Here is a 57671-nt window from a genome sequence, read left to right as displayed (position 1 = left end):
GCTAAAGAGAAGTTTTCTGAAATTAATCAGGCTTATGAAATTATAGGTGATAAAGATAAAAAAGCCCAATTTGACCGAGGTGAGATTGATATGGAAGGAAAGCCGCTTTATCAAGCTTATGGTACTGGTGAAAACTTTGGCAATAGTCACAATCCTTTTTCAAGAGGGGCGAAGGGGTTTGATTTTGGATCTGCAAGCGATGCTAGTTTTGATGCGAGCGATATTTTTCGCGATTTGTTTGGTAGAGGAGGGAGCTTTTCAAATTCTAGACAATATACGCATTCTCAACAAGGTGCTCATGTTCGTGCCAATCTTGCCATAACATTGGAGCAGATGGTTGGAGCAGAAAAGGTGGAAGCTGTTTTTCCTAATGGAAAAAAGTTAAAAATTAAATTACCAGATTATGTTGAAGATGGACAAACTATTCGTTTAAAAGGTCAAGGAGAAGAGGCGCCTTTTGGGCAAGCAGGGGATGCGTTGATAACCATTCAGATTCAAAAACATCCTCGTTTTCGGGTTGAAGGAAGGGCGCTTCATCTTGATTTACCTGTTTCCCTTCAACATGCTGTTTTGGGAGCAAAAGAAGAAGTAGAGACTTTGGAAGGGCGTGTAGTTTTAACTCTTCCTGCTTGGTCAAGTTCTGATCGTGTTTTACGGTTGAAAGGAAAAGGGCTTCGTTTAAAAAACGGTACAAGAGACGATCTTTATGTGCATGTTCGTATCATGTTGCCGGAAGGTGGGGATGCTGCGTTAGAACAATTCTTGCAAATGCGAAAAGGTTAATTTTTGAATTATATATAAAGCGTAGTTTTTGTTTTGATTTTAAACCAATTGCTTGAAGAAAAAGTTGACCTATGCCATAGGCAGATAAATAATATCATTTTTAAGTAACAATGGGGCAATGCTAATGGCTAAGGGTAATGGTTTATTGTACGGCAAGCGTGGTTTAATTTTGGGGTTGGCCAATAATCGCTCTATCGCTTGGGGAATAGCTAAAGCGGCGTGTAGTGCGGGGGCTCAGCTTGCCTTTACCTATCAAGGTGAGGCAATGAAAAAGCGTGTTGAGCCTTTAGCTGAAGAAGTAAATGGGATTGTTTGTGGTCATTGCGATGTTTCTGACAGTGAATCGATTGATACAATCTTTAAAGTAATAGAGAAGAAATGGGGCAAACTCGATTTTCTAGTTCATGCTATTGGTTTTTCTGATAAAGATGAATTAAGCGGTCGTTATATTGATATTAGCGAATCAAATTTTATGATGACCATGAATATTTCTGTTTATTCCTTAACAGCTTTAGCCAAACGTGCAGAGAAATTAATGTCGGATGGCGGTTCAATTTTAACATTGAGCTACTATGGTGCAGAAAAGGTTGTTCCCAATTATAATGTAATGGGAGTTGCAAAAGCAGCTCTTGAAGCCAGCGTGAAATATCTAGCAGTGGATTTAGGTCCTCAGCATATTCGTGTTAATGCTATATCGGCTGGTCCAATTAAAACATTGGCCGCTTCTGGCATTGGTGATTTTCGTTATATTTTAAAATGGAATGAATATAACGCTCCTTTACGTCGTACGGTGACAATTGAAGAAGTAGGTGATTCTGCTCTTTATTTTCTTTCAGATTTGTCTCGTTCTGTTACGGGTGAAGTGCATCACGTGGATTCAGGGTATAATGTCATAGGCATGAAAGCTGTTGATGCCCCAGATATTTCCGTCGTTAAAGAATAAAGTTTGGTTTATAAAATTTTACTCAGCAGCGGTGATTTGACCGAATTTAAAGCGGCCAATGTTATTTTTGAAAACAGGTTGTTTTGTATAACTTAACAGAGGCTGTCGTTGCGTATATTTTGACGGAGAAACGGGTCATTTTTTATGTCACATAATACATTTGGTCATTTGTTTCGTGTAACAACATGGGGTGAAAGTCATGGCACTGCTCTTGGATGTGTTATCGATGGTTGTCCCCCAGGAATTATTTTTACGCGTGCAGAGATCCAAACTTATCTTGATAAGCGCCGACCAGGACAAAGCAAGTATACAACGCAGCGGCAAGAATCGGATCAGGTAGAGGTGCTTTCAGGCGTTGTTGTTCAGGATGATGGAACAACATTGATGACAACAGGGACTCCAATTTCCTTGTTGATTCAAAATACAGATCAGCGCTCGAAAGACTATGGCTCGATTGCCCACCAGTATCGTCCTAGTCATGCAGATTATACTTATGATGTTAAATATGGCATTCGTGATTTTCGAGGGGGTGGGCGTGCTTCAGCGCGTGAGACGGCAGCACGTGTTGCGGCAGGTGCGCTCGCACGTAAAATTGTTTCTGATTTGATTGTACGGGGAGCTGTCATAGCAATTGGTCCCCATACGATTAATCGTGAACGTTGGAACTGGTCAGAGATTAATAATAATCCTTTTTTTACACCTGATGCAGAGATGGTACAGGTTTTTAGTGATTATATAGATAAAGTACGTAAAAAGGGTTCATCTGTTGGAGCTGTTGTTGAGATTATTGCAGAAAATGTGCCAGCAGGTTTAGGAGCACCTATTTATGCAAAACTTGATCAAGACATTGCTTCATTACTCATGTCGATTAATGCAGTAAAAGGTGTTGAAATAGGTGATGGTTTTGCAGCAGCACGCCTGACAGGAGAAGAAAATGCAGATGAAATGCGGATGGGCAGTGATGGAAAGCCACTCTTTTTATCCAATCATGCGGGCGGTATTTTAGGTGGAATATCGAGTGGGCAGCCAATAGTTGCACGTTTTGCTGTGAAGCCTACTTCATCAATTCTAACACCTCGTCGTTCAATTGATATTGATGGTCATGATGTAAATGTTGTAACGAAAGGACGCCATGATCCCTGTGTTGGGATTCGTGCTGTTCCTGTTGGTGAAGCGATGGTTGCTTGTGCTATTGCTGACCATTATCTAAGACATCGCGGTCAGGTTGGAAGCTTTGAGGGGTAAATAATGGCATATGATGAGAAAAAAATTGTTTCTGCACTTCAAGCTTTTGAACGCGGTGAAATTGTTGTGGTTACCGATGATGATGACCGTGAAAATGAAGGTGATTTAACGGTTGCTGCTAGCCATTGTACAGAAGAAAAAATGGCATTTATCATTCGTCATACAACGGGTATTATTTGTGCCCCTCTACCAAAAGAAGAAGCACAACGGTTTAATCTTGTTCCTATGGTGCCAGATAATAATTCAGCGCATCGTACCCAGTTTACTGTTACTGTTGATTTTAAACATGGGATAACAACAGGGATTTCAGCACATGACCGTACATTAGCAGTGCGTAATCTTGCGAATTCAAATGCTGGTCCGAATGATTTTGTCCGTCCAGGACATATTTTCCCTTTGATTGCGCATGAAGGAGGAGTTCTTATGCGTTCAGGACACACGGAGGCAGCTGTTGATTTATGTAAATTAGTTGGTTTGCCGCCAGTTGGTGTTATCGGTGAGTTGGTCAATGATGATGGAAGCGTTAAACATGGAGATGAGATTACAAAATTTGCACAAGATAATCGTCTGCATATCATAACGGTTGCAGATTTAATTGCTTATCGCCAACGTAAGGAAATGTTGATCAGGCATGTTGGAGAAATGCATATTGAGACATCAGTAGGTCCCGCTATTGTTCAAAGTTATCAACTTCCTTGGGAAACAGTTCAGCATGTTGCAATTGTTTTTGGAGATATCCGTGATGGTGTAGATATTCCTGTGCGTTTGCACCGTGAAAGCGTTATAAATGATGTTTTTTGTCAATCTTCAGAGATTATGGCTATCATGCAACGTATGATGGAACGAGAAAAGCGTGGAGTGTTTGTTTATTTGCGTGAAGGATCTGTTGGTGTACAATCAGCTATTGGCATTCAGGAGATGGTAAAAGAAGGTTCAGAAAGCCACATGCAGGCAATTAAACGCGAAGAAGAATGGCGCCAAATTGGTTTAGGATCACAAATTTTAAAACATTTGGGGATTCGTTCTGTTATTGTGTATGCTTCTAGAGAGCGCCATTATGTAGGTTTAGAAGGTTTTGGAATTCGTATATCCAGAACAGATATCTTGTGAGGATTGCATGAAACAAGAGATAAATAAGGGGGATATTACGGCTTTAAGTTTTGAAGAAGCACTTAAGCAACTTGAAGTAATTGTCGAGAATTTAGAACGCGGGGATATTCCTTTAGAACAATCAATTGATATTTATGAACGTGGTGAATCTCTTAAAAAACACTGCGAGAAACTTTTGAAAGTTGCTGAAGCTAAAGTTGAGAAAATTCAGCTTTCAGAGGGAGGATCCCCAGAAGGAGTAGAGCCTCTTGATTCTGAATAATAGTTAAGTAATTTGGGGATATTTATTGCAAAAGAGGTGAGCAGTGACTTAGTTTAAAGGGAAGGGATTTTATCAGTTTCTTTTTTATGAAATAAGTGAGGAAATGGGGAAAAACCATAAATCATCACCAGTAGAAAATATTTTCCAGTAACAATATGCTAAATTATATATAGAAGAGGGGAGGAGGTATATTTTTACTATCTCTTGATGCGATAATATTAAGGAGCTTTTTTTGTCTCAGGTCTTAACGCCATTGCTTGATCGTATTTGTGTACCGCATGATTTGCGGGCATTATCTGAGTCTGATTTGGTAAAATTAGCCGATGAGTTGCGGATGGAAACAATTGATGCGGTTTCCGTAACAGGTGGTCATCTTGGTGCAGGACTTGGTGTTATTGAGCTCACGGTTGCATTGCATTATGTTTTTAATACACCTGAAGATAGGATTATTTGGGATGTTGGTCATCAAGCTTATCCGCATAAAATTTTAACAGGGCGTAGAGATAGAATTCGCACATTACGCCAAGAGGGTGGGTTATCAGGTTTTACGAAGCGTTCAGAAAGTGTGTATGATCCATTTGGTGCTGGTCATTCTTCTACTTCTATTTCAGCTGGACTTGGTATGGCGATAGCGAGTGCTTTAAAAGCAGAGGAAAAGCGGAATATCATTGCTGTGATTGGTGATGGTGCTATGTCTGCTGGTATGGCTTATGAAGCGATGAATAATGCTGGTGCCTTGAATGCACGTTTGATTGTTGTTCTTAATGATAATGATATGTCTATTGCACCACCTACAGGTGCTATGAGCGCTCATCTTGCACGATTGGTTTCTCGTCCTGCTTATCGTAGTTTGCGTGAACGGATCAAGGTACTAGGCGAAAAATTGCCTAAGTTCTTTTTAGATAAAGCACGTCTTTCAGAAGAATTTGCGCGTGGCCTTTTGGTTGGAGGAACTTTATTTGAAGAGCTTGGTTTTTATTATGTGGGACCAATTGACGGACACAATTTAAAGCATTTATTGCCTGTTTTGAAAAATGTTCGTGAATATCCTCATGGGCCTGTTTTGGTACATGTGGTGACGCATAAAGGAAAAGGATATGCCCCTGCAGAAGCGTCATCTGATAAATATCACGGTGTTAATCGTTTTGATATTGTAACAGGTAAACAGGTTAAAGCGCAAAGCAATGTTCTCCCCTATACTAAGGTGTTTTCTAAGGCTTTAATAGAAGAAGCTAGTCATGATGATAAGATTGTGAGTATAACAGCAGCAATGCCGGCGGGGACAGGTCTTGATGCTTTTGCTGAAAAATTTCCTGAAAGAATGTTTGATGTTGGTATTGCTGAACAGCATGCGGTCACTTTTGCTGCTGGCATTGCTTGTGAGGGGTATAAGCCTTTTGTCGCGATTTATTCTACTTTTTTACAGCGCGCTTATGATCAGATTATCCATGATGTATCGATTCAAAAATTACCTGTGCGTTTTGCGATTGATCGAGCAGGCTTTGTGGGGGCAGATGGCGCGACGCATGCTGGTAGTTTTGATATTGTTTTTTTAACCACTCTTCCTGAATTTGTTGTGATGGCGCCGTCTGATGAAATTGAGTTGATGCATATGGTGCGTACTGCTGCAGCTTATGATGAGGGGCCACTTTCTTTTCGTTATCCACGTGGTGAAGGTGTTGGCATGGATTTACCGCAGCGTGGTGAATTGTTAGAGATTGGAAAAGGGCGTGTTCTGCGTGAAGGCAATAGGATAGCTTTAGTATGTTTTGGAACACGGATGTCAGAAGTGTTAAGAGCTGCTGATGCTTTGGTTGCGGAAGGGTTGTCAACAACGGTTGCAGATGCACGGTTTGCAAAGCCTTTGGATAAAGATTTGATGCGTCGTTTGGCACGTGAGCATGAAGTATTAGTGACAATTGAAGAAGGTGCAATAGGCGGATTTGGAGCGCACTTATTACAATTTTTAGCGCAAGAAGGGCTTTTAGAGCATGGTTTGAAAGTTCGCACATTAAAACTTCCTGATGAATATTTAAACCATGGTTCACCAGAGAAAGTTCTTTCTCGTGTAGGACTTGATGCCGTTGGTATTGTTAACACGGTTTTTACTGCTTTAGGACGCAAGATTCGGACAGTGCAGAAATTTTGAGTATGAGATGGCTGTTAGGAAAAGGCTTGATGTTTTTTTAGTTGAAAAAAACTTTTTTACAACACGCTCGCGAGCGCGTGATGCTATTATGCGCCAAACCGTTAAAGTTGATGGCAAAGCAGTTTTAAAAGCTGGACAAACCATTTCTGATGACGCAGAGATTGTCGTTTGTGATCCAGCACAGGGTTATGTTTCACGTGCAGCGTTAAAATTGATTTGTGCACTTGATGCTTTTCCCATTATAACAGATCAAGTGACCGCCATTGATATTGGTGCATCAACAGGTGGTTTCACACAAGTTCTCTTAGAACGTGGAGCAGCTCATGTTATTGCGGTTGATGTTGGTCACCACCAATTGGATGCACGTTTATTGAACAACAGTGCAATAACCTTATTAGAAGGTTTAAATGTCAGAGATTTGAAACAAGAACATCTAGGTGGACGAGAAATTGATCTCATTGTTTCAGATGTCAGCTTTATTTCTCTTAAACTTGCATTACCTCCTGTTTTGTCTTTAGCCAAGAAGGGAGCTCAAGCCATGTTATTAGTAAAGCCTCAATTTGAGGTTGGTCGAGAAGCTCTTGGCAAGGGTGGAATATTAAAAGATCCATTAATGGCGAAAGAAAGTGCTGAAAGACTTTTTGATTGGTTAAACATGCAAAGAGAATGGAGTGCAAAAGGTTTGCTTCCTTCACCTATTGCAGGTGGTGATGGTAATTTAGAATATTTGTTGTTTGGAGAAAAACAAGAGTGAATGACAATGTCATAATAGACCATATGGGGATGAATGGTCATGGTGTCGTCAAAGCATTACATGGTTTGGTTTACGTTCCTTTTACTTTACCAGGAGAGTGTGCTGAAATCACCGTTCATGGAAAATATGCTACACTCAGAGCATTAAAGGAAAAATCATCAGAACGCATTGATGCTCTTTGTCGGCATTTTGGAAAATGTGGGGGATGTGCACTCCAGCATTGGCATCCTGATGTTTATCGCGAATGGAAACGACAATTGGTTATTGATTCTCTTAAAGAATATGGGCTTGATGTTGTTGTTTCTCCTTTAATCGAATGTAAGCCCTATAGCCGGCGGCGGATGACTCTAACAGCATCTATGACACCGCAAGGTCAGAGAGTTGGCTTTAATCGTCACCTCTCTCATGAGATTGTAGCTCTTGAGGAATGTCCAGTAAGCCGACCAGAGCTTATGTCTAAGCTAGATGATATCAGGATCCTTTGTGCTTGTTTAAGCAATTATGCTAAACGATTTCATGTCACAATCACACTTGTTGAAAATGGTTTTGATGTTGCTTTAAGTGGTTGTGCTGTACACAATGAGTCAATTCGTCAGAAAATGGTACGTATAGCTCTTTCGTGTGGGATTACGCGTTTGTCTGTTGAAGGTGAAGTTTTGGTTGAACAAGAAAAACCATTGATATACTTCGGAGATGTCTGTGTTGAATTTCCGGCTGGTGGATTTCTCCAAGCAACTTTTGCAGCAGAAAATATAATGGGTGATATTATTTTGACTCATTTTAAAAAAGCAAAAAATGCTCTTGATTTATTTTCTGGGGTAGGAACATTTACATTGCGCATGGCTAAAAAAATGAACGTCCATGCAGTAGAAAATGATGAGCGAGCATTAACAAATTTAGATTCCGCAGCACGTTTTGCAACGGGTTTAAAAACAGTAACTTGTGAAAAACGTGATCTTTTCCGCCGTCCACTTTCTGTGAAGGAACTTGAATGTTTTGAGTGCGTTGTTTTTGATCCTCCACGCGCTGGTGCAGAACAACAAGTGCGTGAATTAGCGAAGACAACAATATCTCGTGTCGTGGCTATTTCATGCAATCCTACTACATTTGCGCGTGATTTATCTCTTCTTGTAGCAGGTGGCTATACAATAGAAAAAATCATACCAATTGATCAATTTTTATGGTCACCCCATGTTGAAATTGTTGCACTCTTGAGTAAACGCAAAGCAAAGGCAAGTTGGAAGCTTTAGCCTCAATTGAAGAGTTTTTTGACAGCTTTATTGAGAATGTTAAATGAGTTGATTTGGTATATTTTATGAAAGTGCTGTTCCACCAATTGTCATATTATTAATTCGCAGATGAGGTTGCCCAACGCCAACAGGAACGTTTTGTCCAGCTTTTCCGCACATACCGATACCATTATCAAGTTTGCTATCATTGCCAATCATGGTAATGTGTTTCATGGCATCTGGTCCGTTTCCAATAAGGGTTGCACCTTTAATAGGTGCTACGATTTTACCATTTTCTACTCTGTAAGCTTCAGTGCATTCAAAGACGAATTTTCCAGAAGTGATGTCGACTTGTCCTCCACCAAATGAAACAGCATAGATACCGTTTTTTAATGAGGATAGAATTTCTTCAGGTGTTTTATCGCCTCCTAGCATCATAGTATTGGTCATCCGCGGTATTGGCGCATGTGCATAGGATTCACGCCGTCCATTACCGGTTGGATGAACACCCATAAGACGGGCATTTAGTCTGTCTTGCATAAAACCAATAAGTTTTCCATCTTCAATAAGAACGTTATATCCTGATGGGGTTCCTTCATCATCGACAGTGAGTGAGCCACGGCATTGAGGAATTGTACCATCATCAACAACTGTAACACCTTTTGCAGCAACTTGTTGGCCCAAAAGTCCAGCAAAAGCAGAGGTTTTTTTGCGGTTAAAGTCACCTTCCAAACCATGTCCTATGGCTTCATGAAGCATAACACCGGGCCATCCATTAGCGAGGACAACATCAAATGTTCCTGCTGGGGCTGCTTCTGCCTCTAAGTTTATAAGAGCCATACGCAAGGCTTCATCAGCAGCCTTTTTCCAGTTTTCTTCATGAATAAACTGGCTAAATGCTTGGCGCCCACCACATCCATAGAAGCCATTTTCACGCCGATTACTGTCAGCAGCAACTACAGATATAGACAGTCGTACAAGAGGACGAATATCACGAATCAAATGACCATCGGCGCGTAAAATTTCAACATGCTGGAGAGAACCAGAAAGAGAAACAGTTACTTGGTGCAATTTATCATTTTTTGCACGTAAATAGGCATCAATTTTTTGCAAAAGCATACTTTTGTCTTCAAATGATGGAGCGTCAAGAGGATTAAGAGGTTGATAGAGTCTTTTGTTTGTCTGTTGAGGTGCGACACTATAAGGTCCTGTATGATTATTATAGGTAACAGCTTTAGCCGCTTCACTGGCACGTTTGAGTGCAGCAGCGGTTAATTCACTAGAATGCGCATATCCAGTAGCTTCTCCAGCAACAACGCGCAGACCAAATCCCATATCTTGATGAAATGAGCCATTTTTAAGCTGTCCATTATCGAATAAAAGCGTTTCACTTTCTGTATACTCAAGGTAAAGCTCACCATCATCAGCATGATGAAGTGTTTCTTGTACAAGTGATTGCACTTTAGATGAATCAATATCAAAATGGTCAATCAATGATTTCATGGTGATTATCCTATTTTCATGGAGAATTGGAAAACTTCCAGTTATCTTTTTTAGAAGCTGTAGAGTGCGTTATGAGGTTGTAATTATGCAATACGCATAAAGTTGTTAAGTTGGTAGAGTTGCATAAGCATCACTAAGTCCTTTAAGGTCAATGATTCCCCCAACGGCTTGCTCAGGAGTTGTAAAAATAAAGTAGGTTGCCATTTTGCCCTTAAAAAAGAGCTGTAATATGTCTTTTTTAAGGACAGCTTCAGCAACACAATTATCACCAAGGCATCGGCGATATTCCACTCTTCCCATATTTTTATCGTCAATTTTGAGACCAACACCAGGACGTAATTCCACGCGGATTGGAACAAAAACACGCATCAAAGCTCCTTGATCTTTAGGGAGTTTATAAAACGTAACGCGGAGAGTAATGTCATGACGATTTTGTGTGTGTACATTTTGGACAACTTCACATTGCATGTTAGGTGTACCTGGTGGGAGAGAACAAACTTTTGTCCATGCACCGTAAGCTTGTGGGGCGGGGACACTTTGTATATGAGATGTTTGTGCAAGTGCACGATGAGCAGAAACATTACAGAGTGCACAAAGAAGAACACCAACAAAGAAAGTTTTTTTCAGCAATTTATAAAGTACCACAGAAAACCCTAACCGCATCATCACTACATTATATAGCTCTGTATAAAAATGAACCATCAAAACTAAAATTATAACACAAAACTATTATCTCCCCAAATATATTAATCCATATGCACAAGATAAAATATGTTATAAAAAAGAAGGCTTTTAGTTGCTTTATGATGTTTGGTATGATGTATAGAGTATGCTTGTTATTTAAGAAATAATGTGTGTTGAAAAAATGTATTTTCATTGCAAAAATCTTCGTCTGTTTTTGGAAGATATATTATTTTCAGAAACATTGTGCTCTTAATTTGTCATTCCCATATGCTAAGCAGTCTTTGTGCGTGGATGACAGAAATAGAAAAGGTCTTTGAGTGGAATGTTTGTTTCAGAAGGATTATCAGCTGCAAGTGATAAATCAATTCCGCCAAAATCTGGTATTGGTGATTATATCACGCTCTTAAAACCACGGGTTATGTCACTTGTTGTATTTACAGCTTTGGTTGGGCTTGTGGTGTCACCAGTTCCTATTAATCCATTTTATGGTTTTTTAGCAATTTTATGTATTGCTCTAGGTGGTGGTGGTGCAGGAGCACTTAATATGTGGTATGATGCTGATATTGATGCAGTGATGGAACGTACCAAAAATCGTCCCATTCCCACTGGTAAGATCAGCTCTCAGAAGGCGTTTATTTTTGGTATGGTTCTTTCTGTGCTTTCTGTGTTTCTTATGGGAAGCTTCATTAATTGGTTTGCAGCATTTTTTCTTGCCTTTACAATTTTCTTTTATGTCGTTGTCTATACAATTTGGCTAAAGCGTATAACGCCACAGAATATTGTGATTGGCGGTGCATCTGGAGCTTTCCCACCAATGATTGGATGGGCTGTGACAACGGGTACAGTGAGTATTGAGAGTTTTTTATTATTTTTAATCATTTTTATGTGGACGCCACCCCATTTTTGGTCTCTTTCTTTATTTTCATCTCTTGATTATGAGGCAGCAGGCATTCCTATGATGCCTAATGTACGAGGTGAACATTCAACAAAAAAACATATCTTGTTTTATACTGTTCTGATGGCCATATGTGCTGCTGGGCCCTATATTATTGGTCTTGCAGGAACTTTTTATGGTATTTTTTCATCAATCTTGAGCGTTATTTTTATTTATTTCGCTTACCGTTTGTGGAAAACTGACACACATAATGCGACTCTTGTAACGGCAAAAAAAACGTTTTTCTTTTCGTTATTTTATTTGGCTGCTCTCTTTGGCACTCTTTTAATGGAAACTTTGATATTCTATCATTTTCTAGCATAGTGAAATGAGCGAGCGAGCTTTAAAAATGGCTTTGCCTGAAGAAAATATGATAAGAAAGTGCCATATATTAGATGCTTTTACGGGGGAGGGGAGTATTGTCTAGTATTTTTCTTGACACCATTTGTGTCATGCATAACAAGAGTTCGTTTAAAATTTTAGTAAAAGTTATAGATATTAAGGATGGTTTATGTCTCTACGTCCTCCTTTAACAATACGTCTTTGCGGTCCACGTGGATTTTGTGCAGGGGTTGATCGTGCTATTCAGATTGTTCTTCTTGCATTAAAAAAATATGGTGCTCCAGTGTATGTTCGTCATGAAATTGTACACAACCGCTATGTTGTTGAAGGATTGCAACAACGCGGGGCTGTTTTTGTTGAAGAACTTGATGAGATTCCAGAAAAACACCACAACCAACCTGTTGTATTTTCTGCCCACGGCGTGCCAAAGTCTGTACCAGAAGAAGCCTGTCGCTATAATTTGTTTTATCTAGATGCAACATGTCCGTTAGTTTCTAAAGTTCATAAGCAAGCGATACGACATAAACGGCATGGTCGTCATGTTATATTAATTGGTCATTCTGGTCATCCCGAGGTAATAGGAACAATGGGGCAGCTTGAAAAAGGGGATGTAACATTAATTGAAACGATTGAAGATGCTTTATATTATCAACCTCATGATCCAGATAAATTAGGATTTGTGACGCAAACAACACTTTCTGTTGAAGATACAGCAGAGATTCTTGATGTGTTACAACAGCGTTTTCCTGCATTAGAAGCTCCAGCTGCTGAATCGATTTGTTATGCCACTACGAATCGACAAGATGCTGTTAAGGCAGCAGCACTAGGGAGCGATTTATTTCTAATTGTTGGAGCGCCGAATTCTTCTAACTCACGACGTTTGGTAGAAGTTGCTGAAAGATTTGGTGCGCAGCGGGCTGTTTTAGTTCAGAGGGTTGATGAAATTGATTTTGATCGTCTGGGAGCTCTTTCTGTTGTAAGCCTTTCAGCAGGAGCGTCTGCTCCTGAAATTATTATTGAAGAAATTGTTTCAGCTTTTCGTGAACGTTATGATGTTACAATAGAATTGGCTGAGACAGTGGTGGAAACGGAAACATTTTTGGTGAGTCGCGAATTACGTGATGTCGCTTTAACGCCTCAAGATACGGCTTTTGTCAATGGTCGAGCTGAGATGTTGAAAAATGAAAATCAAGATATGCCTCTAACGAAAGCAAAATAATGGCAGTTTATACAGATATTCATCCAAATGATTTGAAGGCATTTTTGACACGTTATTCGATAGGTTCACTTTTATCTTATCAAGGTATAGAAGAGGGGATCGAGAATTCTAATTTTATGCTGTATACAACAGAGGGAAGGTTTGTTTTAACGCTTTATGAAAAACGTATTTCAAAAGATGATTTGCCTTTTTTTTGTAATCTTATGCGGCATTTAAGGCAGCGCGGAATTCCTTGCCCCCAACCCGTTGTACAAAATGATGGGACAACGATTGGTCAATTAGCAGGGCGCCCTGCTGCCATTATTACTTTTCTGGAAGGAAGGTGGATTCATCAGCCCAATATATATCATTGTGGTGAAGTGGGATCTAGTTTAGCGCAATTGCATTTAGCAGGACAGGATTTTACACTGAGTCGTAAAAATACTCTTTCTGTTATGGGCTGGAAATTATTATGGGAACATTGTCAAACGAGCAAAGATGCGTTGTTAAAAGAGTTTGAACAAAAAATTAGTATGGAATTGTCTTTTTTACAAGAAAATTGGCCGTCAAATTTACCAACAGGTGTTATTCACGCTGATTTATTTAATGATAATGTGTTTTTTTTGGACCATCGTCTTTCTGGTATTATAGATTTCTATTTTGCTTGTAATGATTTTTGGGCTTATGATTTAGCTATCTGTTTGAATGCTTGGTGTTTTGAACAGGATCATTCCTATAATCTTACCAAAGCACGCAAGTTATTGGAAAATTATCAAAAAGTAAGGCCATTGATACCTGTAGAAATAAAGGCAATTATTTTGTTGGCGCGTGGTGCTTCTTTGCGTTTTTTACTTACACGTCTTTATGATTGGTTCAATACACCGACAGATAGCTTTGTCGTTAAGAAAGATCCATGGGAATATTGGCATAAGCTTTGTTTTTTCAGTAATGTAGATTCATTGAGTGAAGTGGGTTTCTGAATTCTATGTTAAATCAACAAAAAGTCGTTGAGATTTATACAGATGGAGCTTGCTCTGGTAATCCTGGAGTTGGAGGATGGGGAGCAATTTTACGTTGGAATGGTCATGAACGTGAACTTTATGGTGGAAAAGAGCACACGACCAATAATCAAATGGAATTAATGGCAGCAATTCATGCATTAAAAGCACTTAAAGAACCTTGTTCAGTCGATCTTTATACGGACTCAGTTTATGTACGCAATGGTATTTCTCTGTGGCTTGAAGATTGGAAGAAAAATAATTGGCGTACGGCGTCAAAAAATCCTGTGAAAAATATGGAGTTATGGCAGGCTCTTGAAGATGTTTGTTCTCGCCATACTGTCAGATGGCATTGGGTAAAGGGGCATGCAGGGCATCCAGAGAATGAGCGGGCAGATGCTCTTGCTCGAAAAGCGATAACTGAATATCGCGAAAACGGATGTTTTTAGAAAGAGTACTTTTTTCAAACTTTTCTCTTTTATTGCGGAGTAGCAAGAGGGGTTTGTTACGGAAAGAGTGTAAATGTTCCACTTAAAGCATGACTTTTAAAAGAAACTGTATAAAAAATGGTGTGGTTTGTTTCATCTGGTGTGAAATAAATTGGAGCGCTAAAAAGTGTATAGTCTGTATTTTTAGTTACTTTTTTTGCTGGTCCAATTTGCATTTCTCCTCCATCTAAAAAGAGAGAGTAAGGGGCAATCCTATTGTTATTTTGTATTTTAATGAAGAGGATGTTTTTCTTTTTTTCAGCACTTATTTTTAATGCATCATGCGTTGTACGAGGTAAAGTATCTTGAGCTTTCTTTAACAAGGATAAAGGGAGACGTTTGTTTTTTTGAACCGATGGAGAAAAATCAAAGGGAACAGTAAAGGGAAGACAGATTTTGTGACATAATCCAAGTGTTAAAGTACCACTTAAATTTTTGCTTGAACCAGAAAGACTGAAGGGCAAGACGACTTTGTCTTTATAGCCTAATGACCAGTCATTTTCTGTTTCATAGAGCTGTGGTGTGGGATAAAAGATTTCATAAGAAACCTGTTGGTTGAAGGTAAAAAATGGTGCCATACCGGAATTACCTGGATTGCGCCAATAGGTTTTCCATTTTGGTTTGAGAACAATTTCAATAATACCCTCTCTTATTCCAGAAAGAGATGGTTCTGTAAGAGCTAATCTGATACGTCCACCGTCTGATTCATACCAAGATGTTGCTAAAAGAGATGCGTTTTGTTTTGTGTGTGCTCTGACAGGGAAGTTAAGGAATTCTAAAATTATAAATGTTAAGCTAAAAGTAACCAAAAGTTTTTTATAAAGGGAAATTGCGGTATTTTGTAATCTTGTAAATATTAGAATTTTTTTCATTGGAGCTTTATCTTCCTATTGCACTCACTAAAGTGACTTTTATCATGTAAATTATGGAGAATAGCAGATTGATGAAGCAGTGTAACGGCTTTTTGGGGGGACAGTTACTCATAGCAATGCCAGGGATGAATGACGAACGTTTTGTTCGTTCTGTTATCTATATTTGTGCGCATTCTGATGCAGGTGCTATGGGAATTATTCTCAATCAATTACACCATATTGATTTTCCAGAGCTTTTGCTTCATCTTGGTGTGATAAAAAGTGGTCAAAAAAAAGGACTTTCTGAACCGATACAAAAGTTTCCAGTACGCTATGGTGGACCTGTTGATCCCTCACGAGGTTTTGTGCTGCACTCTGATGATTATGCTTGTAAAGAAACTGTTTCTATTGCAGATAAGGTCTGTTTCACTGCAACGATTGATATATTAAAAGCGATTAGCTGTGAACAAGGCCCACAGCATGCATTGATAGCATTAGGTTATGCTGGATGGAAAGCCGGACAACTCGAAGCAGAAATTTCTACGAATGGTTGGCTAATTAGCTCGACATCACCCAGTTTTCTTTTTGAAAGCGATTTAAGTCGCAAATACGATGAAAGCTTAATCCGCATGGGAATCAATCCAACCTATCTCGCTTCTGAAATGGGGCATGCGTAGAGTCTAAGTATTTGATTGTACACAATGTCCTATTCACTATATTTTGGTTGTATAAGGGAAATGGTTCTGAATGAGAATGATTAATTCTTCGATGGCAATTGGCTTAGTCACAAGTGTGCTTTGAACATATTTGCATCCTTCTTGTCGTAGAAAGATAGCTTCTTTTTCATTTTCAACGCCTTCTGCGATAATTTGCAAATTAAGGTCAATTGCCATATGAATAATGGACTTGAGGACAAGCTTTTTCTTGAGAGAGTCTATTGAGATAAGCGAGCGATCCAATTTAACCATGTCGAAAGGATAACGCACGAGATAAGCAAGTGACGAATACCCCGTTCCAAAATTATCGAGTGCAAGATTGATTCCAAGAGCTTTGATTTGTTCAAGAAAGTGTGCTGATTGTTCAGGATTCTTTCTTAAGACAAACTCGGATATTTCTATCATCAAGCCTCCTTTGTTGAGAGGGTTGCGAAGTAAAGCCGAGCGCAATTGACTGATAAAGCGCGGATGAATCATTTCTGTACTTGGTAAATTAATTGAAATAAAGAAGGATTGTTGAGAAAATTTTTCTTGTATATTTGTGAGATCAATAACAGCATGATTGATAATAAATTGCGCCAAATCCATAACGATTTTTTCATTTTCTACGATCTTAATAAAATCAGAAACATTTAAATTTCCGTAACTTGGATGATGCCATTCTATAATTGTTTCACAACCAATAATGTGTCCATCTGATAAATTAAGGATAGGATGGTAGAGGATTTTTATTTCATTGCGCTTTATGGCAGTGTGAATATCTTTCCCCATAGTGTTATGTTCAATGCCTAACGTGCGAAAACTGGGGCTAAAAGGTTCAATATGGTTACCACCCATTTGTTTTGCACGGATCATCGCGAGTTCGCTGTCATTTAAAATATCTTTAGCAGTTGATCTACTTTCATTCCATGTGACCAATCCAATTGATGTTGAAAGCATTATTTTTTTTTCTGTGAGTGAAATAGGTGCTGAGATTGTTTTATGCAGATGATCTGCAAATGCTGCAATTTTCTGTGGCTCGGTCTCACTGAGTAAAATGATTGCAAAACGATCTGCGGAAAGGCGTGATAAGGTATCTTGAAAGTTAATAAGCCGGCTTAAACGGCGTGCAATAATGAGCAGTACAGTATCACCAACAGCTATGCCTAATTTGCGATTAATTTGACGGAAATTATCAAAGTCAATCATAAAGACAGTTGGTCTAATTTTGATATTTGCTTTAGCTAAAGAAGTATAGTTTTGTAGTCTATCGAAGAAAATTTGTTGGTTAGGAAGACCTGTTAAGCTGTCATGGATGGCATCATACAATAAGCGTTCTTCGGATTTTTTGTGATTGGTAATATTGACAATGGTGCCAATGACACGCGTAATTTTTCCATCTTTTTGCATAGCTGGCCGTGCGCGAAGGGAGAACCAATGATAATAGCCACCACCGGAAGACAAACGAAAGATTTGATCGATACGTCCTTTTTTATTTTTAAGAATGATATCCAATATAGCCTGAAAGCGCTCACGATCATCATGGTGCAAGGCTGAAATCCAGTTACGCATAGGACCATTAAGTTTGTGGCTTTCAATACCAAAAAGAGTGGTCATATTTGGGTGTACAACAATGCGGTCACGCTCGACATTCCAGTCCCAAATAATATTTCCAGCTCCCTTTGCTGCGAGCACTTGTTGTTCAAGGTCGGAAAATATTCCTTCATGGAAAGCATCATTGGAAAAAGTTTGTTGCATGACAGTGAAGCTGATAAGAAGAATAATGAGTACTAATCCTCCTGCTAATGCGGGTTGGATAATATCATTATTTAAATACCCAGCTATGCAGGCATAAGCTCCAATACACCAGAAGCTAATGAGCAACCATGTTGGGATGAGCATAATTGCACGGTCATAGTTGCGGATAGAAAAATAGCTGATTAAAATTATACCAAGTACAGCGGTGAGGCCAAAAGACATACGGGCAATGCCAGCTGCTCTGGTTGGATCATAAATAGAAAATGCTCCCAGACCACAAAGAGAAATGGTCCATATAATTGCACCATAACTGAAGTGATAATGCCAACGATTAAGACAGAGATAGGTAAAAAGGAAAATGAAGAGTGTAGCAGCAAGTGCTACCTCTGTAGCAGCACGCCAGATCGGCTGCGTTGTTAGGGTAATTGCAAAGAATTTATTTAAAAAGTTAAAGTCGATGCCAATATAAAAGAGTACTGCCCAAGCGATAGCTGCTGTTGCAGGAAAGAGTCCTGTTCCACGAACGACAAAGAGAACAGTTAACAAGAGCGCTAAAAGACCTGATATACCAAGAAGGATACCATGATAAAGCGTATAAGAATTGATTGCATCTTTATAGGCTTCAGGTTGCCATAAATAGATTTGTGGTAGATTTGCAGAGTTAAGCTCGGCAACAAATGTAATGACAGCACCAGGGTTCAGTGTAATACGAAAGATATCAGAGTTTGCACTAGGCTGGCGATCGAGAGAAAAACCTTCACTTGGAGTAATGGACTGAATTCGTGCTGATCCAAGGTCTGGCCAAAGAAATCCTGAATGCGCCATACGATAATGGGGGGCTACGATAAGACGGTCAATTTGTTCATCTGTTGGATTTGCAAGAGAAAATACTGCCCAGTTGCCAGAAAAATTTTCACTTTTTGCCTGGACCTCAATGCGCCATACAATACCATCTGGTCCTGGTGCTGTGCTTGTTTGAAAGATAGAGTTATTGGTATGATGAATTTCAATTGCTTTTGAAAGGTCAAGAGCGGCATCTTGAGAAGAAATTTTGACAGGCTCGATTGCCTTTGCTGACGTAAGGTGGATAAAAGAACTGACGATTATAATGAAAATGATGTCAATGATTTTACGCAAACTCTTCACAATGTCCCACTCTCAGTATTTTAGGATGTTTCAGTTTAATTTAGATTTTCGAGAAAAAACGTCCACCTTTTATAATTTGTTCTACACAACAAGCGGTTATTATTTTCTTTTGAAAAGTTATACGATTTTATACAAAAATTAAGTTAACCTCCCATTTGCTTCAGTGAAGCTTGAAGCCAATAGAATCCTATATTTTTGTAAGGCAAAATTAAACCATGAGTTTTCAGATTTCACAGATATACCTTTGCTTATCAAATACTCTATCACATGAAGCAGGAGTTGGGTAGTTTTGTACAGCGCTTTGATAAATATTTCCCAAACTTATTTAGTGAGAAGAACATTCGTGGTAAATATTATTATAAAATCTGTGCAAGTTATGATGTTACTGCTTTATAAAAAATGACATCTCCAATATGCACGAAAACATTTTTTGCAGTCTTTATTTAATCCTATTGCATTTTGTATGAAAGAATTGATGTTAAATCATCAAAATTCATGAGCGATCCAACAGAACCGACAGCGGCTAATGTTGGAGTGGAATTGTTAACAAGACGATGGGCTAAATCAGTTAATCTTGCAGGAGTAATGAGATCTAAGCGTTCCATTGTTTCAGATATTGGAATTGGTCGACCATAAAGAAGCATTTGGCGAGCAATGAGATGCGCTTGACTAGATGGATTTTCCTGTGACATTGTAAGGTTAGCGCGATATTGCGCTTGTGCACGTTGAAGTTCATGAGCGTGAATATTTTTGCTTGCCTTAGAAAGCTCATCAAGAATCACGGGAAGCAGCTCTTTTAGTCCTTTTTGTCCAGTGGCAGCATGAACTCCAAAAAGCCCAGTATCTGAAAACCCCCAATGAAAAGCATAAACAGAATAGCATAATCCACGTTTTTCTCTCACTTCTTGAAAGAGGCGTGATGACATGCCTCCGCCAAGAATAATTGAAAGAATTTGAGCAGCATAAAAGTCACGTGCATGATAAGCGCGCCCTTCAAAACCAAGAACAACTTGTGTATCCATTAAATCGCGATATTCACGAAAATCGCCACCAACATAATTTGCAAGATTGGTGAGGGGGGCTGTTGCATGGGGACGAAAAGTGCTCAGGCGGCTTTCAACTTCTTGCAGAAAATTTTCATGCTGTACAGCTCCTGCTGCGACCACAATCATACGGTCTGCACTATATTGTTGCTTCATAAAATTGTGGAGGTCAGCAGATGTAAATGATTGAATTGTTTTTGGGGTACCTAAAATAGAGCGTCCGAGCGATTGGTGACGAAAAGCTGTTTCAGTAAAGTGATCAAAAACAATATCATCAGGAACATCACGAACGGCACCAATTTCCTGAACAACCACTTGTTTTTCTCGTTCTAATTCATTTTCATCGAATTTTGAATACATCAAAATATCGGCTAAAATATCAATGGCAAGTGGCATATCGTTTTTGAGTACGCGTGTAAAATAAGCAGTTGTTTCAGTACTGGTTGTAGCATTAATTTCACCACCAACATCTTCGATATCAGCTGCAATTTGAAAAGCTGTACGGTTTTCCGTTCCTTTGAAAGCCATATGTTCTAGAAGATGTGCAATGCCGTGTTGTGAGCAGGTTTCATTGCGAGAGCCAACCTTAACCCATATTCCGAGAGCTACACTCTCAATTTGTTGCATTGTATGTGTGGCGATAGTCAAACCATTGCTAAGGCGACTGATGTCTACACGCATGTATTTATGACTCCATTAATAAGCCAAATACCTTATTTGTAAGGGCATTGGAATATTGTTGATTTGACTCAATGCAGCTAACTTCAATAAGATGCACATGATTTTAAAGAAATGTAATCTTTTACTATTTTTTCGTTATTAGCAAGATTTATAAAATGTTCTTCGCGTTCCATTAAATTGTCTAGACAAGATGGACGGGGGACATTAAGTCCACAGGCACTTTTTATGGCGTCAGGAAATTTTGCAGGATGCGCAGTGGCAAGGACAATCATTGGAATATGTGGCTGCTTGTTTTCGCGTGCTACTTTAAGAGCAACAGCTGTATGTGGATCAGCAAGATAACCACTTTCTTTATAAATATGGTCAATCATTTGTGCTGTTTCAGTTATACTACTTTTCCCAGCAGAAAAGAGAGAACGAATATTCTTAAGCTGTTTTTCATCAAGATGAAAATATCCTGATTTTCTCAAATTTTCCATTGCATTGCGAATCCATACTGGGTCACGTTCGCCACTTTCGAAGAGCAAGCGTTCAAAATTAGAAGAGATTTGAATATCCATGGACGGTGATGTTGTGTGGGTTATCGGCTTTGTTTCATAAATACCGCTGGTTAATGTGCGTGCGAGAATGTCATTATCATTTGTTGCAATGACCAGCTGTGCAATGGGTAATCCCATACGGGCTGCAACATAGCCTGCAAAAATATCACCAAAATTTCCAGTAGGAACAGTAAATGAGACGGATCTATCAGGGGCACCGAGGGAGAGTGCAGATGAAAAATAGTAAACAATTTGCGCCATGATACGCGCCCAGTTTATAGAGTTAACACCTGAAAGCGCTCTTTTTTGTCGAAAATTATGATCGTTAAACATTGCTTTAACGAGAGCTTGGCAATCATCAAAATTTCCGTCGATGGCGATAGCGTGAACATTACTACTTTGATTGGTGGTCATTTGTCGTTGTTGAACAGGTGATACACGTCCTTGAGGGAATAAAATAAAAATATCTGAATGCTTTCTTCCAGCGAAGGCTTGTATCGCCGCACCACCAGTATCCCCTGATGTAGCAGCAATGATTGTTGCTCGTTTGTTTTTTTTAGTGAGAACATAATCCATCAATCTAGAAAGAAACTGCATTGCAACATCTTTAAATGCCAAAGTAGGACCGTGAAAAAGTTCAAGGATAAATTCATTTTCTCCAGTTTGTTGTAACGGACAGATCGCTGGATGATGGAACGTGGCATAAGATTCAGCAATCATATTTTCAAAAGAGGTATATTCAATTTCATTATTCACAAAGGGCCAAAGAACTGTTTGAGCAATTGTCGTATAGGATTGTCCGCGGAGCGCTCGTAATGTATCGGGTGATAATTGAGGGAATTTTTCTGGAAGATAAAGGCCACCATCATGAGCGAGACCAGTCATGATAGTTTCAGTAAAGCCTAAAGTGGGGGCTTCACCTCTTGTGCTGATATATTTCATAAGTTTTTTCTTTCATTTATTTTCAGTAAACTGAGGAAACTCTATATTTCATGTTTTTAAAGAGATTGAAATTATTAAATGAATGAAAGTTTATTTACTTATGCTTGTGAATAATGAAAAATCAATGGCAGAAGAATAAATAATCTTAACATTTTTAGATGTTTTGATATAACATATTGAATAATAAGAAAATTTTATTTTATTAAAGTTTAACTCTTTTATTTATTATTTTATAATTTATGTTGTTATTCTAAATACTTTGATCATTATACAAGATAATATTTCTCGCAGAAAATTCATTGCGAGTGCTTATTTTTTTTTCAACCTTGTATAATCAAAAATGCATATGATAATTAACCTCTGCGAAGTGGCAATTATGATTCATGCTGGGGATTTATGAGATAATTTCATGGTATTTCGTGCGTAAGCTGTACATCGGAAGAACTATTTGTTCAGTTTAAATTATCTGTTTCTATGCTAAGAGGTATTCTATTTATATTACGAGTATTATGCGTAATGAGAGAATTTATCCATAGAAAGCACAAAAAACCTGCCCCAATTCTTTGAAGCAGGTTAGAATTTAAAAATGTTTTGGAATTATTTGGTTTTTTAGGTCTATTTTTTGGTTTTTCCTATTCCTATACCGATTAGCCCACTGAATATAGCCATAAGAAACCCAGTAAAGTAACCAAAAAGCATGGATCCTATTGTCGTAAAAGTTCCTAGTGTAATAGGTTCAAATACTTTCTCAATTTTACCTTCAGTGGTATCTTTATTTTCTGTTCCATGATTTAAACTTGGAACAGAAAGAGTAGCTATATTGATTGCCTTCTTTTTTGCCTGCTCTATGATAGAAACATCTTCTTGTTGTGTGTTATTGCTCAAATGGTTTGCGTGAACATTTACGACTTGTGAAAGAAAGAAAGCACTTGCTATTAAAATATTTAACATATGATTTTTTAGAACTTTAATCATAATTCCACCTCAAATATTTTTTAATTTTATCTTTAATGAAGCAAATATATTGATAGAGCTGCTCAACACGCTCACTATAGGAAATGTGAGTGGCTCTTGTTGCTTTTAACAGAGGGGCCGCTGTGCATTTTTATTTTAAATAATGAACAAGTAATGCGGCTGTACTCTGGTGTTATGTTGAAAGATCTTGTTCTTATAAATATTTCAAATGTTTAAGCACGAGATTTGGTGAGTGATATTATGCCATTTATCATCCATGCTAAGAACATACCCATTATAGATGTCCCATATCCAACTAACACCGAAAGACCAAAAGTTCCCAGTGTAAGGGGCTCCAGCACCTTTTCGACTCTTCCTTCAACAGCAGCCTCATTTTTTGCTCCATCATTTAAATTTAAAACATAGAGAGCAGCCATATGGGTTACCTTCTTTTTTGCTTGTTCTATAATAGAAACATCTTCTTGTTGTGCATTATTGCTCAAATGATTTGCGTGAACATTCACAATTTGTGAAAGAATAAAAACAATCGCTATAAAAATATTTAATATATAATTTTTAAAAAGTTTTGTCATAATTTTACCTCAAATACTTTCTACCTCTAATGTGAATTTATGATTGCATTAGTAAATAAACATAAGGGGTAGTCTGTATTATCTATATTTGTTATGGTAGAATTGCTTCACTATGTTGTTTAAATATTTTTATTAATTCATAGCGAAGCTATTCCTTGTAGCTTTATAGTAGATGGTTTTATTTGAACATTAAGACTATGTCTTTTATCCATCCGATTATTGAGCTTACGAAACTTATTGCATATCCAGCAAATAAAAGTCCCACTCCTAATGTCATAGGTTCAACGACCTTTTCAACTTTTCCTTCGGCGCTAGCTCCATTTATAGTTCCATAACTTACCGCTGGAACATAGGGAGCAGTCGTACTAACTGCTGTAGATGTTACAGTTGCTACTTGTTCCAACACGTAATCAGTAACGTCCTCTTTTTGAGAACTATTTTTCAAATAATTTGCATGAGCACTTACAATTTGTGAAAGAAAAAAAGTAGCTACTACAAAAGTGTTTAACACATAATTTTTAAATACTTTGATCATAATTTTTACCTCAAATATTCTCTATTTTTTTATTAATATGTAAGAGATAAGTGCATCTATAGATACTTAATAAGTATAATAAAATAAATACAAATTGTATCAACACATTGCACAATATGCTGATATATACTTCATTATGAATTTATAGTCAATAACAAAATATTAACATTATGTATTTTTGTATAATATCTACAATAGATCTCTAGATTATATTTTATTTACTCAAATTATGTTCAAAAATTTACTAAATGTATTTATGTATATAAAATGGTATAATTTAGTAAAATTCTTATTTTTTAAGTGGTATCTAGATGTTTTTGTAAAAGAGAGGCAAACTATCAGGAAAAAAAGGCTTTCTGTGCCGTTTTTGTAGTTTATATTTTAAGCTGTTTTGTGGACATAAGCTAGAGTACAGAATACATCGTATGAGTAGAATTTAGTATTGAGACATAAAACAATAACGAACAATGAAAAAATCTCAGATTATCAGCATATAAAAGAGATTTTATAAATTTTATTTCAAAATTTTGCGGAAATAAACTAATAGATACTCTGTTTATTATTAATTATAGTATAAAAAAGAGCGCTGAAAAATGTGATAGATTGTTTGCCAATAGGCTCTTTAATAAAATACTATGTTTATTGGTAAGGCTTTATCCAGAGTGATAATTGTTATAGCTCTGTATATTCTAAAGTCATCTTTAATTTCTGTATTTATATTGAAGAAAATAACATAGTTTATTCCTAATTGTATGAACTTTGTATTTTGTTATGATACCAAGTAAAGTGCAATAGTTTTTTATAATAAGTAAATCCAATTGAGGAGAAATCAAGATTTCATAAATTATGACAATGCTACATACTTTAATTCTATATAGCCAATGCTGCTTTTATTTTAGCTTTTGTAAATATGCCTTACGAGGTCAAGTTATCTTGAAAAAGTGTTCTTTAAGAGAGTTTAAATTAATAACCCTCAAGAGAACTTTTTATGATAAATCGCGCCATACTGCCATTGCTTCTAAGACTTCTGGTAAATGGGCGTGTTTGGTGATAACCGTTTCAGCACCAGCTTCTGCAAGTGCATGAGAGTGACCAAGATAACTATGTGATCCTCCAGTAAAACCAATAACACGCATGCCTGCTGCTGACGCTGCATGTACGCCATGAAGTGAATCCTCTATAACAATAGTATTTTGGGGTTCTACATGTAATTGTTGTGCGGCAAAAAGAAAAACATCAGGGGCTGGTTTCGTTTTTTTTGTTCCAACTTCAGGAGCAGAAAATATTTTAGCTTTATCATCAAAAAGATCGTAAAGACCAACGGTAGAGAGCATCTCTTTTATATCTACGCTCTTTGCATTAGAGCAAATACAGTACGGATAACGCGTTTGAATGGTCTCTATTGCTTCTCGTATGCCATCAATAGCATGTAATTCAGTTGCTATTTGTGCACGAAAAAGATTTGACATTTGATCTATAAGATGAGCAGAAACTGGTTTTTCTGTTTCCTGTTCAACTTGTTTAAGAATATCGCGAAAAATAAGCCCTGCATAACGTTCACTCAATTCTTCAGGTGATATTTCATATCCTGTTTGTTTAAGTAATTGAGATCCAATTTTTGCTGCGAGATATTCAGAGTCTACTAAAACTCCATCACAATCAAAAATAACGAGATCTATTTGAGGCATGAGATATTCCTTTACATATTATATAGCTTGAAAACTTTCATGAAAATGCCATTGAGACGATTTTATTGCATAAAAACATGCTTTGAAAGTGATTCTTATTTATATGATGAAATAAAGATACGGGAATGGTGCGTTGAAGAGAAGAAAATAAGGATTTATCAGTATAGACTTTCTTTATTTTTCTTGAAATAGCAAAAACACCTATTAATTTTGTGGAATTTTAACGATACGTTTACTCTATTTTGTAAATATGGAGTGGTAATGCGGGCCTATAAACTATTTTGATTGATTATAGGGCAAATTCAGTTCACTTCGTTGGGTTTTTCATGACAGTTATTCAGCTTCAAAAAGAATTCGGTCACACTCTTTCACGGATACCATGGCGCAATAAAATTTTCAAAGGGGATTGTGTTGCAGTATTGGAAAAACTTCCGAAACATTCAGTTGATGTGATTTTTGCCGATCCTCCTTATAATTTGCAATTGGATGGTGCTTTATATCGTCCAGATTATTCGCTTGTTGATGCGGTTGATGATGCATGGGATCAGTTTGAGAGTTTTGCCGCTTATGATGCATTTACGCGTGCATGGTTGCTTGCTTGTCGTCGTGTGTTGAAACCCAACGGGACGATTTGGGTTATAGGATCTTACCATAATATCTTTCGGGTGGGCACGGCTTTACAAGATTTAGGCTTTTGGATGCTGAATGATATCATTTGGCGTAAAAATAATCCTATGCCTAATTTTCGAGGGCGACGCTTTCAAAATGCTCATGAAACGCTTATTTGGGCTGTTCGAGATCAAAAAGATAAAAAATATACATTTAATTATGATGCCTTAAAAGCTGCTAATGAAGATCTACAAATGCGTTCAGATTGGCTTTTTCCTCTGTGTACTGGTGCTGAACGTTTAAAAGATGAGGCAGGGCGTAAATTACATCCAACACAAAAACCACAAGCTTTATTAGCCCGTATCATTATGGCTTCTAGTAAGCCGGGGGATGTCATTCTTGACCCGTTTTTTGGTTCGGGGACGACAGGCGCTGTTGCCAAACTTTTGGGGCGTGATTTTGTGGGTATTGAACGTGAGCAAGATTATATTGATGCAGCATGTGAGAGGATTGCTGCGGTTAAACCTTTAGCTAAACCAGAATTGGCAATTTTGGATAGAAAGAAAGCAGAGCCGCGTGTAGCATTCAACAGTTTGCTTGAAGCAGGTTTACTTCATCCTGGAGAGGTTCTTTATGACCGCAAGAAGCAAGTATCTGCTATTGTAAGGGCTGATGGTACGGTCATGCATGGTGGTGAAGCTGGTTCTATTCATGCAATGGGCCGAAAGGCACAAGCATCACAAAGCTGTAATGGTTGGACCTTTTGGTATTATGAAGAAAACGGACGCTTGAAACCCATAGATGATTTAAGGATGGTCATACGTACACAGATGTTAAAAACTGGTGTTGTATGAAGAACTAGGCTGACTGCATCACTATTCTGTTAGCCAACTTCAATGTTACGCACTTAATATTTAGATCTTTTGGCATTTATTTTTTCGTAAACATTTTTTATTCACATATATCCCCTGCTTGTGATGTGCAAGCGAGCGGTTTTAGGGTGATTCATCATGAGAGGGAGAAAAGAAGAAATCCACCATACTCGAGGTTTTTATTCAAGCTATAGGGTATGAATTGTCATTATAAATCAATTTGTTATGAAAAAAACATTGTGCATTTAACTAAAAAATTATTTTTTCAGTGATGAGAATTATTTTAATTGAAAAAAATGGGGAATTGCTACGGAAATGGCTTTTTTCATAACCGTAGGAAGTGCTTCTTCGGCAAGATGATGGATATCGCACCACCAGCCATTTTCATCATTCATTTCGTGCGTACTGTTAGCATAGTAAACGTCGAGTTTTAAAGAAAAGTGGGTAAAAATGTGCGTAATTTGTCCTTTGAACTGCCAGTTAGCAATAAAGGGTGCGTTTTGAAGTCCGTTTTCGCTATGTATGCCAATATTATTAGGAATTTGGGTCATTCCACCGAGAAGTTTTTTACCCTTTCGTTTTTCTAAATAAATTTGTTTATTTTCATTCAGGACAACAAAAGCAATGCCAGTTTTTGAAGGGCGTTCTTTTTTAGGAGCTTTGACAGGAAAAGATTCTGTTATTTTCATTTTTGCAGCTTTACACAAACTGTGAAGAGGACAGAGGTAACAAGATGGTTTACGTGGCGTACAAATAGTTGCTCCCAGATCCATCATCGCTTGAGCAAAGTCACCAGGACGATCTAAAGGGGTAATTTTTTGTGTTTTTTCTCTAATTTCAGCTTTTGCTTTTGGCAATACTGAAGCGATAGCAAATAAGCGGGTTACAACGCGTTCCACATTACTATCAACGACTGCTACAGGGTGGTTAAAAGCAATTGCGGCAATAGCTGCGGCTGTGTAGTCGCCAATACCTGAAAGAGTTCGCAATGTTTTTACGGATTGTGGAAATTGTCCTCCGTAGTTTTCAACAAGCTGCTGTGCACAATTTTTCAAATTACGGGCGCGTGAATAATAACCAAGTCCAGCCCAAGCTTTCATGATATCGTCTTGTGAGGCTTTTGCTAAAGAAGAGAGGTTAGGCCAAAGTTTTAGAAATTTTTGGAAATAAGGCTTCACCGCTTCGACAGTTGTCTGTTGAAGCATGATTTCAGAAAGCCAAACGCGATAGGGATCAGGGGTGATGCCTTGCTTTTGTTCTTCTGGAGTAATACGCCATGGTAAATGCCGGTGCTTTTGATCGTACCAAGAAAGGAGGCGCGAAGCAATTTCATGCATGATTGTTTTGAACCATAGAAAGATATAAAATGCAAAAGAAAAAAACACTTATTTTACAATTCATATTTTACTTTTTCTCCTTTAATTATAAAAACTTTTGTTAGATGAGAATTGGATTTTGTTGATATTTGATGAGATGTGCGGGAGAATATTTTTTGAAATGAAAGAAACCGTTATAATTCAGGACGTGACTGAATGATGATCTAGAAAAATGAGCAAACAATTTAAAAAGCGCCATTTTTATTCTCTTTCTGAGACGGTATCCAAAATGCTTGATCCGGTTTTATGTAAACGGACAGGGCTTAATGTCGCACTGATAGAGCATTGGTCACAGATTGTTGGTTATGATATCGGTGAACATACAATGCCGCTTAAAATTATTTGGAAACGACGCGCTAATCAAGATGAAGTTTTCCAACCGGCGACACTTGTGGTGGCGTGTGAAGGATTTTCTGCTTTAAAATTGATGCATGAAACAGATGAATTGCTGCATAGAATTAATGTTTTTTTTGGATATATTGCTATCGATCGTATCAAGATTGAACAAAGATCTATGTCTGCTCTGAAAAATAATTTGCCCATGAAGGCAGATCCGAATGAAACAGAGAAAAAACGTATAAAAAAAATGCTTAAGGAGATTGAAGATGAAAGTTTACGACAATTGCTTTATGAACTTGGTTGTTGCATTTTTGCAGAAAAAAATAATAAATAGAGAAAGCTGTTTTATACGTTTTTTTAGTGTATAAAAAACTGTAGGATTTTTATCTGTTAACAACAAAAGAAAAGTATTATTTATGATGAACTGCCGTTCTTTTTTACATTTTGCAATAATTTTTCTCTTAATGGCTTCTGGACCAATCAGTACACCTGTCTCTATCGCTAGCGGTACTAAACCAATTTCAACTGTTGATATGGGTAAACTCCTTCAAGAGGGCAAGGTTAAGGATAGATTTGAGGGGGAGGAGAATGCACCAGTAACAATTGTTGAATATGCTTCATTGACATGTATTCACTGTGCACATTTTTATAATGATATACTTCCAGAAATTCGTAAAAAATATATCAAAACGGGAAAAGTAAGACTTATTTTCCGAGATTATGCTTTTGATCCGCGAGCGACGGCAGGTTTTATGTTAGCACGTTGTGCACCAGAAGATCGTTATTTCCCTATGATAGAGGTTTTATTTCAAAAACAGCAGGAGTGGGTCTGGAAGAAAGACGCTCTCACACCATTGAAAAAAATTGGTTTAATGGCTGGTTTTACGGATGAAAGTTTTACTGCTTGCTTGAAAAATCAGTCCATTCTAGATGAAGTGAATGCGTCTTTTGAACGTGGTAAAGAGCTTGGTGTCACAGCAACACCTACCTTCTTTATTAATGAGAACAAGTATGAAGGTGCAATGTCCGTGGAATCCTTCTTTTCGGTGATTGATAGTTTTCTTAAAAACTAAATCTTCTTTCCAAGAGATGGGTATTGATTGTGGTCGTTTTTCTTTTGGAAAGATTGATTTTATGCATTTATAAAGCAATATTTTTTAGCCAATTTTGAACCGAATATTGTTTTGATGATATTAGCTCGGATCAAATCATGTTTCGATGCTGATGGGAGGATTTGTATTATGACGAAATGGGTTTATAGTTTTGGGGATGGCTATGCAGAGGGAAGTGCAAGTAAGCGCAATCTTCTTGGTGGGAAAGGGGCTAATTTGGCAGAAATGAGTAATCTTGGTTTGCCTGTCCCTCCAGGATTTACTCTTACAACAGAAGTTTGTAATTTTTATTACGCACATGGTAAAACATATCCTGAAGAATTACAGGAAGCTGTTAAACAAGCGCTTAAACGCATTGGTGAACAAACGGGGCGCGAATTTGGGCATGAAAAAAGGCCACTTTTACTCTCTGTTCGTTCAGGTGCAAGAGCTTCTATGCCAGGGATGATGGATACAGTACTTAATCTTGGTATGAATGATGAAGCTGTAAAAGCAATTGCTTTACAAGCCAATAATGAACGCTTTGCTTACGACAGTTACCGCCGTTTTATCCAAATGTATTCTAACGTTGTTCTAGGTTTGGATCATACTTCTTTTGAAGAGATTCTTGATGAGTCAAAAGCGCGCAGAGGTTATACTGTCGATACAGAAATGACAGCAGACGATTGGAAAGATGTTATTGTTTCTTATAAGGCATATGTTCAAGAACAGTTAGGAGAACCTTTTCCGCAAGATCCTGAACAACAGTTGTGGGGGGCGATTGGAGCGGTTTTTTCAAGTTGGATGACTGCACGTGCAATTACTTATCGTCGTTTACATAATATTCCTGAAAGTTGGGGAACGGCAGTGAATGTACAGGCAATGGTATTTGGCAATATGGGGGAGGATTCGGCGACAGGTGTTGCTTTTACACGCAATCCATCAACAGGAGAAAAAGAACTTTACGGTGAATTTTTAGTTGATGCTCAGGGTGAAGATGTTGTAGCGGGTATTCGCACTCCCCAAAATATCACAGAAAATGCGCGTATTATTGCGGGTTCAAATAAGCCATCTTTAGAAAAAATTATGCCGGAAGCTTTTTTGAAGCTGTGTCAAATTGCGCAGAAGCTTGAACAGCATTATCGAGATATGCAAGATCTCGAATTCACGATTGAAAAAGGGAAATTGTGGATGTTGCAGACTCGTTCGGGAAAGCGGACGGCACGTGCTGCTCTAAAAATGGCAATAGAAATGGTTGAGGAGGATTTGATAAGCCGTGAAGAAGCGGTAATGCGAATAGATGCAAAATCGCTTGACCAGCTTTTACATCCGACACTTGATCCCAAAGCAGCACGTTTTGTTATTGCACGTGGATTACCTGCTTCTCCAGGAGCGGCGACTGGAGAAATTGTTTTCACTTCGGAAGAGGCCGAAGCTGCGTCGGCAGAGGGGCGCAAAGTTATTTTGGTGCGTGTAGAAACAAGCCCAGAGGATATTCATGGAATGCATGCTGCAGAAGGGATTTTAACAACGCGTGGTGGGATGACAAGTCATGCTGCTGTTGTCGCACGTGGCATGGGAAAACCGTGTATTTCTGGTGCTGGCAATGTACGGATTGATTATAACACAAACACAATGTTTGCTTCGGGGGAAAATTTTAAAAAGGGTGATGTCGTCACGATTGATGGTGGAAGTGGAGAAGTTCTCAAAGGGAAGGTTGCGATGTTGCAGCCGGAGCTTTGTGGCGATTTTGCAAAATTGATGGAGTGGGCTGATGGGATGCGGCGTATAAGAGTTCGTGCCAATGCTGAGACGCCCTCTGATGCACGGATGGGGCGTTCCTTTGGGGCTGAAGGTATTGGACTTTGCCGTACAGAACATATGTTTTTTTCTGGTGAACGTATTGTTGCTATGCGCGAAATGATTTTAAGTAATGATGAAAGTGGTCGTCGTAAGGCATTGGACAAACTTTTGCCCATGCAGCGCTCAGATTTTAGCGAATTATTTGAAATTATGTGTGGTTTGCCTGTTACTATCCGCTTACTTGATCCACCACTCCATGAGTTTTTGCCAAAAACGGACGCAGAAATTCTTGATGTTGCAACGGCTATGGGAGTATCGGTCGATGTGCTTTCTGAACGCGCACAGCAGTTACATGAATTTAATCCTATGCTTGGATTACGAGGATGCCGTTTAGCTATTACATATCCCGAAATTGCAGAAATGCAGGCGAGAGCCATTTTTGAAGCAGCAGCAGAAGCTGATCAAAAATCTGGATCTCCTGTTATGCTTGAAATTATGGTGCCGCTTGTTGCACTGAAATCTGAACTTGATTTTGTCAAAGCGCGTATCGATCAGGTTGCTAATGAGGTAATGAAGGAAAAGGGAAAGAATATTCAGTATATGGTTGGGACGATGATTGAGCTTCCTAGGGCAGCCCTTCGGGCAGATGAAATTGCTCAAACTGCCGAGTTCTTTTCATTTGGAACAAATGATCTGACACAAACCACTTTTGGAATTTCACGTGATGATGCAGCTCCTTTTTTAGCTACTTATTTTCAGAAAGGACTTTTAGAACAAGATCCTTTCGTATCAATTGATCGTAATGGAGTAGGGGAGCTTATTTCTATTGCGGCTCAGCGGGGTCGTTCACAGCGTGCAAAAATTAAACTGGGCATTTGTGGTGAACACGGGGGCGATCCTGCTTCTATTGCATTATGTGAAGAAAATGATCTGGATTATGTGTCATGTTCTCCTTTTCGGGTGCCAATTGCGCGTTTAGCGGCAGCACAGTCGGCTATTGCAAAAAAAGCATAGAGATTTCAAGAAAATTTTTATTATGAGGTAACTGTTTTTTTTATTTAGACTATTTATAAGAGGCATATTTACTTTTTTGAATTTTTTACCCACACGCTTATTCTTTTTGTAATTTGTAAGAAAACGCTTTTTTTGATTTATGATAGAAGGAGTTGAAATAAGAGAATTTCACTGTACTCAAAGTTTTTTGACTGGCAAGAACGATGAATTTTCTTTGTAAATCAAAATTTTAATTGCAGAACGCAGAATGAATACATATTTTTCTTTATTAAAAGAAAAAAATTCTAGAATACACTCTAAGTTGTATGCGTAGGAAAAAGGAAGTTATGTCTTTTATGTATTTATGAGAAAAAGCATAAAGCAGAGGAACGCATTATCGCTATGTTTTCAGTATTCACTATATAAGATGAATTTTGCCATCAATTCAACAAACCAACTTCACGCATTTTCATCAAAACGGTGTGATCAATTTTACCTGTTATGGGAAGATTAAACATTTTTTGAAATTGTTTTAAGGCATCTATTGTCTTTTTGTCTTCTATACCCGTAACAATAACCTCTTGGTGACCAAAAATACGTAAAGCTTTTTGCACTTGCATGATATCTGCAACAGGATGCTTTAAAACAGTTTCTTTTGAGCGTGGCATAGCTTCTGTTTTTGTTGTTTTATTTACCATTTCTATTTCACTACGCTTAATTAATACTGTAATTTCATCCGTTTCTGGATTGGGTAAAATATTATGTTGCATTCCATGAGTGGTTTGTTGTTTCCAAAGTGCTATAGCACGGCGCATTTTAGGTCCCTCTATTCCATCTAAAAGACCATCATAAAGCCCCAATTTTGCCAGCTTCTTTTGCATTTTTAATGTGTTTTCTGACAAAGCATGTGAAGATAAGTTTTTGTGTAGTTGGTTTGGAAAATCTACAGAAGGATCAGGAGAGACTGCGCTAAGTTTTGCTTCTGGAGAGTTTTTTTCTCTATCTGAAGCAAATGTAAATTTCATTGTCGTAAAGACATCTTGATGCATTATCATTTGCGAAAATAAAGCATTAAATGAAACAAATACAAAACTAATGATGAAAAGAAGTGAGCCAATGAAAAACAGAGCATTTTTCCGTGTATAGAAATAAAATGTTTTTGTTATCCAAAAAAGAAACCGACAGCTTATAAGAAAAAATGTTATAACAATACTACTATAGTGTTTACGTTTTTTTGCTGTTTTTGTTCTGCGCGTCTTTCGTTTTTTTGCCATTATTTTTATTTTCAAAGAGTAATTATTTTTATACAGAAAAGGATATAAGTTATTCTCACTTACAGTGAGAGGGAAAGAGTTTTATGTTGTTTCTCTTGTCTTTCAAATTATTAAAATGAACAAATTCGTCATATAAATCTATAAGCTGATAAATGAACAACAGTGCTTACCCAGTTTTCTTAGCTTCATATTTTACAGCATTTCTAGTCATGTATAAAACAGCTTCCGTCTATGCAATACCGTTTATGCGATTGAAACTATATCACCATGTATCATCATCTAAACTGAAAGTGCTACGTCATTTCCTCATTTTTTATTTTTTGCGTATATATTTTCTAGTCTTTGAAATCAAATTGAAACAACATTGTATTTATCATGTTGCAGAGCTGAGAACAGTATTATACTTTTTTCAAATATCTCATATGTATATAAACCTATATTTCTACACAATGTTGATGCGTATAAGTTTTCTCATATCATATATATTCTAGCATAAATCCATTTTACTAATATTCGATAAATTTCATGAAACTCAACAGAAGTTATTTTTAAAATATCTGCAAGAAAAGTGGTTGGCGGCTTAATTCTTATAATTTTATATCGTACTTTTTTATAAAGGGTATTGTTAGGTATCGAAACCTCACTTATTGTCATGATTATGAGCTATCATTTTGTTTTTCGTACTACATGTATGTTTATGATATGTCATGAGAGTGCAATCTCACAGATTTCAACGCTTTTATTTTTTACTGTGCAATTTTGACGCGTATTTTTTAATGAAAAGGTTATGCGCTCTCGTTTTTGTACAGCTGCATCATGTCTTATGACAACATAATGAATGCTATACATCTGATAAATAAATGCTCAATTTTATAAAGGACTTATCTTATAAATTTTTTATAAAGAAGAAGAGTATAGACTGCTGCTTGTGTTTCGTTTACAACTGCGGTGCATTGGTTGCTCATGATACGTTTTTTGATCAAATTATTCTTTTTTTTGTTTTTTGTTTTTGTCATCATTTCATTTTTTTTAGAAAAGCCGAGCAATAATCATTCCTTTTCTCAAAAAGATCATGAGACAATAACGAGCGATATGATTATTGCTTTTAAAGAAGCTTTAAGTGATTTAGGAACATTTTGTGATCGTAATATAGAAGCCTGCAAAGTGGGAAAGTCCTTTTTAAGTTCACTTGGCGAACGTGCATATTATGGTGCAAGAGCAGCTTACGAATATTTTGGACGCATACTGGATGATAGGAATATAGAGACTTCTCCAAATATTATGTCTAAGAAGGAAGCACAAGAGTCTACACAAAAACAGAAGTATACGACATTACCTTGAAATATTTTTTGAATGCTCATTATAGGTATTATGCTAATAAGAAGAGTAATTACTTATCTGTCAAGAAAATACATGTAATATAATCATAAAAGCAAGACAGGACTGAGGTTATGGCAGAAACGATTGAGAATATTATAGAAAACTTTTCTTTTTTGGATAATTGGGAAGATCGTTATCGTTATGTGATTGAACTTGGCTACGAATTACCACCTTTTCCAGAAAGCGCTCGCAATGATGAGCACAAAGTGCCAGGGTGCGTTAGCCAAGTATGGCTTTTATCATCACGTAATAATACTTCAGATAATCCAACATTAACATTCCAAGGTGATTCTGATGCTCATATTGTGCGTGGACTTATTTACATTCTTCTTACCTTTTATTCGGGAAAAAAAGCCTCTGAAATTCGCAATGCCGATGCGGAAGGTCTTTTTGAAACACTTGGTTTAAAGGAAAATCTTACACCACAACGGTCAAATGGTCTTAAATCGATGATTGAACGAATTCGTAAAGAGAGTCATGTATAAAAATCAACATCTTATAAAAAACTATACCAAATCTTTTAAAAAAATATTTTATATATACCAGAGGCGACCAGTTTTTTAGAAGATGCTCTTATTTTGCTTTTTTCCGTTTGCTTTTGCGCCCAAGCCCCATCTCTTTTGCCAAAGCTGAGCGCGCTTTTGCATAATTAGGCGCAACCATAGGATAAGAGCTGTCCAGTTGCCATTTTTCACGATATTCTTCTGGCAACATTCCATAATGTGTCATGAGATGACGCTTTAAAGATTTAAACTTTTTCCCATCTTCAAGGCAGATGAGATAATCTGGAAAGATTGAACGCTTTGGGTTAACAGCGGGCCTCTGCTTTTCAACTTCTACTTCTGTTAATTCTACATTCCCCGCTTTACGAAAAGCGGCATGAACATCAGCAATCAAACTTGGTACTTCTGTCGGTCGAATAGAATTATTACTTACGTAGGCAGCAACAATATCAGCAACCAATGTAATAACTAAATTGCTTTCAGTCTCTAAGACTGGACGATGTTCCATTCTTCTTTCCTTTAATTTCAAATCAAGATACAGCACATATACTCATGACATGAGTCCCATGCACATAGGTTTCATATTGTACAAAAATCTTTTTTGTCAATTCAATTATTCTATAAAATTGCCAAAACACAAAAAAATCAAATAAATACCTATTTTTGGTCATAATATACAACAAGAAGAACCAACTTATTGACCTGTTAGAATATAGTTTTTTATGTAAAATCTCATAAATAAAATATATTATAAATGTAAAAAATAATATAACATAAATCACTTTATTTTATAGAGATCATAGAAATAAAAATATAACACATAAATTAATATTTTATTTTATATTTTTATCATTATATCATTATTTTTTATAAAATAATATTGCTAATTATCACATTAAATTATAGTATTTTTTTTAATTTAAAAATAATTTTAATAAAATAAAAAATAAAATGTATTTAAAAAAATAGATTATGCAATATATAGTATATAATTAACTATCAATATGGTACAATAGAGCATTATTATTCTAAAAAATAAGAGCAATATAGCTAGATATATTCTTAAAGTGGATTCTATTGTTTATATCCAAAAGTTCGTTCTACTATTTGAAGGAAAATTCAATTCTGCTACCAAATAGCCTTATTTTCGTAGCTTGTCATTTTTATAAACGGGACGTTATACACAGAAGATAATGCTTATAATATAGATAAACAGAGGCAGGTGATGTCGTTGTATAAACCATCACAGTTGTATTGTTGCCAATAAGTGGAATTTACAGATTCACATACTTGCATAAACAATACGATTCTAACATATACGAAATCATGAGTTTTTATTTAACATTAGGATCGTGCATGACTCGCTTTTCTGTAATCCCTCCCAAAGCATCTAAAATTACACATACAAAAATATATCATGGTATTTGTCGTAATGATCCCTATCATTGGCTACGTGCGTCTAATTGGCAAGATGTTTTTAAAAACCCTCATTGTCTTGACTTAAATATTCGATATCATCTCGAAAATGAAAATGCTTATCAGGCTGCTCAAATGGCTGATACAAAGCCATTACAAGATTTGCTTTTTACTGAAATGAAAGGGCGAATCCAAGAGAATGACAGTTCTGTTCCTATAAAACATGGGCCTTTTGCTTATGGATTTTCTTATGTTACCGGAGGCCAACAACCACATTATTTCCGTACCTCAAGGAATGGGGGAGAAAAAAACGTTTACCTTAATGGTGATGCTTTGGCTGAAGGAAAAGAATATTTTAATTTTGGTTCAATTCAAGAATCTCCTGATCATACACATGTTGTCTGGACCTATGATGACAAAGGATCAGAATTTTATAAAGCTAAAATTCGCAATTTGGAAACATTGTCTGATTGTATGGATACCATTACTGACACATCGGGACAGATTGTATGGGATGCTAAATCTGAAGGTTTTTTCTATACGAAGATGGATGAAAATCATCGGCCTTCAGAGCTCTACTATCACCGATTAAACACCGATCAATCACAAGATAAGCTTATTTTTCGCGAAGATAATCTAGGATTTTTCTTACACGTAAGCGCTTCTAAACTTAATGACGTTATTTATATTAATATTCATGATCATGAAACATCAGAGGTTTGGTTGATTCCAGCTGAAGCACCTCTCACTGTTCCCCAATGTGTACGGAAGCGGCAAAAAGGTATTGAATATTCACTTACAGAAGGTGGTGATGTCTTTTATGTTCTAACCAATCTGGATAACGCAAAAGACTTTAAAATTATGGTAGCACCGTATACATCTCCGCAAGCGGAAAATTGGTCTGAACTTGTGCCACACCAGCTTGGACATTTGATACTATCGCATGATGCTTATCAAGATTTTCTTATCTGGCTTGAGCGTTTTGAAGGACTGCCTCGTATAAAAATAATGGAGCGCACCACTAAACAAATTCATTCCATTGCTTTTACTGAGGAGGCTTATTCTTTAGGTTTACAAGGTGCTGCAGAATACAATAGTCAAACCATTCGTTTTTCCTATTCCTCTATGACGACACCTGATCAAGTGTTTGATTATGAAATGAAAAATCGCAAACGGATGCTTTTAAAAACGCAAACCATTCCTTCTGGATATAATAAAGATGAATATGTAACACGGCGTGTTATAGCGACAGCAGACGATGGTGAAGAAATTCCTATTTCACTTTTTTATCACAAAGCTACCGTTCTTAACGGTAGTGCCCCCTGTTTGCTTTACGGTTATGGAGCCTATGGAATTTCTATACCAGCCAGTTTCAATAGCAATGTACTTTCTTTGGTTAACAGAGGTTTTATTTATGCCATAGCCCATATTCGTGGAGGGAAAGAAAAAGGAGTTGAATGGTATGAGAAGGGAAAACACCTTTTTAAATACAATACATTTACAGATTTTATTGCTTGTGGGCGTTATCTTGTGAACAATAAATTCACTTCTCATGACCGTCTTATTGCCCAAGGTGGTTCAGCAGGAGGAATGTTGATGGGAGCTATTGCTAATATAGCTCCACAGGATTTTGCTGGAATTGTAGCAAATGTGCCTTTTGTTGATGTTTTAAATACTATGTTAGATGCTTCATTGCCCCTAACTCCCCCAGAATGGCCAGAATGGGGAAACCCTCTTGAATCAGAAGAGGACTATAATTTTATCACTTCCTATTCTCCCTATGATAACGTCAAAGTTCAAAAATATCCTCCTATGCTTGTGACAGCAGGATTAACAGATCCTCGTGTAACTTACTGGGAGCCTGCGAAATGGGTAGCAAAATTACGAGACTTGAAAACAGATGATAACGCGATTTTATTGCGCATTAATATGGACGCAGGTCATGCAGGTGCAGCTGGACGTTTTTCAAAGATAGAAGAAATTGCATATATCTATGCATATATTCTAAAAATAGTAGGAAAAAACTGCTTCTAGTTTAAACATCTATCTCTTTTAGAAAGGCTTCATCATGCATTAGCTTACGAAGCCTTTCACAAAAAACGATGCAAATAGCTTAAAATCCACAATCTTCATAAAGCTTCAAAACATAGTCCCAATTAATTAAATGGTCTATGAAAGCTTCGATATATTTCGGGCGTGCATTGCGGTAATCAATGTAATAGGAATGCTCCCATACATCGATCCCCAGAATAGGTTGAGCATCATGAACTAAAGGATTTTCACCATTAGGTGTTTTCATAATTTCAAGCTTGCCATCTTTAACAGCAACCCATGCCCACCCAGAACCAAATTGGGCAGTAGCAGCAGCAATAAAATCAGTGCGGAATCTGTCATAACCACCTAGATCAGCTTCAACAGCTTTTGCTAGTTTTTCAGGAAGTTTTTGACCACCACCACCTTTTTTCATGCAATGCCAAAAATGGTTATGATTGTAATATTGCGCTGCATTATTAAACAAACCAATATTTTTTCCAAAGCTTTTTTTAATAATATCTTCAAGGCTTTCATTTTCTAAGCCTAACTCTTTTACAAAATTATTGGTATTGGTAAGATAAGCGAGGTGATGCTTATCATGATGATATTCAAGCGTTTCATGTGACATATAGGGCGAAAGGGCGTCATAATCGTAAGGCAACGCGGCCAATTCAAAAGCCATTTAAAAATCTCCTCGATTCTATTTTGTTAAGCTCACTCCACAAACTTAATTTGCCATTTACTTCATCTAAAAGCAAATGTTGAATATCTGTTTGTATGAATTAATTCGGTGATCATCTCTTCGTAAAGGTCTTTTTAGGAGATGTATACGTTCAATCACTCAAAATACCACTGATTTATATCAGTGTCCTTCGGAGGAAATTTTTATACCTATGTACGCACAAAAAATGCAATTATCTTTTTAAGTAAAAATGGGCAAGAGAGCTATCAATACCTTATTTTGTTATCTAAAATGTTTTCAGTTTTTGCAAGATTTCACTTACCCTATTTCTAAAATATGTTGTTACTTTAAGTATTTGCAGCGGAGTACAAGCGGAGATCTTTTGCAGAAACCTTAGAGATATTTTATAATTCTCATGACAACTGATAGTTTATACATATTAACTAAAAATGGGATTTATCTATGATAAGCAATTGTGTTTATCGTGCGTTATTATTTTAATCTATAAGTAGGAGAGAAATGAATTATTGCACACTGAACAAGCAAGAATAGGGTTAATGAAGATAAAAGACCATCAATATATAAAGTCTCTGTTTTCCGACCTCATTTAAAGAGCTTAGATTTGAATGCATTAAGAGAAGAGAGTATTCTATGGTAAATTATAAAATTTGCGTTTTGTGCTGTCATAAAATGAAAGATAGATAAATAGCTGTTGCTTATGTTAAAAGTGTGAATGAACCAAAGCTTTCTGTTACAGTTTAGCAGAAATATAATACGCGTGAAGTTTCAAAATTTTATAATAAAAAAAGTAAAAGCTTTGATTTTCAGATATTGCGTACCTTCATAGGAATCGCTATAAGGTGCAAAAGTAGGCGTAATCATATTTTTTGGGGTATAGCCAAGCGGTAAGGCACCGGTTTTTGGTACCGGCATTCCCTGGTTCGAATCCAGGTACCCCAGCCACGCTCTAATGAAATAAATAAATTATATGAAATTTAGAGAATAATCAGAAGAATAATAAAGTGATTTGAATATGTAAGCTTTTTCAGAACAGAACTTTTGAAAGCTATCGTTTTAGATTGCAGTATAATCTTTTGAAGCTACCAAAATAAGATTTTTTAAAACTTCAAATTCTCTCTTTTTAGAAGGACCGTATGATAAAGGATTCTTTTTAAGATTGTATGTAATCAACTGAACAAGATGGTTGGTTTTATAGGCTATACGACGGTAAGCACCTTCTTACTTTACCCCCACCACATGATTCAGAATGGTTTTATTAGCCAATCACGTAAACTAGAACGAAACTCATATGGTCATACTTCAAGTCCAGTTTTTTCATATACCTTGCTGTGGCAGCAGGTGAAATGGACAGCGATCTGTAGATGAAAGAAGAAATTCACTTTGGAAAAAACAATAGGCTTGTTCAATCACTTTTAATGTTTATCGCTGATAAGAGCAGGCGAAATTCTGTTGTGCTATCGCGCCGCTCCTTCATCTTCTCAGCAGCGATGGTCTATATATCTCTCTCTCAATTTGATCTTTATGGATATGACATAAGGGATTGGTGCAAACACCTATAAGAATAAGCAGACGCAAAGCCAAATGTGTCATTGTTATTTCGCAAAGTGTATTATAAAAGCGAGGACATCTCTCTAATCCAGTGCGGGTAAGTTTTGCGTTTTATTATATTGTTTACTTAAGAGAGCGTGTGCTTTTTCTGTTAAATATAAACCAATATCCAATCCCAATGCAGTGGCATGTTTAAGATAGAGATTGAGAAGGGTGAGTGCTTTATAAGCAGTTGCAGCTTTTATATGCCAGATGGGAGCAAATGCATATGTCGGTTTGCGTAATTTCTGAAATGGGAATACGGACTAATTTAGGGAGAATATGAAGGTGTAAAGTAAAAATCAGCTTCCGTTTTTACCATCATTTTTAGTTCAGCTTTGCGGCTTTCAAAAGCTATCCACAGCGATATCAATGGAGATTACGCATAGGCTCACGTTTTTGTTTTTCATGTTCTTTAAGGGGGTACGTCTCTCATATAAAATAGAATGCTATTGTGTTGCCAATTCATGTGCTTTTTTTAAGAACATTGTTCTTAAGGCACTCAAGCGCCTATTTCGCGGTGTCGCTCGAGAAGGGTATAACGATAAATCTATTAAGCACCACCATCTTTACGCTTATGAAGGAGAAAGCTGGTATCATCATTATATTTACCAGCCCTGAAATGTTGCGACAACTCTTGCATTAAGACGATTCATAAGAGGCGTTTTTACTCCTTATCTCAAACGATTTTTTATCCACGCGCTCATCCTTCTTGTTATGTGTAAGGAGATGGTTTTGTTTAATTTAACATGCAAAACAATAAAATACCATTATAAATCAAAGCATTATTAAAAAAAACGACACGTATTCTGAAAGAGGCAGTGTTTAGAGCTGTAGAGCGCACTGGTAAGAATATGGTGATGATTGTTTGATCTCTTACTTTGAAAAATAGGCAATCAAATGCTCCGCTGCTTATTTAGCACTGCTTGGCAAGATATTGCCCTTATGGTTACAGGTGAGGATGTGAGCAATAAAGACAATAATGCGTGTGGAGATTATAGCACCTGATGTTGAGGGGATACTTTAGAGTAAGATAGCTGTAACGCAAGTTATCTTAGTTCCAAAGCTTATACCAATATTTACATGCACAGCAGTGGTGTGCGGCTTGGAGGACGTGGATCAGCAGATGCAGCGTGATGTTGATGATTTCCTACATGATTTAGAACGCATCAAGAAAATTTTTAAGAGTTTAGTTGAATTAAGAGTTAATCGTTGATTATAAAATTTATTTCATATTCATTTTTGATGATTTTCTTTCCATGAATCATTAAACGGTTGTATACTCTTTAATGGTCAGCATTGACAGGGTGTGAAATATATAAGCTTTTCAGGAAGAGTAGAACAAATAAAAAGGGTTGCAAAGGTGTTCTTGCAACGCATTGGCTTTGAATGAGCAAACAACAAATTCACTTTTCAAAAAAGAAAGTAAAAATAATGACAGATGATTCTTCTATCAATGTTTTCCAATCTATTCTGTCACGTAAGTCGATTCGAGCTTTTACCAATCAGCCAGTCTCAGAGGAAACAATCAGAGAAATTTTAAAACTTGCGGCACGGGCACCATCTGGAACAAATATTCAGCCATGGCAAGTCATTGTTCTTACAGGGGATGTATTGCAGAAGGTAGGACAAGAACTTTCTCAACTCGTACTTTCAGGTGTAAAAGGCGAACGTGAAGTGCCTTATTATCCACGCCAATGGCGTGAACCTTATCTTTCAAGGCGTCGAAAAATTGGTTTGGATCTTTATAAGAGCCTTGGAATTCAAAAAGATGAGCAGGACAAAATGTTTCACCAGAAAGCGCGAAATTTTTCCTTTTTTGGTGCACCTGTAGGGCTTTTGTTTACAATGGATTATGACATGGAAAGGGGAAGCTGGCTTGATTTGGGGATGTTTATGCAGACCATTATGTTAGCAGCACGTGGGTTTGGGTTGGACACATGCCCCCAAGCTGCTTTCGCTGATTATCATAAGCAAATTCGTACACTTTTATCAGTGCCTTCTGATCGGCAAATTATTTGTGGTATGGCACTTGGCTATCGCGATATGAGTGCTCCAGAAAATAATTTTGAAACTGAACGTGAGCCAATTGAGAATTTTGTACGCTTTATGTAAGTGAGTGTCATTTTTTAGATCTTGGATTTATAAAACATTTCGGTGAGAACTTCTCATTCTTATTCAATTTTAAATTGCATATTAATTTTTATTTTACTACGCTTACAAAATTAAAAGGATGATCATTGTCCGTTTCGAGGGTTGGCTATGGAAAGCGCTATAGAAAAAAAATGTTGGATGGTAGCAAGACGAGCGACATTCGTATTTATTGCTGTTATTCTTTTAGCTTATCTTGCAATTTGATTTTAAATGGGACAAACGCGATAAAAAAGCGTATACTCAAAGTTTGTGGAATTTTGGGGTGATGAGTGTTTTTATCTGTTTTTGAACTTTTTAAAATTGGTATTGGTCCTTCTAGTTCACATACGATGGGGCCGATGACGGCGGCTAACATGTTTTTGCAAGAGATTCTTGCACGCAATTTCTCTCAGCCACTTGAAGTTGAGGTTTCGCGTATACGTGTTTATCTTTATGGCTCTTTGGCCTTCACGGGAATTGGGCATGCTACAGATAGAGCTATTATATTAGGGCTGTTGGGGGAAAAAGCATCTACTGTTGATCCTGATTGTATGGGCTTCCTATTAGAAAAAGTTATACGTGAAAAAAAAGTGCAACCAAAAGGCCAGCCTGCTTATCAGTTTGATTTGCAAAGTGATCTTATTTTTGAACGAAAGAAAGTTCTACCGGGACATGCTAACGGACTTGCATTTGAAGGGCTTGATAATGAGGGAAATATTCTTTTGCGGCAGATTTATTATTCTATTGGCGGTGGTTTTGTTGTGACTGAGGATGAATTAAACCATATGAATGGTAATACGCAACAAGAAACGTTTGAAGTGCCATATCCTTTTGATTCTGCACGTAAAATGTTGTCAATGGCAGAAAAATCAGGATTTTCAATTGCTGAAATGAAGCGCATAAACGAAGAGACGAAGATGGAGCGTTCGGCTCTTAATAAGGGTCTTGATGAAATTTTTTCCGCTATGACAAATTGTATTGATAGAGGTCTTTCACAAGAAGGTGTGTTGCCAGGTGGATTGCATGTTCCAAGGCGTGCTAAAAAGCTGTATGAAAAGCTTTTGGAAAATCGAAAGAAAAATCGCAATTACCCACTTTGGGCCAATGATTGGCTTTCGGTATATGCCATAGCAGTCAATGAGGAAAATGCTACAGGTGGCCGTGTTGTCACGGCACCAACGAATGGAGCAGCTGGAGTTGTGCCCGCAGTTTTGCGTTATTATCTCCAGTTTAATGATGGTTCAGATCGAGAGGGAATCCATAATTTTTTGTTAACGGCGGCAGCCATTGGTGGTGTGATTAAACATAATGCTTCTATTTCTGGTGCAGAAGTTGGATGCCAAGGTGAAGTTGGGACAGCATCTTCAATGGCAGCAGCAGGGTTAACAGCCGCGTTGGGTGGTACACCGGCTCAAATTGAAAATGCAGCAGAGATCGCGCTGGAGCATCACTTGGGAATGACATGTGATCCGGTTGCAGGTCTTGTGCAGGTTCCTTGCATTGAACGCAATGCAATGGGGGCTGTTAAGGCGGTGACAGCTTCTTCTCTTGCGTTGCATGGTAATGGGGATCATTTTGTTTCTCTTGACGCTTGTATAGAAACAATGCGTCAGACAGGACATGATATGAGTGAGCGCTATAAAGAAACAAGTAAAGCTGGTCTCGCAGTCAATGCAATATCCTGTTAAAGCGTGCAACGGATTTTAGTCTGGTAAATTCTTTACGGCCTGTCTATTGCTTATGAAAGTAATAGCGGACACCATCATTGTATCTGTGAGCTCTCAGCATTGCTAGCAGCTTTTGTATTAAAACGGTTTATGAAGAGATATATTGAGCCTCTGCTTAAATAGCTTTTCACAGAGCTATTTCGCGTGTGATGTGCAAGAGAACAAAATTAATTTATCATAAGAGAATATTCTTGTATTCTGCGGTCTCATTTAAGTTGTAAAATGATGAATGAGCTTTATAAAGCTATCTTCGGTAGAAGCTAACAAATTAATTATGTTCATGTTATGTCAAACTGTTCGATATTGTAAGACGTTCTTGTTTTACGCATTATTATCAATAAATCACCAGAACTCATTAAATCACAGTGTGAAAGGTGGATGAACATGCGTGAAAAAGTTTCTTGAGTACAAGAATAATGATGACACATGAGTATTAGTAAATACAAAAGGAGTGATAGTTGGGCTCTGGCTGCGTAACAGTGAGGGTGAAGAGGCTTGTGGGAAGTTATACGATTCATAGTTTTCCACGAGAAATAGGGAGTGAGGAACTATAAAGAGTTGTATTTTAAAGTTGCTTTTCTTCTGAAAAAAAACACGAGTTGAGTCAAAGGATTTAGGAAATTTTATATAATGCTTATGTCGTATGGGGTTTATGTTGCATGGATGAATTTATGCTTTATTGAAGAGAATTCTCTTCATTGAGTTATTATGGTCGTGCCCGACCAATGAGAAAACTTTGCATCCAATGGGACTATTTCTTCTTATTAAAAAAGATCAAGAATAAGCTTTGATATTAAATCCGAAGGTAAGTCTAACATTTGGTATTTTTATGCATCTTAAGAGATGGTTTTATTGAAAATCTAATCAGATAATTGAAGAGAACCTTGCGAGTGTGATCTTTAAAATCTGAAGAAGAAGTCGCCTGTGCTAAAAGATTTTTTTAAGCTGTAGGCAACGTGCGAATATTTTTAATTTACAAAATAACTCTTGCGGAAATGGTTTATAGAATTAGACGTTTTTTGCACCTAAATGGATTTTGATAGGTACATTACTGGTTTGACTTGCTACGCGTAAATGAATGCGTACAGGAGGCATGGCAATACGACGATTTCGTATTGTTTGGCAAATGAGCAGGTTAACAAGAGACTGTGTGTCTAATGCAGCTGGGGTATATCTTAAATTAGCAAGTTTTGTTGCAGCATCGTGAAGAGAACGCAATGAGAGGAGAGATGATTGCTTCAATAATTTTTCTTTTTTAATGGATGAAGCAAGAGCATTATCGGTCATGATACTATCCTTAACGCGAATTCAAAAACTTTTAATAAGCTACAGTATAGCAGTTAAAATTTGCTTTCTTTAATGTAGAACAAGCATTGAGAGCCTCTTTTTTTGATTGAAAGCCTGTAAATCGAGCACGGTAATAATGGCGTCCACTTTTCTCAAAAAGTTGCATATGTGAAGATGCGCTCTTTAAAGCAGAATAAGCTGTGTCTTTTGCTTTTAAAAGTAGTTTTTTTGCTTGTTCTTCACTAGGAAGAGAACCAATTTGGATAGCCCATCCAGCGTTTGTGGACAAAGAAGCTGTAACAATTTTATGAGTTTCAACGGGTATAGCTTTTTGAGGATTAGGGATTGGTATAATTGCTTGGTTGACAGCAGCTATTGCCATATTGGAATTTCTAGGTTGTTCTGCAAATGCTGTTAACATAGTGGAAATTTCGTCATCGACACTGGTTGGTTCAGCTTTAACATTTGGTATAGGAATATTGGCGCCTGTAGGTAAGTTATAGTGTACCGAAGCCATTAAATGGCTATCGCTTTTCGTCCTACTTGCTTTTGGCAAATATTGGCTCAATAAGCTGGCCATATGCTCGTCACGTGCGGTAGATGATTTGCCTCCCATAACGACAGCAACGATAGAGCGTCCTTCAAGACGCATCGAAGTTGCTAAGTTAGAACCTGACATTTGTGTGTAGCCGGTTTTAATTCCATCAACACCTTTCATGATTTTGACAAGCTTGTTGTGGTTATTAATTGTATGTCCACGGAAAGTAAAACTTTTGATTTTGAACAAATTATACTGTTTTGGAAAATTTTTGCGTAAGGCTAATGATAAAGTGGCCATATCCCGTGCTGTAGAATAATTGCGTACATCAGGGAGCCCTGAAGCATTTGCGAAATGTGTGTGCGTCATGCCAAGTTTGCGGGCTTTAGCAGTCATCATTCGAGCGAATTTTTTTTCATTACCGCCAAGATACTCTGCAATGGCAGTTGCAACATCATTTGCTGATCTTGTAATGAGAGCTTTGGCAGCGGCTTCTGCAGAAATTGTTTGACCTGCTTTAAATCCGATTTTTGTTGGTGGCCGTGTTGCTGCATAATGTGAGACGGGAATTGGTGTATTGGGTGTGAGACGACGCATATGCAAGGATTCAAAAAGCATGTAGAGTGTCATCATTTTTGTTAAAGAAGCAGGATACCGTTTCAGGGTTGCGTTGGCTTGAAATAAAGTTTTTCCTGTATTTGCATCTATAACGATAGCGGCATACTTATCAGGATAGGCCCCTTGAGGAGTAGCTGATGCCCAAGAGTAAGAAAGAGCTAAAATAATAAAAGCGATTGTTACCTTTTGGTAGAAACACGCAATTTTTTGGCAGTTAATATACACTGGCAGTATCCTATTTCTCCATTTAATTTGAAAAACTTTTGTAAAGTTCTTTTCTTTACGTTGATGCAATTTAGATGAATGATATTACTAATTTGTTTACAGAATTTATTTTGTGCACTCCCCCCTTTTCTTTAACCTAGCCACAAAAAAAGTTTTTTCTTTATACAAACAGCTGTTGCAATAGTTATGAAAGAACTTAAAATTAATAAAAATATGCAGCACAGGAAATGGTAATGGTAAAAAAGCTAATAACGAATTCTATAGTCCACATTATGCATAATGAAAAGGGCAAGAATTGGGATAAAAATAGTCAAGATACCTTTATAATGTCCAAGATGAGACTAAAACTTCAAAAACCTAAGTTGTATCGTGTTCTTTTACTTAATGATGATTACACACCTATGGATTTTGTTGTTTTTGTTTTGAAAAACTTTTTTAAAAAAAGTTTCGAAGAAGCAACACGTATCATGTTACATGTTCATCAGAATGGGGTAGGCGAATGCGGAACTTATAGTTATGAAGTAGCTGAAATGAAAGTGGTACAAGTTAGGGAGTGTGCACGCCAAAATGAACATCCATTACAATGTGTAATGGAATGGAAGTGAGGAGTTATGCCATCTTTTACACCTAGTCTTGAAGAGGTTTTGCATCGGGCATTAACAATTGCTACTCAAGCACGGCATGAATATGCGACATTAGAGCATCTTCTGCTAGCTCTGCTAGATGATGCTGATGCAAATTTAGTGATTCAGGCTTGTCAGGTAGATGTAGAAGAACTGCGAGAGCGCTTAATAAACTATATCCAGTTAGAACTGGATGGACAGATTAAAACTGATGAGGATACAAAACCAACAACATTTTTCCAGCGTGTTATCCAACGCGCGGTGATTCATGCTCAATCGGCTGGAAAAGATGAAGTTTCAGGAGCAAATGTTCTCGTTGCAATTTTTTCTGAACGTGAAAGTCATGCGGCATATTTTCTTCAAGAGATGGGAATGACACGCTATGATGCTGTGCGTTTCATTTCACATGGTATCACTCGGGATGAGGGATTATCCATGTTACTTGAGGGACTTGAAGAGCAATTGGATCAGCAGATTTTAGACAATGAAGAAAAGGTAACGAGTGCACTGACTGCTTATTGTGTTGATCTCAATTGTAAGGCACGAAATGGAAAAATTGATTTATTAATTGGTCGTGAAGTAGAGATTTCACGTATGATTCAGGTTTTATGTAGAAGGTCAAAAAACAATCCGCTTTTGGTTGGTGATCCTGGCGTTGGAAAAACCGCTATCATTGAAGGATTAGCAAAACGTATTGTTGATGGACAAGTCCCTGAAGTTTTATCACATGCGACAATATTTTCTCTTGATATGGGAGGACTTGTTGCTGGTACACGCTATCGTGGTGATTTTGAAGAACGGTTAAAGCACGTTATTAAAGAATTTGAGCAGTCTCCAAATGCTGTTTTATTTATTGATGAAATTCATACTTTAATTGGAGCAGGGGCTACATTGGGAGGAAATATGGATGCGGCAAATCTTTTAAAACCTGCGTTATCTTCCGGAACTATTCGATGTATTGGTTCGACGACTTACAGAGAATATCGTAAAATTTTTGAACAAGATCGTGCTTTAGAGCGTCGTTTTCAGAAGATTGATGTTAAAGAGCCGTCTATTGCTGATACAATTAAGATTTTACAGGGGCTGAAGCCTTATTTTGAAGACTTTCATCAAATTAAATATACTGATCAGGCGATGAAGGCATCTGTAGAATTGTCCTCACGTTATATGATTGATCGCCGATTACCTGATAAAGCAATTGATGTTATTGATGAAAGTGGTGCAGCACAAAAACTTTTACCAAAAAAGCAAAGGAAAAAAAATATAGGCGTTAAAGAAATTGAAGCAACTGTTGCTACTATGGCAAGGATTCCACCAAAAACAGTTTCGGGCGATGATCAAAAGACGCTGAGCAAACTTGAAAGAGAACTCAAGCATGTTGTTTATGGACAAGATCAGGCGATTTCCGCATTAGTCTCATCAATTAAATTGGCGCGAGCAGGATTGCGGGAAGCAGACAAACCAATAGGAAGTTATTTATTTTCAGGGCCAACAGGTGTGGGAAAAACTGAAGTTGCAAAACAGCTTGCATCTTCTTTAGGCATTGAATTGTTACGCTTTGATATGTCAGAATATATGGAACGGCATACAGTGGCGCGCTTAATTGGGGCACCTCCAGGTTATATAGGGTTTGATCAAGGAGGTCTCCTTACAGATGCAGTTGATCAGAAACCGCATGCAGTTTTATTGCTGGATGAGATTGAAAAAGCGCATCCAGAATTATTTAATATCTTATTGCAGGTGATGGATTATGGTAAATTAACAGACCATAATGGCAAAAAAATTGATTTCTGCAATATTATTTTAATTATGACAACCAATGCCGGTGCTTCAGAGTTGGCAAGGTCGGCTATCGGATTTGGCAAAGTGTATCGTGATGGTGATGATATTGAAGCAATTAATCGGCTCTTTACACCGGAATTTCGTAACCGGCTAGATGCTATCATTCCGTTTGCACCCTTATCTCATTTGATCATTAATCAGATTGTGCAGAAATTTATTTTTCAACTTGAAGCGCAATTAGCTGATAGAGGAATTTGTTTTGAATTAAGTCCTTCTGCGACGGTTTGGCTTGCCAATAAAGGATACGACTCCCAAATGGGAGCACGCCCATTGAACCGTGTTATACAAGAACATATTAAGAAGCCATTAGCTGACGAAATTTTATTCGGAAAGTTGCGTAATGGCGGCATGGTGCGCGTATTGACACAAAAATCAAACGGGGGAAAAGAGAAATTGCAGTTAGAGATTTCATCTTCCAATATATCGGTTGGCTCAAAGAATAAAAAACCGACACATTTTATCAAAAAATATGTCAAGAAAAAAGTTCAATGATTTAAGAGCGCTTTAAAGGGCTGCACGGATTTTTTTTGCGTTCTCTTCAAGGATTTCTGTAGGCGTTATAACATTATTATGGGGAGCAAGCTCTATTCCTTCCATACGTGGTATAATGTGGAAATGGAGATGATAAACGGTTTGTTGACTTGCTGCTTCATTCAATTGCATGACTGTTATACCATCTGCTTGAAAGGCTTTTTTTACAGCATTGGCAATTTTTTGAACTGCTTTAATGACTGGAAATAATGTTTCAGTATCCGCATCCAATAGGTTTCTAGAGCCTTTTCGGGGAATAACCAGCGTATGGCCTGGAGCTTGTGGCATGATATCCATGAAGGCAATGACATCATCGTCTTCATAGACACGAACGGAAGGGATTTCATTGCGAATCAATTTAGCAAAAACATTATTATTATCATAAGCTTGTTTCATAAAAATATTTCCTTTTATGCGTTTTATTTAGAACTTTAATTTTAAGACTGGAGCATGCGATGGTTAGTATAGGATTAAAAAACAAATTTCACATTTGGTTATCACTTTATGGAGATGCGCGCTGCCCTTGATGAAGTCTAGATCTCTACAATAGCTTCAACTTCTACTGGAACATCCATAGGGAGAGAGGCGACACCGATAGCAGAACGAGCATGTTTTCCTCTTTCGCCAAGAATATTGACGAACAAATCAGATGCTCCATTAGCAACAAGAGGAATATCGGTAAAATGAGGATCTACAGCTACAAAAACGGTGATTTTTAGTACGCGTTTTATTTTATTTAAGTCACCAAGAGCTGCTTTGATTTGTGCCAGAATGTTGAGTGCACAAGTTTCGGCTGCTTTTTTTGCTTGTTCAATGCTAACGGTTAAGCCAACTTTACCAGTTGTTAGCGGTTTTCTCTCAACAAGAGGAAGTTGTCCAGAAATAAAGAGTTGATTGCCACTTTGTGAGGCTGTTACGTAATTAGCAATGGGACTCACCGCTTCGGGAAGAGTAATTCCAAATGTTTTTAAGTTGTTTTCAATCACGTTGGTCATAATTTAAACTCCATAGCTTATTTTACAATATGTCCATTGCATAAACTAATTTTTGATTTAAGGAAATGTGTGGTTAACTAAGAAGTTAGTCTTTTTTGCCTTATTATATGGTGTTATGCAGCAGGGACAGAATTGGAAGTTAAGAATGATCAGATCATTATTTGTAATAATTTTATATGTTATTCTTTTATGTACTGCGAAGGCTGAAGAGACAGTTTTTGTTGTGCCTCATCGAGCAATTTACGATTTTCAGCTCGATAGTGTTTCTCATGAAATGACAATTTCTGGGATGTCTGGGCGAATGGTTTACGAACTCACTGGTTCAGCATGTCAGGGCTATACGACACGTTTTCGTTTTATCAGCCGTATTCATAGTGAAGATATGCCAATACATTTAACGGATCAACAGACAACGAGTTATGAAACTGGTGATGGCCGTACGTTCCGTTTTAGTGTTACAGATCAAGTTGGGCAAGAGGTTGCACGTCGCTCCGAAGGAGTCGCTGAGCGTATTCAAGATGGTATTGTCGTTAAATTAAAAAAGCCAAAGGAAAAAGAATATAAACTTGCAACAGCTGAATTTCCAATTATGCAACTCAAAAATATCATTCGCCATGCAAAAGCAGGTCACCATTTTTACTATGTTACAGTCTTTGATGGAACAGATAAAGCAGATAAAGTTATCAAGGAAAGTGTAGTTATTGGGGAAAAGAAAACGCTTTTGTCTGATAGTGAAACGGAAGAAATGAAGAAATTGGATGAAGAGAAATACTGGCCTATTACGATTTCTTATTTTGACGATGTAGAAAAAAAAGATGGATTACCAATCTATCGTACCAGTTTTCTCTTACATGAAAATGGTGTTATGCGTAATCTTCAGATAGATTATGGAACTTTCGCAGTGCGCGCAAAATTGAATAGTCTTGAATTCCTCGACCTTGAGAAAAATAATGATCAATGCAAATATTAAATGATTGCAGAAAATGACTTGAAAAAGAATCAAATATTAGTATGGTGGCATCATTCCACACGCGGAGTTTGGGTGTTTGCGAGAAAAATTTAGCAAACGTCCGCCGGTAGCAGTTTTTTCTGCTTTTTCCGCGGAGGTTAAACCGGAAAGGATAAACTATGGCACTACCCGATTTTACTATGCATCAGCTTTTAGAAGCAGGTGTACATTTTGGTCACCAGACTCATCGCTGGAATCCAAAAATGACCCCTTATATTTACGGTCAGCGTAATAATATTCATATTATTGATCTTTCTCAGACTGTTCCTCTTTTGCACCAAGCTCTTAAACTTGTTTCCGATACCGTTGCACGTGGTGGACGCATTCTCTTTGTTGGTACAAAGCGGCAGGCATCTGACATTATTGCTGATGCTGCGAATCGTTCAGCACAATATTATGTTAATGCACGTTGGCTTGGCGGTATGCTCACGAACTGGAAAACGATTTCCCATTCGATACACCGTTTGCGTAAGCTTGATAAAATTCTTGCTGCTGAAGCACAGGGCTTTACCAAAAAAGAACGTTTGAATCTTGAGCGTGATCGTGAAAAGCTTAATCGTGCGCTTGGTGGTATTAAGGATATGGGCTCTGTTCCAGATCTTATATTTGTCATCGATACAAACAAAGAAAATATTGCGATCCAAGAAGCAAAACGTTTAGGTATTCCCGTTATTGCTATTATTGATACCAATTGTGATCCTGATAACATTACGCATCCAATACCAGGTAATGATGACGCTTCGCGTGCAATTGCTCTTTATTGTGATCTTTTTGCTCGTGCCGCGCTTGATGGTATTGCACGTCAACAAGGTGCGATGGGAGTTGATTTGGGAGCTCAAGTTGATGCGCCTGTAGAACCCGTATTGGAAAATGCGGAACCGGTATTGGAAAATGTTGTTTCAGTTTCTGGGTAAATTAAAAAACGCCTGTTAAGGTACTTATTTCTAAAGAGAGATTATGGGCGTGCACAGAGTTTTACTTCTTGCACGCTTTTATTGTTACAAAATCAAAGAGGAAAATATGAGCATTACTGCTGCACAAGTAAAAGAACTTCGGGAATTGTCAGGTGCTGGTATGATGGACTGTAAAGCAGCGCTGTCGGAGACCAATGGTGACATGGAGGCCGCTGTTGATTGGCTTCGTAAAAAAGGAATAGCCAAAGCAGATAAAAAGGCTGGTCGTACGGCTGCTGAAGGATTAATTGGAGTTGTATCAAACGATTCAAGCGCAGTTTTAGTTGAAATTAATTCTGAAACAGATTTTGTTGCACGCAATGACGTATTCCAAGACATTGTACGTAAAGTGGCTACAGCTGCTTTAGGTGCGAAAGGGGGTGTTGATGCTGTTTCCGCATCTCTTTACCCTGGTTCTGAGAAGACCGTAGAGGCTACAATTAAAGATGCGATTGGTACCATTGGTGAGAATATGACATTTCGGCGTTCTGCTAAACTCTCTGTTGAGAATGGCGTCGTTGCTACTTATATACACAATAGTGTGGCTGATGGGCTTGGTAAACTTGGTGTTTTGGTTGCCATTGAAACTACGGGAAATAAGGAAGCTGCTACCGCTTTTGGTCGACAGGTTGCAATGCATATTGCTGCAACTAATCCATTAGCTCTGACCGCGGAGAATGTTGATGTGAGTGCTGTAGAGCGTGAAAAAGCCATTTTTTCTGATCAGGCGCGCCAGTCTGGGAAACCTGAAAATATCATTGAGAAAATGGTGGAAGGGCGTATGCGTAAGTTTTTCGAAGAGGTTGTTCTGCTTTCTCAGGCTTTTGTTATGAATCCTGACATGAGTGTTGAAGTGGCTTTAAAGGATGCTGAAAAGTCGATTGGTGCACCTGCAAAAATTACAGGGTTTGTTCGCTTCGCATTAGGGGAAGGTGTGGAGAAAGAGGAGTCTGATTTTGCTGCAGAGGTTGCAGCGGCCGCAAAGGGGTAGTGATTTTTAAATTATTGTCAGAGATTTAAAACTATACCATTGGTTATGGAATTTCTGATATAAAATGTGTGATTATTGAGAGGGCGTCACGTGATAAAGTGGTGCCCTTAGTGGTGTCGAAAGCAAAAAATAACTGTGCTTTTGGGGAGATTGTCAATGACATTAGCGCTACAATATAAACGTATTCTTTTAAAGGTTTCTGGTGAAGCCCTTATGGGGGAACAGAGCTTTGGGATTGATGTTTCCGTTGCAGATCGTATTGCCGCTGATGTTGCTGAAGTGCGAGCGTTGGGAGTAGAAGTTGCTATTGTTATAGGTGGGGGAAATATTTTTCGTGGAGTTGCTGTTGCTTCACATGGTGGGGATCGTGTGACAGGTGATCATATGGGAATGCTTGCCACGGCTATTAATTCTTTAGCATTGCGAACATCATTGATAAAGCTAGGGGTTGAGACAGTTGTATTATCCGCGATTGCTATGCCACAAATTTGTGAAAGTTTCTCACAGCGTAAAGCAATAGGTTATATGAATCAAGGGAAAGTCGTTATTTTTGCAGGCGGCACGGGTAATCCATTTTTTACCACTGATTCTGCTGCTACTTTACGTGCAGCAGAAATTGGTGCAGATGTTCTTTTGAAAGGAACACAAGTGGATGGTATTTATTCTGCAGATCCAAAGTTAGATCCTACAGCTAAACGTTTTGACCAATTAACACATGTTGAGATTTTGCAATGGGGGTTGTCTGTTATGGATACAACAGCGGTTACTTTAGCACGCGAAAATAATGTACCGATTATTGTATATTCCATTCATGAAAAAGGTGGTTTGGCTAAAGTGTTGAATGGAACTGGACGGTTTACAATAGTATCGGAATGAAGATAATCTTCAAGGCGTAATTGAAGGAGACAGAAATATGAATGTTATATCTATTATGGATGACCTGAAACGTCGCATGGATGGTGCTATTTCCGCTTTTAAACATGAATTAGGTGGTTTGCGGACTGGGCGAGCTTCGGCCAGTTTATTAGAACCTTTAACGGTTGAAGCTTATGGTTCTGTTGTGCATATCAATCAGGTCGCGAATATTTCTGTTCCAGAACCGCGGATGCTTTCAGTTTCTGTGTGGGATAAAACGATGGTAGGAGCTGTAGAGCGTGCTATTCGTGATTCTGGTCTTGGTTTGAATCCCATTACTGACGGTATGAATTTGCGTGTTCCTTTACCTGAATTAAATGAAGAGCGCCGTAAAGAACTTGTAAAAATTGCACATCAATATGCAGAACAAGCGCGTATTGCTACCCGCCATGTCCGTCGGGATGGTATGGATAATTTGAAAAAATTGGAAAAAGAAGGTGAAATTGGTCAAGATGAAGCGCATGGCTTATCTGACAAAGTTCAAAAACTCACGGATGAAACTATTGCTGATATTGATAAGATTTTGGCTGTGAAAGAAGCTGAAATTATGCATGTTTAAGGTAATTTTATCGTTAGAAAATATTATATCTAGGTAAGTATAATATCTTTTTATGGATGAGAATGAGGAGTAAAGTATTCTATTAATAAAGAGCGTGAGGCGGGAAAAAGTGCATTTTAGTGCATTTCTATATTGTAAGATAAAGATTGATTTGAAGTAGCAGACGTTTTTTTAGATCTTTATCTAAATATTGAAAGAGATTCTCTGGTAAAGAGGAGTATATAATAAGAAAATGAAAAAAATACGTATTTTTTGAATTACGTGATAAAAATATTTTCATGATTTAGATAAAGATCTAAAGATGTCGTTCAAATCTTTCATGGTAGATGTTTGGGAAAAATGTAACGCAAAGACTCTATCTTAACCTTGCTGCTTCCATTATGAAAAATGCAGGTTGCACAGCTTGTTTCTAGGTGATTGAGAGGGTGATAGAAAAATGTTTTTGCACGAAGCAAAGATCAGATCTAAATTTCATAATTCCCGTAAGAAATAAACGGCAGTTTTTCTACTATTTAAGATAAAAGAGTGTCAGGAAACATATATGTGAATGCGTTTTAAGACGTAATCCTTTGATAGTTCTTTCACTTTTTAGTCTTATAAACGCCATCTTGGTATATCAGATCAAGTATGATAGATTGTAAAAAGGTCTGTAAAAGTGTGAGTACAAAGAGACCGCATAACAAAGTTTTTTGCTTGCG

General features: G+C 37.5%; 47 protein-coding genes, 1 tRNA gene and 1 pseudogene (1 of these 49 only partly in view). 31 read left to right on the top strand and 18 right to left on the bottom strand.

What is annotated here, in order from left to right:
• The 8 genes from J7R12_RS03920 to J7R12_RS03885 form a co-directional block, all read left to right on the top strand.
• A protein-coding gene (locus J7R12_RS03920) for a DnaJ C-terminal domain-containing protein (RefSeq protein ID WP_126602771.1) crosses the window boundary here: on the top strand, positions 1–783 show its 3' portion. The gene continues 120 nt to the left of window position 1, outside the view; the window shows 783 of its 903 coding nt (coding positions 121–903); its start codon lies off the left edge, out of view; the stop codon is at positions 781–783.
• Positions 784–907: 124 nt separating this feature from the next.
• A complete protein-coding gene (gene fabI, locus J7R12_RS03915; protein ID WP_126602773.1) occupies positions 908–1726 on the top strand; it encodes an enoyl-ACP reductase FabI in 819 nt (272 codons plus the stop codon).
• Between the two features lie 144 nt (positions 1727–1870).
• Positions 1871–2971: a chorismate synthase gene (aroC, locus tag J7R12_RS03910; RefSeq protein ID WP_126602775.1), complete on the top strand. Its 1101-nt coding sequence runs from the start codon at positions 1871–1873 to the stop codon at positions 2969–2971.
• 3 nt (positions 2972–2974) lie between these two features.
• Positions 2975–4081 carry a 3,4-dihydroxy-2-butanone-4-phosphate synthase gene (ribB, locus tag J7R12_RS03905; RefSeq protein WP_126602777.1) on the top strand — a complete coding sequence of 369 codons (1107 nt, stop codon included), beginning with the start codon at positions 2975–2977 and terminating at the stop codon, positions 4079–4081.
• A 7-nt stretch (positions 4082–4088) separates the two neighbouring features.
• Positions 4089–4343, top strand: a complete 255-nt coding sequence (locus J7R12_RS03900; protein WP_126602778.1) for an exodeoxyribonuclease VII small subunit — start codon at positions 4089–4091, stop codon at positions 4341–4343.
• A gap of 232 nt (positions 4344–4575) precedes the next feature.
• Entirely contained in the window at positions 4576–6492 is a 1917-nt protein-coding gene (dxs, locus tag J7R12_RS03895; protein ID WP_126602780.1) for a 1-deoxy-D-xylulose-5-phosphate synthase, read from the top strand.
• 7 nt (positions 6493–6499) lie between these two features.
• Entirely contained in the window at positions 6500–7246 is a 747-nt protein-coding gene (locus J7R12_RS03890; RefSeq protein WP_126602782.1) for a TlyA family RNA methyltransferase, read from the top strand.
• Positions 7243–8496 (top strand): class I SAM-dependent RNA methyltransferase, encoded by a 1254-nt coding sequence (locus J7R12_RS03885; protein WP_126602784.1) that lies wholly within the window; start codon positions 7243–7245, stop codon positions 8494–8496. The genes J7R12_RS03890 and J7R12_RS03885 overlap by 4 nt, the downstream gene beginning before the upstream one ends.
• A gap of 63 nt (positions 8497–8559) precedes the next feature.
• Here the strand turns inward: J7R12_RS03885 and tldD are convergent, their stop codons facing one another.
• Positions 8560–9978 carry a metalloprotease TldD gene (gene tldD / locus J7R12_RS03880; protein ID WP_126602785.1) on the bottom strand — a complete coding sequence of 473 codons (1419 nt, stop codon included), beginning with the start codon at positions 9976–9978 and terminating at the stop codon, positions 8560–8562.
• Between the two features lie 105 nt (positions 9979–10083).
• The gene (locus J7R12_RS03875) at positions 10084–10641 is read right to left on the bottom strand and encodes an invasion associated locus B family protein (protein ID WP_126604017.1); all 558 of its coding nucleotides are present in this window, start codon (positions 10639–10641) and stop codon (positions 10084–10086) included.
• Positions 10642–10984: 343 nt separating this feature from the next.
• Between J7R12_RS03875 and cyoE the strand changes: the two genes are divergently transcribed.
• The 4 genes from cyoE to rnhA all read left to right on the top strand — a co-directional run bounded on the left by cyoE (position 10985) and on the right by rnhA (position 14583).
• Positions 10985–11920: a heme o synthase gene (cyoE, locus tag J7R12_RS03870; RefSeq protein WP_126602787.1), complete on the top strand. Its 936-nt coding sequence runs from the start codon at positions 10985–10987 to the stop codon at positions 11918–11920.
• Positions 11921–12107: 187 nt separating this feature from the next.
• Positions 12108–13157 (top strand): 4-hydroxy-3-methylbut-2-enyl diphosphate reductase, encoded by a 1050-nt coding sequence (gene ispH / locus J7R12_RS03865; RefSeq protein ID WP_126602789.1) that lies wholly within the window; start codon positions 12108–12110, stop codon positions 13155–13157.
• The gene (locus tag J7R12_RS03860; RefSeq protein WP_126602791.1) at positions 13157–14116 is read left to right on the top strand and encodes a homoserine kinase; all 960 of its coding nucleotides are present in this window, start codon (positions 13157–13159) and stop codon (positions 14114–14116) included. Before ispH ends, J7R12_RS03860 begins: the two co-directional genes overlap by 1 nt.
• Before the next feature lie 5 nt (positions 14117–14121).
• Entirely contained in the window at positions 14122–14583 is a 462-nt protein-coding gene (gene rnhA / locus J7R12_RS03855) for a ribonuclease HI (protein ID WP_126602793.1), read from the top strand.
• A 56-nt stretch (positions 14584–14639) separates the two neighbouring features.
• Here rnhA and J7R12_RS03850 read toward each other — a convergent pair whose 3' ends face one another.
• A complete protein-coding gene (locus J7R12_RS03850) occupies positions 14640–15494 on the bottom strand; it encodes a protein-disulfide reductase DsbD domain-containing protein (protein WP_126602795.1) in 855 nt (284 codons plus the stop codon).
• A gap of 71 nt (positions 15495–15565) precedes the next feature.
• Between J7R12_RS03850 and J7R12_RS03845 the strand changes: the two genes are divergently transcribed.
• Positions 15566–16150, top strand: a complete 585-nt coding sequence (locus J7R12_RS03845) for a YqgE/AlgH family protein (RefSeq protein WP_126602797.1) — start codon at positions 15566–15568, stop codon at positions 16148–16150.
• A 36-nt stretch (positions 16151–16186) separates the two neighbouring features.
• Here the strand turns inward: J7R12_RS03845 and J7R12_RS03840 are convergent, their stop codons facing one another.
• The 7 genes from J7R12_RS03840 to J7R12_RS03810 form a co-directional block, all read right to left on the bottom strand.
• Positions 16187–19072 (bottom strand): EAL domain-containing protein, encoded by a 2886-nt coding sequence (locus tag J7R12_RS03840; RefSeq protein WP_126602798.1) that lies wholly within the window; start codon positions 19070–19072, stop codon positions 16187–16189.
• 449 nt (positions 19073–19521) lie between these two features.
• On the bottom strand, positions 19522–20796 hold the full coding sequence (locus J7R12_RS03835) for a M16 family metallopeptidase (protein ID WP_126602800.1): 1275 nt from the start codon (positions 20794–20796) through the stop codon (positions 19522–19524).
• Positions 20797–20879: 83 nt separating this feature from the next.
• Entirely contained in the window at positions 20880–22277 is a 1398-nt protein-coding gene (gene thrC, locus J7R12_RS03830) for a threonine synthase (RefSeq protein WP_126602802.1), read from the bottom strand.
• Between the two features lie 615 nt (positions 22278–22892).
• Complete coding sequence (locus tag J7R12_RS03825) at positions 22893–23252, bottom strand: hypothetical protein (protein ID WP_126602804.1); 360 nt, start codon at positions 23250–23252, stop codon at positions 22893–22895.
• Between the two features lie 212 nt (positions 23253–23464).
• On the bottom strand, positions 23465–23824 hold the full coding sequence (locus tag J7R12_RS03820) for a hypothetical protein (RefSeq protein ID WP_126602806.1): 360 nt from the start codon (positions 23822–23824) through the stop codon (positions 23465–23467).
• Positions 23825–24002: 178 nt separating this feature from the next.
• Entirely contained in the window at positions 24003–24359 is a 357-nt protein-coding gene (locus J7R12_RS03815) for a hypothetical protein (protein ID WP_126602807.1), read from the bottom strand.
• A 986-nt stretch (positions 24360–25345) separates the two neighbouring features.
• Positions 25346–26047 carry an HAD family hydrolase gene (locus J7R12_RS03810; RefSeq protein WP_126602809.1) on the bottom strand — a complete coding sequence of 234 codons (702 nt, stop codon included), beginning with the start codon at positions 26045–26047 and terminating at the stop codon, positions 25346–25348.
• Between the two features lie 326 nt (positions 26048–26373).
• On the opposite strand from J7R12_RS03810, the gene J7R12_RS03805 reads away from it, so the two are divergent.
• The gene (locus tag J7R12_RS03805) at positions 26374–27510 is read left to right on the top strand and encodes a site-specific DNA-methyltransferase (RefSeq protein ID WP_126602811.1); all 1137 of its coding nucleotides are present in this window, start codon (positions 26374–26376) and stop codon (positions 27508–27510) included.
• A 296-nt stretch (positions 27511–27806) separates the two neighbouring features.
• Here the strand turns inward: J7R12_RS03805 and mutY are convergent, their stop codons facing one another.
• Positions 27807–28865, bottom strand: coding sequence for an A/G-specific adenine glycosylase (mutY, locus tag J7R12_RS03800; RefSeq protein ID WP_197721518.1), 1059 nt, complete (start codon positions 28863–28865; stop codon positions 27807–27809).
• Between the two features lie 211 nt (positions 28866–29076).
• Here mutY and J7R12_RS03795 point away from each other — a divergent pair, with 211 nt between their 5' ends.
• The 3 genes from J7R12_RS03795 (at position 29077) to ppdK (ending at position 33151) form a co-directional block, all read left to right on the top strand.
• Complete coding sequence (locus J7R12_RS03795) at positions 29077–29577, top strand: DUF721 domain-containing protein (RefSeq protein ID WP_126602814.1); 501 nt, start codon at positions 29077–29079, stop codon at positions 29575–29577.
• Positions 29578–29659: 82 nt separating this feature from the next.
• On the top strand, positions 29660–30316 hold the full coding sequence (locus tag J7R12_RS03790; protein ID WP_126602815.1) for a DsbA family protein: 657 nt from the start codon (positions 29660–29662) through the stop codon (positions 30314–30316).
• Positions 30317–30484: 168 nt separating this feature from the next.
• Positions 30485–33151, top strand: coding sequence for a pyruvate, phosphate dikinase (gene ppdK, locus J7R12_RS03785; protein ID WP_126602817.1), 2667 nt, complete (start codon positions 30485–30487; stop codon positions 33149–33151).
• Positions 33152–33570: 419 nt separating this feature from the next.
• Here the strand turns inward: ppdK and J7R12_RS03780 are convergent, their stop codons facing one another.
• A complete protein-coding gene (locus J7R12_RS03780; protein ID WP_126602819.1) occupies positions 33571–34404 on the bottom strand; it encodes a peptidoglycan-binding domain-containing protein in 834 nt (277 codons plus the stop codon).
• Positions 34405–35367: 963 nt separating this feature from the next.
• Between J7R12_RS03780 and J7R12_RS03775 the strand changes: the two genes are divergently transcribed.
• Positions 35368–35745, top strand: coding sequence for a DUF5330 domain-containing protein (locus tag J7R12_RS03775; RefSeq protein WP_126602821.1), 378 nt, complete (start codon positions 35368–35370; stop codon positions 35743–35745).
• 110 nt (positions 35746–35855) lie between these two features.
• A complete protein-coding gene (locus tag J7R12_RS03770; RefSeq protein WP_126602823.1) occupies positions 35856–36269 on the top strand; it encodes a SufE family protein in 414 nt (137 codons plus the stop codon).
• Between the two features lie 88 nt (positions 36270–36357).
• On the opposite strand, the gene J7R12_RS03765 is transcribed toward J7R12_RS03770, so the two are convergent.
• Complete coding sequence (locus J7R12_RS03765; RefSeq protein WP_004864599.1) at positions 36358–36795, bottom strand: MucR family transcriptional regulator; 438 nt, start codon at positions 36793–36795, stop codon at positions 36358–36360.
• Positions 36796–37643: 848 nt separating this feature from the next.
• On the opposite strand from J7R12_RS03765, the gene J7R12_RS03760 reads away from it, so the two are divergent.
• Positions 37644–39737 (top strand): S9 family peptidase, encoded by a 2094-nt coding sequence (locus J7R12_RS03760; RefSeq protein ID WP_126602825.1) that lies wholly within the window; start codon positions 37644–37646, stop codon positions 39735–39737.
• Between the two features lie 79 nt (positions 39738–39816).
• Here the strand turns inward: J7R12_RS03760 and J7R12_RS03755 are convergent, their stop codons facing one another.
• A complete protein-coding gene (locus J7R12_RS03755; RefSeq protein WP_126602827.1) occupies positions 39817–40419 on the bottom strand; it encodes a superoxide dismutase in 603 nt (200 codons plus the stop codon).
• A gap of 888 nt (positions 40420–41307) precedes the next feature.
• On the opposite strand from J7R12_RS03755, the gene J7R12_RS03750 reads away from it, so the two are divergent.
• The 4 genes and pseudogenes from J7R12_RS03750 (at position 41308) to J7R12_RS03735 (ending at position 45848) form a co-directional block, all read left to right on the top strand.
• Positions 41308–41382, top strand: a tRNA-Gln gene (locus J7R12_RS03750).
• A 1421-nt stretch (positions 41383–42803) separates the two neighbouring features.
• Positions 42804–43054, top strand: a pseudogene (locus J7R12_RS09195) (hypothetical protein).
• A gap of 407 nt (positions 43055–43461) precedes the next feature.
• Positions 43462–44142: a nitroreductase gene (locus J7R12_RS03740; protein WP_126602830.1), complete on the top strand. Its 681-nt coding sequence runs from the start codon at positions 43462–43464 to the stop codon at positions 44140–44142.
• 308 nt (positions 44143–44450) lie between these two features.
• A complete protein-coding gene (locus tag J7R12_RS03735; RefSeq protein WP_126602832.1) occupies positions 44451–45848 on the top strand; it encodes an L-serine ammonia-lyase in 1398 nt (465 codons plus the stop codon).
• Between the two features lie 1047 nt (positions 45849–46895).
• Here the strand turns inward: J7R12_RS03735 and J7R12_RS03730 are convergent.
• Both J7R12_RS03730 and J7R12_RS03725 read right to left on the bottom strand, forming a co-directional pair.
• Complete coding sequence (locus tag J7R12_RS03730; protein ID WP_126602834.1) at positions 46896–47174, bottom strand: hypothetical protein; 279 nt, start codon at positions 47172–47174, stop codon at positions 46896–46898.
• Between the two features lie 31 nt (positions 47175–47205).
• Positions 47206–48555, bottom strand: coding sequence for a D-alanyl-D-alanine carboxypeptidase (locus J7R12_RS03725; RefSeq protein ID WP_126602836.1), 1350 nt, complete (start codon positions 48553–48555; stop codon positions 47206–47208).
• Positions 48556–48788: 233 nt separating this feature from the next.
• On the opposite strand from J7R12_RS03725, the gene clpS reads away from it, so the two are divergent.
• Both clpS and clpA read left to right on the top strand, forming a co-directional pair.
• Positions 48789–49160, top strand: a complete 372-nt coding sequence (gene clpS, locus J7R12_RS03720; RefSeq protein WP_126602838.1) for an ATP-dependent Clp protease adapter ClpS — start codon at positions 48789–48791, stop codon at positions 49158–49160.
• Between the two features lie 6 nt (positions 49161–49166).
• A complete protein-coding gene (clpA, locus tag J7R12_RS03715) occupies positions 49167–51512 on the top strand; it encodes an ATP-dependent Clp protease ATP-binding subunit ClpA (protein ID WP_126602840.1) in 2346 nt (781 codons plus the stop codon).
• 12 nt (positions 51513–51524) lie between these two features.
• Here clpA and J7R12_RS03710 read toward each other — a convergent pair whose 3' ends face one another.
• Together J7R12_RS03710 and J7R12_RS03705 are read right to left on the bottom strand one after the other, a co-directional pair.
• Positions 51525–51947: an HIT family protein gene (locus J7R12_RS03710; protein WP_126602842.1), complete on the bottom strand. Its 423-nt coding sequence runs from the start codon at positions 51945–51947 to the stop codon at positions 51525–51527.
• A gap of 137 nt (positions 51948–52084) precedes the next feature.
• Entirely contained in the window at positions 52085–52546 is a 462-nt protein-coding gene (locus J7R12_RS03705; protein ID WP_126602843.1) for a RidA family protein, read from the bottom strand.
• Between the two features lie 145 nt (positions 52547–52691).
• On the opposite strand from J7R12_RS03705, the gene J7R12_RS03700 reads away from it, so the two are divergent.
• The 5 genes from J7R12_RS03700 to frr all read left to right on the top strand — a co-directional run bounded on the left by J7R12_RS03700 (position 52692) and on the right by frr (position 56973).
• A complete protein-coding gene (locus J7R12_RS03700) occupies positions 52692–53516 on the top strand; it encodes a cell envelope integrity EipB family protein (protein WP_126602844.1) in 825 nt (274 codons plus the stop codon).
• 158 nt (positions 53517–53674) lie between these two features.
• The gene (gene rpsB / locus J7R12_RS03695; protein WP_126602846.1) at positions 53675–54469 is read left to right on the top strand and encodes a 30S ribosomal protein S2; all 795 of its coding nucleotides are present in this window, start codon (positions 53675–53677) and stop codon (positions 54467–54469) included.
• 106 nt (positions 54470–54575) lie between these two features.
• Positions 54576–55499: a translation elongation factor Ts gene (gene tsf, locus J7R12_RS03690; protein WP_126602848.1), complete on the top strand. Its 924-nt coding sequence runs from the start codon at positions 54576–54578 to the stop codon at positions 55497–55499.
• A 156-nt stretch (positions 55500–55655) separates the two neighbouring features.
• Entirely contained in the window at positions 55656–56375 is a 720-nt protein-coding gene (pyrH, locus tag J7R12_RS03685; protein WP_126602850.1) for a UMP kinase, read from the top strand.
• 37 nt (positions 56376–56412) lie between these two features.
• Complete coding sequence (gene frr / locus J7R12_RS03680) at positions 56413–56973, top strand: ribosome recycling factor (RefSeq protein ID WP_126602852.1); 561 nt, start codon at positions 56413–56415, stop codon at positions 56971–56973.
• Positions 56974–57671: the final 698 nt, after the last annotated feature.

The sequence above is a fragment of the Bartonella vinsonii subsp. vinsonii genome, assembly GCF_902825235.1.
In the GTDB taxonomy this organism is placed as follows: domain Bacteria; phylum Pseudomonadota; class Alphaproteobacteria; order Rhizobiales; family Rhizobiaceae; genus Bartonella; species Bartonella vinsonii.
Note: the sequence above shows the minus strand (reverse complement) of the source record. Positions and strands in the feature narration are given on the sequence as shown.

Coding starts and splice junctions, on each gene's coding strand:
- fabI (WP_126602773.1), top strand. CDS start 908: ATGGCTAAGGGTAATGGTTTATTGTACGGCAAGCGTGGTTTAATTTTG.
- aroC (WP_126602775.1), top strand. CDS start 1,871: ATGTCACATAATACATTTGGTCATTTGTTTCGTGTAACAACATGGGGT.
- ribB (WP_126602777.1), top strand. CDS start 2,975: ATGGCATATGATGAGAAAAAAATTGTTTCTGCACTTCAAGCTTTTGAA.
- J7R12_RS03900 (WP_126602778.1), top strand. CDS start 4,089: ATGAAACAAGAGATAAATAAGGGGGATATTACGGCTTTAAGTTTTGAA.
- J7R12_RS03890 (WP_126602782.1), top strand. CDS start 6,500: ATGGCTGTTAGGAAAAGGCTTGATGTTTTTTTAGTTGAAAAAAACTTT.
- tldD (WP_126602785.1), bottom strand. CDS start 9,978: ATGAAATCATTGATTGACCATTTTGATATTGATTCATCTAAAGTGCAA.
- J7R12_RS03875 (WP_126604017.1), bottom strand. CDS start 10,641: ATGCGGTTAGGGTTTTCTGTGGTACTTTATAAATTGCTGAAAAAAACT.
- cyoE (WP_126602787.1), top strand. CDS start 10,985: ATGTTTGTTTCAGAAGGATTATCAGCTGCAAGTGATAAATCAATTCCG.
- ispH (WP_126602789.1), top strand. CDS start 12,108: ATGTCTCTACGTCCTCCTTTAACAATACGTCTTTGCGGTCCACGTGGA.
- J7R12_RS03860 (WP_126602791.1), top strand. CDS start 13,157: ATGGCAGTTTATACAGATATTCATCCAAATGATTTGAAGGCATTTTTG.
- rnhA (WP_126602793.1), top strand. CDS start 14,122: ATGTTAAATCAACAAAAAGTCGTTGAGATTTATACAGATGGAGCTTGC.
- J7R12_RS03850 (WP_126602795.1), bottom strand. CDS start 15,494: ATGAAAAAAATTCTAATATTTACAAGATTACAAAATACCGCAATTTCC.
- J7R12_RS03845 (WP_126602797.1), top strand. CDS start 15,566: ATGAAGCAGTGTAACGGCTTTTTGGGGGGACAGTTACTCATAGCAATG.
- J7R12_RS03835 (WP_126602800.1), bottom strand. CDS start 20,796: ATGCGTGTAGACATCAGTCGCCTTAGCAATGGTTTGACTATCGCCACA.
- thrC (WP_126602802.1), bottom strand. CDS start 22,277: ATGAAATATATCAGCACAAGAGGTGAAGCCCCCACTTTAGGCTTTACT.
- J7R12_RS03825 (WP_126602804.1), bottom strand. CDS start 23,252: ATGATTAAAGTTCTAAAAAATCATATGTTAAATATTTTAATAGCAAGT.
- J7R12_RS03820 (WP_126602806.1), bottom strand. CDS start 23,824: ATGACAAAACTTTTTAAAAATTATATATTAAATATTTTTATAGCGATT.
- J7R12_RS03815 (WP_126602807.1), bottom strand. CDS start 24,359: ATGATCAAAGTATTTAAAAATTATGTGTTAAACACTTTTGTAGTAGCT.
- J7R12_RS03810 (WP_126602809.1), bottom strand. CDS start 26,047: ATGCCTCAAATAGATCTCGTTATTTTTGATTGTGATGGAGTTTTAGTA.
- J7R12_RS03805 (WP_126602811.1), top strand. CDS start 26,374: ATGACAGTTATTCAGCTTCAAAAAGAATTCGGTCACACTCTTTCACGG.
- mutY (WP_197721518.1), bottom strand. CDS start 28,865: ATGCATGAAATTGCTTCGCGCCTCCTTTCTTGGTACGATCAAAAGCAC.
- J7R12_RS03795 (WP_126602814.1), top strand. CDS start 29,077: ATGAGCAAACAATTTAAAAAGCGCCATTTTTATTCTCTTTCTGAGACG.
- J7R12_RS03790 (WP_126602815.1), top strand. CDS start 29,660: ATGATGAACTGCCGTTCTTTTTTACATTTTGCAATAATTTTTCTCTTA.
- ppdK (WP_126602817.1), top strand. CDS start 30,485: ATGACGAAATGGGTTTATAGTTTTGGGGATGGCTATGCAGAGGGAAGT.
- J7R12_RS03780 (WP_126602819.1), bottom strand. CDS start 34,404: ATGGCAAAAAAACGAAAGACGCGCAGAACAAAAACAGCAAAAAAACGT.
- J7R12_RS03775 (WP_126602821.1), top strand. CDS start 35,368: ATGATACGTTTTTTGATCAAATTATTCTTTTTTTTGTTTTTTGTTTTT.
- J7R12_RS03770 (WP_126602823.1), top strand. CDS start 35,856: ATGGCAGAAACGATTGAGAATATTATAGAAAACTTTTCTTTTTTGGAT.
- J7R12_RS03765 (WP_004864599.1), bottom strand. CDS start 36,795: ATGGAACATCGTCCAGTCTTAGAGACTGAAAGCAATTTAGTTATTACA.
- J7R12_RS03760 (WP_126602825.1), top strand. CDS start 37,644: ATGACTCGCTTTTCTGTAATCCCTCCCAAAGCATCTAAAATTACACAT.
- J7R12_RS03755 (WP_126602827.1), bottom strand. CDS start 40,419: ATGGCTTTTGAATTGGCCGCGTTGCCTTACGATTATGACGCCCTTTCG.
- J7R12_RS03740 (WP_126602830.1), top strand. CDS start 43,462: ATGACAGATGATTCTTCTATCAATGTTTTCCAATCTATTCTGTCACGT.
- J7R12_RS03730 (WP_126602834.1), bottom strand. CDS start 47,174: ATGACCGATAATGCTCTTGCTTCATCCATTAAAAAAGAAAAATTATTG.
- clpS (WP_126602838.1), top strand. CDS start 48,789: ATGGTAAAAAAGCTAATAACGAATTCTATAGTCCACATTATGCATAAT.
- clpA (WP_126602840.1), top strand. CDS start 49,167: ATGCCATCTTTTACACCTAGTCTTGAAGAGGTTTTGCATCGGGCATTA.
- J7R12_RS03710 (WP_126602842.1), bottom strand. CDS start 51,947: ATGAAACAAGCTTATGATAATAATAATGTTTTTGCTAAATTGATTCGC.
- J7R12_RS03705 (WP_126602843.1), bottom strand. CDS start 52,546: ATGACCAACGTGATTGAAAACAACTTAAAAACATTTGGAATTACTCTT.
- J7R12_RS03700 (WP_126602844.1), top strand. CDS start 52,692: ATGATCAGATCATTATTTGTAATAATTTTATATGTTATTCTTTTATGT.
- rpsB (WP_126602846.1), top strand. CDS start 53,675: ATGGCACTACCCGATTTTACTATGCATCAGCTTTTAGAAGCAGGTGTA.
- tsf (WP_126602848.1), top strand. CDS start 54,576: ATGAGCATTACTGCTGCACAAGTAAAAGAACTTCGGGAATTGTCAGGT.
- pyrH (WP_126602850.1), top strand. CDS start 55,656: ATGACATTAGCGCTACAATATAAACGTATTCTTTTAAAGGTTTCTGGT.
- frr (WP_126602852.1), top strand. CDS start 56,413: ATGAATGTTATATCTATTATGGATGACCTGAAACGTCGCATGGATGGT.